Below are 57,671 nucleotides of genomic sequence, written 5' to 3' on the forward strand. Positions count from 1 at the left end.
TCCGGCCCCCGCAACCAATTATTGAACATCCTAACGGGTGTTTTTTTGTTTCTATTCTCCCATAAAAAAAGCGCCATTCAGCGCCTTTTTATCATCCTCTTCTCGCCAGCGTCGCCCCATCGGCAAAATACGCTTTAATTCCCGCAAGAATAGACTCCGCAACTTCCTGCTGGAAAGTCGCCGTTTTCAATTTGCGTTCTTCCTCAACGTTACTGATAAACGCCGTTTCGACCAGAATGGAAGGAATATCTGGCGCTTTCAGCACAGCAAACCCGGCCTGCTCAACCTGATTCTTATGCAGTTTGTTGATTTTCCCCAGCTTATTTAGCACGGCCTTACCAAACTTCAGGCTGTCGGCAATGGTCAACGACTGCACCATATCGAACATGGTGTGGTCGACATAGCGGTCGCCGCTTTTGCTCACACCACCAATCAAGTCCGAGGCGTTCTGGGTTTGTGCCAGATATTTTGCCGCAGTACTGGTTGCGCCTTTGGTAGAGAGCGCAAACACCGAGGAACCGCTCGGCTGGCGACTGGTAAAGGCGTCGGCATGAATAGAGACAAACAAATCAGCACGCTGTTTCTGTGCTTTTGCTACGCGCACTTGCAACGGAATGAAGATGTCTTCATTACGCGTCATGTAAACCTTCATATTGCCCTCTTTCTCGATCAGAGAGCGCAGACGGCGAGCTATTTGCAATACCACGTCTTTTTCGCGCGTTTTGTATTTCCCCACCGCGCCGGAGTCTTCGCCGCCGTGGCCAGGGTCGAGCATAATGACAATCGGACGATCGCGCCCGGCCTTGCCTGGCTGTGGGCCACTCTGCGCTGGCGGCACCTGCTTTTCGAGGTCGCCTTTGTTGTAATCTTCCAGCAGCGCCAGCAATGGGTCTTGCATGTCCTGAGCATTGGCCGGATAAAGGTCCATCACCAGACGTTCTTTAAACCCGGCGACCGGCGCGAGGGCAAACATCTGCGGTTTTACATTTTGCTTTAACTCAAAAACCATCCGCACGGTTTGCGGATCAAATTGGCCGACGCGTGCCGACTTGATGAACGGGTCGTCAGCGCGGATTTGCGCAGCCATCCCTTTGAGCACCGAGTTCAGGTTTACATCTTCGATATCCACCACCACGCGTTCAGGGTTACTCAACGCGAACTGCTTATATTTCAGCTGACGATTTGATTCTACCGTCACGCGGGTGTAGCTGGACGCAGGCCAGACGCGCACCGCCACGACCTGGCTGACCGCAGCCAGACTCACCTGGCTTACGCTCAATAGCCACATGGCGCCCGCGCCTTGCAGTAAACGACGACGGCTGATTGCAGTGTTGGATCCTGACATGCCTCTCCCGAGCAAAAGAAATCTAAGCTGTGTAACAAGTAAACGACCAATTTGACCGGAAACTTTAGCGAAAGACGCATAATCTGTCATCTATAAAACGGTAAACATTCTATTTATATTCACGGTATTACTGATAAAAAAGTCGCACTCGCATAAAATTTGCACTTGCGCACGGCGAAAAAACAGAATAAAAATACAATAATTTCGAATAATCATGCAAAGAGGTGTGCCGTGGTAAAGGAACGTAAAACCGAGCTGGTCGAGGGATTCCGCCATTCGGTTCCCTATATCAATACCCACCGGGGAAAAACGTTTGTCATCATGCTCGGCGGAGAAGCCATTGAGCATGAAAATTTCTCCAGTATTGTCAATGATATTGGGTTGTTGCACAGCCTCGGCATCCGTCTGGTGGTGGTTTATGGCGCACGTCCCCAGATCGACGCAAATCTTGCAGCGCATCACCACGAGCCGCTATATCACAAGAATACGCGCGTGACCGACGCCAAAACGCTGGAGCTGGTGAAGCAGGCTGCGGGTACGTTACAACTGGATATTACCGCTCGCCTGTCAATGAGCCTCAACAACACGCCGTTGCAAGGCGCGCATATCAACGTCGTCAGCGGCAATTTTATTATTGCCCAGCCGCTGGGCGTGGATGATGGTGTGGATTACTGCCATAGCGGGCGCATCCGGCGGATTGATGAAGAAGCGATTCATCGCCAACTGGACAGCGGTGCGATTGTGCTGATGGGGCCGGTGGCGGTTTCGGTCACTGGCGAGAGCTTTAACCTGACCTCGGAAGAGATTGCCACTCAACTGGCCATCAAACTGAAAGCTGAGAAGATGATTGGTTTTTGCTCTTCACAGGGTGTCACTAATGACGACGGTGATATTGTCTCCGAACTTTTCCCTAACGAAGCGCAAGCGCGGGTAGAAGTCCAGGAAGAGAAAGGCGATTACAACTCCGGTACGGTGCGCTTTTTGCGTGGCGCAGTGAAAGCCTGCCGCAGCGGCGTGCGTCGCTGTCATTTAATCAGTTATCAGGAAGATGGCGCGCTGTTGCAAGAGTTGTTCTCACGCGACGGTATCGGTACGCAGATTGTGATGGAAAGCGCCGAGCAGATTCGTCGCGCAACAATCAACGATATTGGCGGTATTCTGGAGTTGATTCGCCCGCTGGAGCAGCAAGGTATTCTGGTGCGTCGTTCTCGCGAGCAACTGGAGATGGAAATCGACAAATTCACTATTATTCAGCGCGATAACACGACTATTGCCTGCGCCGCGCTCTATCCATTCCCGGAAGAGAAGATAGGTGAAATGGCCTGTGTGGCAGTTCACCCGGATTACCGCAGTTCATCAAGGGGCGAAGTTTTGCTGGAACGCATTGCAGCCCAGGCGAAGCAGAGCGGCTTAAGCAAATTGTTTGTACTGACTACGCGCAGTATTCACTGGTTCCAGGAACGCGGATTTACCCCGGTGGATATTGATTTGCTGCCGGAGAGCAAAAAGCAGTTGTACAACTACCAGCGTAAATCAAAGGTGTTGATGGCGGATTTAGGGTAAGCGATGGAAATCGCCAGATGCGACATGCGTAACACTCGTAGGCATGATAAGACGCACATGCGTCGCATCAGGCAATCACATTTATCCCCGCGAACCAAACAACGCTGCCAGCCCGCTACGCCGCTCGGTGCGCGTAGCGATTGCCGCACTTAAAATGCGTTCATCGGCATACAATGACAAACGCCGACGCGCGCGGGTCACCGCGGTGTAAACCAGCTCTCGCGTTACTACCGGCGTGCGTTGGCTCGGTAAAATCAACGCCGCATGGTCGAACTCCGATCCCTGCGATTTATGTACTGTCATCGCCCACGTGGTTTCGTGCTCCGGCAGGCGACTCGGTTGCACCGACTTGATATTGCCATCCGGCATTGCAAACCAGACGCGCGTCCCCTGCCCGCGATCCAGAGCGACACCGATATCACCATTAAACAACCCAAGCGCACTGTCATTACGGGCAATCATCACCGGCCGGCCTTCGTACCAGCGCGAGTGCGGATGACGATGAATTTTGCGCTTCTGTTGCATAAACTGTTCAATTCGCTCATTCAGTCCTGCCACGCCAAACGGCCCTTCCCGCAGGGCGCACAAAAGCTGATACTCATTGAACGCCTGAATGATTAAATCCGGCTCGGCACGTGCCTGAAGCAGATCCAGGTAGCGTCCGTAACCCGCAAGAGCTTCCTCAAGCATCGCAATATAATCTTCGCCGCTCTGTAAAAGTCGTTTTTCGATATCAGTAAAATCCTGCTGAAAAACGGTTTTCACTGCCGTTTTATCGCCGCGATTAATAGCCGCCGCAAGCTGACCAATGCCAGAGTTGCTGCCGAAACGGTAACTCTTTTGCAGCAGGCAGAGACTATCGCGCAGTGATGCCGCTTCTGTGCCGCTTCCCGCCGGAACATGGCTTCCCGTCAGGCGGCTCAACTGCCCGGCACGCTCTGCGGTAAAGCCCGCATTGGCATAAGCACAGATATCGCCCAGCACAGCTCCAGCCTCAACGGAGGCCAGTTGATCGCGATCGCCGAGGAAGATCACTCGCGCATGATCGGGCAAGGCATCGATCAGCCGAGACATCATAGGCAGATCGATCATTGACGCTTCATCCACCACCAGCACATCAAGATGCAGCGGGTTACCCGCATGATGGCGTAAACGCTGGCTACCTGGCTGCGCGCCCAGGAGGCGGTGCAAGGTGCTGGCGTCTTCTGGTATGCGTTTCTTTTGTTCATCGGTCAGCGGTAACTGGCGCAGAGCCTTGCCGAGAGATTCTGTTAAGCGTGCGGCAGCTTTCCCCGTTGGCGCAGCCAGGCGGATACGACAGCGTTCACCGTCGGCCATCTGAATTAACGCAGCCAACAACTTCGCCACGGTCGTCGTTTTACCTGTGCCGGGGCCGCCGGAAATTACCGAAATGCGCCGCGTCAGTGCCACTGCTGCCGCCACTTTTTGCCAGTTAACTTCATCACCAGGCGGAAAGAGTTTATCCAGCGTTTGCGCCAGCAACGCTTCATCCACCTCGATGGCATGATTCACCTCATTGAAGAAGCGCGCCACCGTACGCTCGTTACACCACATGCGATTCAGATAAAGGCGATCGCCACAGAGGATCATCGGCGTTGGTTCATCTCCCCGGCTGACCGCTTGTGAAGCCAGCAAGCATTCTTCCCAATTTTGTAGCTCACCGATTTCACTGACACAGGTCGCCAACAGCGGATGCGACGCCTCGTTATTTTCCAGTCGTGAAAGCGGCAAACAGACGTGTCCCTCTCCGGCATCATGACTTAGCAGTGCCGCCGCGAGGGTGACGGCAGGATGTTCATCTCCCGCCACGGTCAGGGCAAATTGCACATCCAGCGGGCGTAGCTGTTTGTGCTCCACAGCTTCCAGTAATTGCTTTTGCAATTTCATTACGCCTCCTCCAGGGTCATACCGGCAAACATCTCATCCATCAGGTCAATCAACTCGGCGTTGGGTCGGGTCGCGTAGATCCCTTGTTGCGGATGTTCTTTATCAACGCCACGCAGGAACAGATAGATAACGCCGCCAAAGTGACGATCATAGTCGTAATCAGCAATGCGATGGCGCAGATAACGGTGCAGCGCCAGGGTATAAAGCTGATATTGCAGATCATAGCGGTGTGCCTGCATCGCCGCTGCCATAGCCTGTTGGGTGTAAGCCGAACTGTCTTCACCCAACCAGTTGGATTTATAGTCGAGCAGGTAATAACGCCCTTCGTGGCGAAACACCAGGTCAATAAAACCTTTTAACATGCCGCGCACCTGCATGAACTCCAGCGGCGGGCAGCCTGCGGATAGCGGGTCAAACTGGCGGATTAACGTATCAAGCTGACTGGCGATAAGCGGTTCACTAATCGGCAGATAAAACTCCATCTCCACCTGTTTATCGCGGTCGGAAAGCTGATTCAGGCTAACACCCGTTTCATTGAGTGGTGCCTGAAGAATAGCGGTGATCCACTCAGTTAACACAGGTTCCCAGTGCGCTTCAAAACCGCCAAGCTCCAGTTTTTCCCGCACCCAGTTCGGGTCAACCGGCTGGGTAAAATCCAGGTCTTCAAACAAACTGTGCAAGAACGTCCCCGGTGACGCACCGCGCGGAAACTGATGTGGTGTTAACGTCGGTTCTTCAACGACGCTGGCAACGCCTGCAGCATCGACATCCAGCCGAGGCATCAGATCCTGGGCGATACCGTGACCACGCTGTTGCAAACCAGAGTAGCTGGTGACGCGCCAGTTATCGCCGGGCAATCGTTGTAACGTCCTGGCATTCAGTTCTGCAGTTAAAGCATCATTAACCTGCCATGGCTGGTTATCACTGGTTTGTGCCGTTTGCCAGGCTATGTCATCATCGCACAATGCTTCAATACAGGCGCGAAGCCCTGCCGCATCTTGCGGTTCTCCTTTTTGCAGCAAGCGCCCGAGCGCACTTTGATGAACGTCGGTGTCACCTTTTTTATCGCCACGACGGCGCACCAGCGGCGCAACACCGAGACTGCAATGCCAGACCGAACGCGTGAGCGCCACGTAAAGCAAACGCAGATCTTCAGCCAGACGTTCGGCTTCAGCGAGATCTACGCTTTCTGGCGCAGCGTTAAGATCCAGAACTGCTTCAAACGAGCCTCGATCGTGATAGAACGCCTGATCCTGTACACGGAAATTGGTGATAAACGGCAGCCAGACCAGCGGATATTCCAGCCCTTTCGATTTGTGGATCGTGACGATCTGCACCAAATGTTTGTCGCTTTCGAGGCGCATTTGTTGGCTGGAGGCATTACTGTCTGGCTCAAGGATATGTTGCGATAACCAACGTACCAAAGCATGTTCACTTTCCAGCTGCGTTCCCGCTTCTTGTAGCAGTTCGCTGATATGCAAGATGTCAGTAAGACGCCGCTCGCCACCGGCCGTTGCCAGCAGGTTTTCTGCAATGTTGCGCGCCGACATCAGCGCTCGCAGCATTGGCATGACGCCGCGTTTGCGCCAGATTTGCCGATAACCATCGAATTCTTCAACCACCGCGTCCCACGCATTTTCGTCATTGTTCAGCGTTTCGATATCCAGCGCATTCAGCCCCATCATTGACGTTGCCAGCGCACTGCGCAGGGTATTCTCACGTTCGGGCGTCATCACCGCCTGCAACAACCAAAGCATTTCCTGCGCTTCCAGAGTTTCAAAAACACTGTCGCGGTTCGAAAGGTAAACGGAAGGGATTTCCAGCAACGTTAAGGCATCGCGCACCTGGGCGGCCTCCTGGCGGCTGCGCACCAGCACACTGATGTCCGAGGCTCGTACCGGACGTGCATCATCGCCGTTCATCAGCAACGCTTCCCCGCGCTGCCCGGCCTGTAACCAGTCGCGGATTTGCGCGGCACATACCTGCGCCATCGTACTTTGATAATCGCCAACGCCGCAGCTTTCGCCTTCCATCAACCACATTTTCATCGCTGGCTGCGTTTCACCTTTAAATACAAAACGCAGTGCCTGATTTTTCCCAGCAGATTTCACAGGAATAAACGGTATTTCGCGAAACATGAACGCGTCATCAGTCTGGCTGAAAAGCTTGTTTACGCTGTTCACCATTCCTGGTGAAGAACGCCAGTTGGTATCTAAGGTGTAGTGCGCGTGAACTTCGCTACGCGCTTTCATATAAGTGAAGATATCCGCACCACGGAACGCATATATGGCCTGTTTCGGATCACCAATCAGCAGCAATGCGGTTTCCGGCTGATGGTGCCAGATACGGCGAAAAATCCGGTACTGCTGCGGGTCCGTGTCCTGAAATTCGTCGATCATTGCCACCGGGAATCGCGTACGGATCGCTGTCGCCAGAGCCTCACCGCTTTCGCTACGCAGCGCGGAATCGAGCCGACTTAACATGTCGTCAAAACCCAGTTCGCCACGGCGACGTTTTTCACGCGCTACCGTTTCGCGGATCTCAGCCAACGCGCGGGTGATCACCAGGTCGCGGATCGACAATGGTTCTGCAAGCAGTTGATCGATCGCCTCAAACAGCGGATGTCGCGGGGTTTCTCCCCCGGCTTTCGTGCGATCTTCTAAGAAACGCTGAGAGAATTTTTCCAGCGACTCTGGCAACTGATAACTGTTTGTCTCTTCTTCTGCCCAGGCACTAATCTTGTCTATCCATTTAGCCTGATTGCTACGGTTAAACTTGCGTCGATCAATGCCAGAAGATTCGATCAGCGCATCCAGTTCACCCACTGCGTCGCGCCACTGCTGTTTTACCGTATCAATACGCGCCACAATTTGCGCGTGGCGGGAAGCCAGCGTTTCATCATCGGGCGGCGGTGCTTTGATAACCGGCGCTTCGCCTTGCAAATAACGATTAATATCGCGCAGTAACGCCTGCGGCCCTTTCCAGGTTTCAAACACTACCTGAGCAATTTCACGCGGTAACGGGTAGCAATGGCGACGCCAGAAATCGGCGCAGGCCTGGTAGCGCAGTAACGATTCATCTTCAATCAGTTGCTGCTCAAACAACATGCCGGATTCAAAGGCATTCAGGTTGAGCATACGCTGGCAAAAACCGTGAATGGTAAAGACTGCCGCTTCATCCATCTGCCGTTCGGCTAACAGCAACCACTGCGCGGCCTGTGCTTTATCGTCGATCTCTTCCAGAAGGCGTGCATAAAGAGGATTGTCGGTGGTTTCACGCAAACAGGCGATGCGCAACTCGTGGATATTGCTACGGATACGACCGCGCAATTCTGCAGTGGCAGCTTCGGTAAAGGTCACCACCAGCAGTTCTTCAACGGTAAGCGGGCGGGGAAAGGCGGCAGAACCGCCTAGTCCAAGTAACAGGCGCAAATAGAGCGCCGCAATCGTAAAGGTTTTGCCTGTGCCGGCAGAGGCTTCAATCAGGCGCTCGCCCTGTAAGGGCAAGCGCAAAGGATCTAGAGTCTCGGCGACATCACTCATTCTTTTCACTCATCAGGGGCATTGTTTGCTGCAACGCGCTGACGTTCTCCCACACTTTCCAGCCTTCAGGGTGTACATATTCTGCTTTCCCATTCTGGCTGCCGGAAATCTGCGACAGGATAGCCATGCCTTGCGGCTCGACTACCGCCTGATGGAAGAAATCGGCCAGTTTTTGCGGCGTCAGCAGTTTAATCTGGGCTACGATTTTATCACGCGAATCGAAGCGCATATTGCCGCGATCGAAATCTTTACTTAACTTCGATGCTTCTTCGCCGAGTGTTTGCGGTGCCTGCAGCATCTGGGTAATAACCGCCTGCTGGATTTGCGCAAACTCTTCTGGCTTCATCGCCCGCAATTTCGCTTCTGCTGTCGGGAAAAACGCCTTGTAACGCTCCCACAGGTACGATGGCTGTTTTTCGTTGCTTTGAAGCAGGAAGCCCATGCCCCACTGACGCCCTACGCTCATTGGGAACGCGAACACGGCATAGCCCAACTGTTCTTCGGTACGCAACTGATTGTAGAACCACGGCTGTACTATCTGCCCCAGCAGAGAACTATATGCTGAACTGGTGTATTCATCGTAGCCAGTCGGTACAAATACCGCTGCCAGCGCAGAGTCGGTGCTGTTACCGGCTTTTTCAAAGATGACGGATTGTTTTTTATCAACCAGTACATCTTTGTTACGACACCACTCTGAGCCATCAGCGCCCAACTGTTTTTGCACATCGCGCGCCAGCGTTGTTGCCTGGGCTTCAGTCATGTTGCCAATAACCATAAACTCTGGTCGAGCCCCTGATTTTAAGGCGTCGCGATAGGCCAGCACCTCTTTCAAGGTAATGGAAGGCAAAATTTTGCGCCTTTCATCACGCGAGAAGTAAGGCACCTGGGAGAGCATCTGCGCAGGCATAATCGCCTGCTCAAACGCTTTGCCCTTTTCTGCGGAATCCATCATCTGGATATACCAGGATTTTGCCTGCTCAAGCTGATCTTCCGTAGCGGTATAGCTAAAGTACCCCTCGAGCAATGCCTGGAACAGCTGCGGCAGACGCTGGGTGTAACCATTAGCATTAACCATAAGGCCGTTGTTAGCATTGGTGGAAAAACTAATGCCGCCAACCGACGCCTGGTTGCTTAACTGATCAAGCGCCAGCCCTGCGAGATAATCATTGAGCGCAAACATCACCTGATTGCGGGCGCTGTCCATGGCTTTCGGATTACGCAAAATCAGGCTGACATCGGCTTTTGGCTCGCTGGCAAAATAACGGCTCGGCGCATACACCACACGCAGGTTCGATTCATCCACGATCAACTCTGGATGGTCGTATTTCTTCTCTGACTTAATCAGCGAGAAATCGTCAGGAATATAGGGGTTAAGCTCCGGTAAGGAGAGCGCAATATTGGCGGTTTTTTGCTGCCAGTCAGCGAAAGTTTGTTCGCTGATTTTATCGACCTGATAAGGCGCATCGACAAAGTAAGCCGTTTTGTTATGCGGCTCTTTCGGGCTGATATACCAGATACGCGCATTCTGCGGCGTCATCATCGCCAGACGTTCTTTTACTGCTTTAGCATCATACCGATCGGCAATATTGACCGCGTCCAACGTATGCGCCACAGGAACACGAATCATGGTATCCGCCAGCCATTCGACGTAATCCATATCACGGGTGATCGACGGATAACGGAAGTCGATATCCAGCACATTCGCCAGTTCATCGAAGTATTGTTTATCAATGCCTTTTTCACGTAACAGATTGAGATAGCTAAAAATTGCCGCCACAACCTGATCGCGATTCGCCAGGCCTTTATCGGTTAAAGAGGCAGAGATCGCTAAAACGCCGCTGTTGCCGTTGACGATAGGATCGGAGTTAGCGCTAATGCCCTCAACTAATCCCTGTTTTTGCAGCCAGTCAGAAAGCGTTCCTGGGCTGCGATTGCCAATCAGATAGGTAATCAATTCATCGGTTTTACTACGGAATTTCGCCGAGTTGTTATCAATACGAAACTCGACGCGCAGCACTTTACGCGGCAACGCCGGAACATAATGAATGATAATGCCCTTTTGCGCGTCGGTGACTACCGGTACGGTGATTTCCGGTTTTTTGCTCTCTTTGTCCGGCACGCGACCGAAGGTGTCTGCCGCCATCTTCGCCAGTTCTGGTAGCGGTTTATTGCTGTAAATAACCGCTTTCATCAGATTGGCAGAATAATATTTCTCATGGAAATCTTTCAGCGCCTGCTGCACCGGGTTACCAGGTTTGTCGCTTAAGGTTTCCAGGTTACCGCCAGAAAACTTTGAACCTGGGTGCGCCGGGTTGATCGTTTCTGCGCTGACCTGCGCCATGCGCATCCCATCACGTGTGCGTGCCATAGTCAGTTCGGCGTTCACCGCATTACGCTCACGTTCGGCATATTTCTTGTCGAGCAAGGGTTCAGCGATAGCATCGGCCAGGCGGTCTACCGCACCAGGCAAGGCGTCGTTCTCAACTTCCAGATAGAAAGCCGTGCGATACGGCGCAGTGCTGGCATTGTGACTGCCGCCGTGCATTTTGAGGTATTCAGCCAGACTGTCAGCCTGCGGGTACTTTTTCGATCCCATCAGACTCATATGTTCAAGGTAATGAGCCAGCCCCTGATAAGCCTCAGGATCTTCCAGCGACCCAACGGGCACCACCAGCGCCGAAAGCGATTTAACCGCCTGCGGATCTGAAACCAGCAATACCACCATACCGTTATCCAGACGCACAGCCTGATACTGGCGGTTATCTTTATCACTTTTACGGATGGTTTCCTGAATCGGCTGCCATCCCGTTTCTGCCTGACTTAAGGGTGCCCAAAGGGCAACAAACAACAATAATGCTTTGAACCAGGTGCTGCGGGGCATTCACGGACCTCATTATCAACTTTATTTTCCACCCAGATTCAACACGTTAATGAAAATCATCTGGCAGGACTTAATCTTGTGCTGCACGAGTCAGCCTATGTCTATATAACCATCAGTCCGTGACTGATGCGCATCATAAAGTAAGCAAATGAATTGCGCAATTTTTATACAACACTCATGACTGATTAAAGCGAAACAGCGGTAACAGGAAACGTTGCGACTGTTCAATGATGGCTTCCATTGTCTCTGGCGTTAATTGCCGCCATAGCCGTTGATACCAGATATCATCACCTTCGCCACGCACCATCATGTTGCCTTCGTAAGCCTGAAGGAATTTCGAACGAGCTTTTTGCAACGTGGATTCGTCGTCCAGCATGGCATCGTTTTCTGCGTCATAACAGGTTTTTAGCCATGCACCGCCGCTTTCAGGTAATACCAGCAATGGCGCGGACATACCTTCACGATACCCTTCAATCAGCTTTGAGAGGTAATGCAAAGCCTGTTCGGCAGCAAGCGGCGGAAAACGCCACTCGCCATCTTTACGCAGAAAAAGGCGACTTTCACCATTACCACCGCTGGCACAGTAGACAAGGTGTTCCAGCCAAAGTTGCATTCCCTGCGCCACACTTAATAAAGAGGGACGCCAGCGCAACAGGCCATCCGACTGGACCTGCGGCAACCAGCCCGTTATTTGCACGCCGTTACAGGCGAGATCGATTTCCATGCTCTGGCCCGGCTGACGGCAGGCAATGACTCTGTCTGCAAGCTGCTGCATCTCCTGGCACTGTGTTTCCCAGAAAATTTCACCAAAGGCACCATACGGCAAATCACCTGCCGCCCGGAATCGGCGGAACAAGCGTTCGGCATCATCCTGCTCAACCAGTGCATTTAATAACTGCTGGTTGATTTGATAACGACTAAGCCCTTCAAGAATAAAAGGTTCGGTATCGGGAATTTCGCTGTCTTCGGTACGGAAGTTCACTTGCAAACGCATCTGGAAAAACGCCCGCACCGGATGCGCCCAGAATCGTTGTAGCGTTTCCAACGGCACGGTTTCCGGCAAGGTAAACGGTAGCGGCTGAACAAATTCAGAATGTGCCTTACCTGCCTGGCTGGCCGCGGGTAGCCACTCGCGCGCATAGCTTTGTAAGTTACCGGGCTGGTAGTTTTGCGGGTCAAACGGCATCCGAGTATGGTGGCAAGTAAGATGCGCTTTTACCCTTGCCTCGCTTTCATCACAGTTAAGCGCTTCATCGCCCGGTAGATAATGGCTTTGCCCGATGTAGTCGATCAGTTCCTGCACCAGAACTGACGGGAATCGTTCACTGTTATCCTGAATAGAGCGGCCGATATAGCTGATATAGAGTTTTTGCTGCGCGGATATTAACGCTTCCAGGAACAGATAGCGGTCATCATCGCGACGGCTACGGTCACCGCGCTTCGGTTTCTGACTCATCAGGTCAAAGCCTAATGGTGCAAGCTGGCGCGGGTAAACGCCGTCGTTCATTCCCAGCAGGCAAACCACTTTGAACGGAATTGAACGCATCGGCATCAGAGTACAAATGTTAACTGGCCCCGCGAGAAAACGCTGGCTGATACGTTCATGATCCAGGCGTTGTGCCAGTTCATCACGCAACAACGATAGCGGCACTGCGTCGCCATACTGCGCACCTAAACCTTCAGCGATAATCGCCTGCCATTGTTGCTCAATAAGCGTCATCGCCGCTTCGGTTTCCGCATCCGGCAGGAAGAAGTCATTGAGCATATCGCGGCAAACCGGCAGCCACTCCTCAAGCGGGCGCTCCTGCGCCAGCCCGCGACGCCAGATGTTTAGCTGCATTAGCAGTGACGCCAGGTGTCCTACCAGCTCTGCAATCAGGCCGCTCGATTCATCGTAAGGTAGAACCGATTGCCATTCCCCCTGAGCACTTTCCATCGCGTAGCCCAGCAACATGCGCGTCAGGCCAAATCGCCAGGTGTGTTGTCCGGTGGCGGGGAGTTCCAGCTCACGAACGTTATCGTCATCTATGCCCCAACGAATGCCGGATTCGTTGACCCACTGGCGCAAGTAACGCAGCCCTTCTTCGGTAATGTCAAACCGCGCCGCCAGCACCGGCACATCCAGTAATGCCAGCACATCCTCCGACACAAAGCGGCTGTCCGGCAACGATAACAGGCTGATAAACGCTTCCAGTACCGGATGCGACTGCCGCGCCCGACGGTCGGAAATGGCATATGGCAGATACCGATCCGCTGGCGCACTGCCAAACACGGCCTGAATAAACGGACTGTAGCTGTCGATGTCGGCCACCATCACGATGATATCTCGCGGAGTAAGTGTCGGATCTTCCTCCAGCATCGCCAGTAAGCGATCGTGCAAAACTTCAACTTCACGCTGCGGGCTATGGCAAACGTGGAAGGTGATACTGCTATCCTGCGGGTCAAGCGGGCGTTTGTTATCGCTACGGGAAAACTCTTCGATGTTCACACCAGCAACGGCGTGGTTTTCCAGTTCCAGAATGTCGGACTGTATGTTATGCAGCAGGTTATCTGGCGTAACATCGACAAAAGCGTCCAGCTCCTGGCTGCTCTCCAGGTCAGAAAGGAGATAGATGTAGTCGCGCCCCAACTTACCCCAGGAGGCCAGTAGCGGGTTGCCGACATCCTGTTCACCGTCGCTGTTAAAGAGCTGTCCTGCATTTTCGCTATCGCGAAATAGCGGCAATTCGCGATCTTCAAAACTGTGTCGACGCTGGCGGGTCAGCAGTTTCGCCAGATAAGCAGGATCTTTAATATCGCCCCAGTAATAACGGCAAGGGTTGGTAAACAGGAGATGGATTTCAATATGTTTACCCAGCGCCTGTAGCGCCTGGAGATAAACAGGCGGTAACGCGGAAATACCGCATATAAAGACGCGCGAAGGTAAGCCGGGTGGGCAGGTCGTCGCAGACTCCAGTGTTTCGATAAAGCGTTGATAGAGATTGGCACGGTGCCAGCGCGGTTGCCCGAGTTCATGGGTATATTCCACCAGCACCTTCCACAACGGCGCTTGCCAGGCCTGCGCTTCTCCCAGCCCTTCAACCAGATGCCCGGCTTCCCACTGCGCCAGCCAGTCCGGGCGATAGACCAGATATTGGTCAAACAGGTCCGCCGCTTTTGAGGAAAGCTGGAACAGTTTTCGCTTGTCGCTATCGTCAGTCAGGTAATGACGCAATAGTGTAAAATCTTCGCGATCCAGCAGTTGCGGCAGCAGAGTCATCAGTTTCCAGCTCATACTCCGCTTGTTAAAGGCGCTCTCTTTGGGGATCTCTGGTAATACCCGGACAAACATATCCCAGATAAAGCTCGCAGGCAGCGGAAAATCAATGTTTGCCGCAATGCCGAATTTCTGCGACAGGGTCATTTGCAGCCACTGCGCCATACCGGTACTTTGCACCAGAATCATTTCTGGCTCGAAAGGATCGTCCAGCCGTTCGCGTTCGACAATAAACTCCATCAACGCTTCCAGTACGTCCAGACGATTGGAATGGTAGACCCTTAACATAGCGGCTCCTGACTACTGACGATTCGGGCAATGCAGGCGGGTCATCTCGCCTTCTCTGCCCCCGGGTGAAAATAGCGTAACGCTGATGCTGACACATCCCGCCTGCGATGTCTGCATTCGGTTGACCTGCCAGTTTGCAGGTGGCGAAATCGCGCGCAGTTGTGCTTGCTGCCAGGCGTGCCGCCAGAGCTGCTGGTACTGGTTTCTGCTGGCAAGACTGGTGCTTAATGTTCGCTGGTAACCAGATAACGCAGTGACAATCATCACCATCAGTACCATCGCCAACATCACCTCCGGCAGGCTAAAACCTTGCTGATTCTTCAGGGAAGCTGACATAACGCCTCCTCTTTCAGCGGACAAAAATCACTCCAGCCATGTGGCGAAAATACGATATTCCCATCGATGGCTTCCCCCATTCGCCATAATGAAACGTCTTCATAACCGGCTATTAGCAAGGCTTTATTATCCGCAAGTCTTCGCAGGCAAGCTCGAGCACCCGTTGCGGCATATTGCGAACACTGAACAGCTTGCTGTACCTGCCAGGCATGCATTTTCCCCCACTCAAGCGCCGACTGCACAATGGCCTGACGGCGTAATGACTGGCTTTCCATAGTCACGCGAGAGGCAAAACTACGATCCTGCTGGCTCATTCCTTGTAGCAGCAAGCTGCCCAAAACCAGCAGCATCAGGACCAGTGCCAGCGATGAAACACCCTTTTCGCGGTTCACAGGTTGAATCCTGTCACGCTATAGCTGGCTAGTACCACGGTTTGTGGATCAGCCTTGCTGGCAGCGTGCATATTAACCGTCAGCACCGGCGGGAAACCGCTGTTATCCTGTCGGGTAACCTGAAAAGTGTCGATAACGACGGCATCTGGATTGGTCAATTTATCCCAGCCCTTACCTTCACAGGATGTCGTGCCGCGTAGCGTTTCCAGGACATTGTCTTTTAGCCGAAATCCAATCTGGTCGGATTCTTTTCCCGGCTCATGCTCCCAGATACCGTTACTGTTCGCATCCCACTGCACAATGATACAGTCACCCTGCCCAACAATTTTCAGACCTTCACCGGGACAGGTTCCATGACAATAACCTGCTCTCTGGAGATGTTTCGCGACTGTAAATACCCGCAGCCAGATTTCATCTTCCAGCGCCAGCTTGCGAGTAGCAATCAAACTTTCACGCTGTAATGCGGGCAGAAATCGCGCAGCTCCCAGCAGCAGTACGCTGCTGATTGCCATAGCAATCAGCACTTCCAGCAGAGAAAAACCTTGCTCTTTTATAAGCATCCTTCTGTTTCTCCTTGCTGACAAAGCCGGAGCCTTCCCCATGGCGAAACGACCAACCACCACTCGCCCGCTGAATTTTTGAAGCGAATATGTCCGGCCCATGCAGTATTGCGTAGGCCAAAGAAAGTGAGCGAAGGTGTCAGGTCGCTCATTTCGACTTCGGGCCAGCGAGGCACAAAGACCAGCGGTGAACTGCCATGACAGGTATTCGCCCCAGCGGCGGCACTCGCAAGACACCATGACGTTCCCTCCCTGATGACACTGATACTGTGGTCGCGGTTATGCCAATTGGCATCCTCACGTAAATAGAGCAAATAGTCTCGCGCCTGGCTGGCGGTTTGCCATAACCGTTGCGACTGCTGCCAGTACTGCCAGCCATAGAGTCCACTTGCACTTAGCATGACCAAAATCAGCATCGCGACCAGTGTTTCAATCAGCGTATAACCACGTTGTTTTTTCATGCCGGCAGTATGCGGCGCGGAGAAAAAAAGACGAGTGCCAGTTTCTATTTCTTCGGCCCGTCTTCCGGACTATTTACCCTGTTGCAGGGCGTTGCAAAATTTCGGGAAGGCGTCTCGAAGAATTTAACGGAGGATAAAAAAAACCGACGCACACTGGCGTCGGCTCTGGCAGGATGTTTCGTAATTAGATAGCCACCGGCGCTTTAATGCCCGGATGCGGATCGTAGCCTTCAATCTCAAAGTCTTCGAAACGGTAGTCGAAGATGGATTCGGGTTTACGTTTAATAATCAGCTTCGGCAGCGGACGCGGTTCGCGGCTTAATTGCAGATGGGTTTGATCCATATGGTTGCTGTACAGGTGCGTGTCGCCACCGGTCCAGACAAAATCACCCACTTCAAGATCGCACTGCTGCGCCATCATATGCACCAGTAACGCATAGCTGGCAATGTTAAACGGCAGCCCCAGGAAGACGTCACAGGAGCGTTGATAAAGCTGGCAAGAGAGTTTGCCGTCTGCGACATAGAACTGGAAGAACGCATGGCATGGAGCCAGTGCCATTTTATCCAGTTCCCCCACGTTCCACGCCGAAACAATAATGCGGCGGGAATCCGGGTCGTTTTTCAACTGGTTCAGCACTGTGGTTATCTGGTCAATATGACGTCCATCCGGCGTTGGCCAGGCGCGCCACTGTTTGCCATATACCGGGCCGAGGTCACCGTTTTCATCAGCCCATTCGTCCCAGATGGTGACATTGTTTTCGTGCAGATAAGCAATGTTGGTGTCGCCCTGCAGGAACCACAATAGTTCGTGGATGATGGAACGCAGGTGGCAACGTTTGGTTGTCACCAGCGGGAATCCATCCTGCAGGTTAAAACGCATCTGATGACCAAAAATGGAAAGCGTTCCGGTTCCGGTACGGTCGTTTTTCTGTGTGCCTTCGTCGAGCACTTTTTGCATCAGTTCTAAATACTGTTTCATGGTTCCTCAGGAAACGTGTTGCTGTGGGCTGCGACGATATGCCCAGACCATCATGATCACACCCGCGACGATCATCGGGATGGAAAGAATTTGCCCCATGCTGATGTACTGCACCCAGGCACCGGTAAACTGCGCGTCGGGCTGGCGGAAAAACTCAACAATGATGCGAAACGCGCCGTAGCCAATCAGGAACAAGCCAGACACGGCCCCCATCGGGCGCGGTTTACGAATATACAAGTTGAGGATAATAAACAGCACCACACCTTCCAGCAGCAGTTCGTACAACTGTGACGGGTGGCGAGGCAGCACGCCGTAAGTATCAAAAATGGACTGCCACTGCGGATTGTTTTGCAGCAACAGAATATCTTCGGTACGGGAACCCGGGAACAGCATGGCAAACGGGAAGTTCGGGTCAACGCGGCCCCACAATTCACCGTTAATAAAGTTGCCCAGACGCCCGGCGCCAAGACCAAACGGAATAAGCGGTGCGATAAAATCAGAGACCTGGAAGAAGGAACGTTTGGTGCGGCGGGCGAAGATAATCATCACCACAATCACGCCAATCAGGCCGCCGTGGAAGGACATGCCGCCGTCCCAGACACGGAACAGATACAGCGGATCGGCCATAAACTGCGGGAAATTGTAGAACAGAACATACCCAATACGTCCGCCAAGGAAAACGCCAAGGAAACCCGCATAGAGTAAGTTTTCAACTTCATTTTTGGTCCAGCCGCTCCCCGGACGGTTCGCCCGACGTGTTGCCAGCCACATCGCAAAAATGAAACCTACCAAATACATCAGGCCGTACCAGTGAAGCGCAACGGGTCCTATTGAGAAAATGACCGGATCGAATTCCGGAAAATGCAGATAGCTACTGGTCATCTGTCACCACAAGTTCTTGTTATTTCGCTGAAAGAGAACAGCGATTGAAATGCGCGCCGCAGGTTCCAGGCGCTCCAAAGGTGCGAATAATAGCACAAGGGGACCAGGCTGGTTGCCGGATACCGTTAAAAGATATGTATACGATCCGCGCTATAGCCCCCCGCGAATCAGCCCGCCCATGCCGCGACGCTCCATAAATGCCGCAACCTGATGACGAACTTCAGTCGCCAGTTGTGCTTCCAGGCTGCGCTGCGCAAGGTTTTCCGCTTCGGCAAAATCAATGCGCCGCAGCAAATATTTTACGCGCGCGACAGAACGCCCGTTCATAGACAGATGGCGATACCCAAGCCCAATGAGGATTGCTACGCACATAGGATCTCCCGCCATTTCGCCACACAAACGGAGATCTATCCCTTGCGTTTCCGCTTCCCGGGCGATCATTGCCAGCGCACGTAACATCGCAGGATGCAGGCTGTCATAAATGTTCGCAACTCGCGTGTTGTTACGATCAACAGCCAGAATGTATTGAGTCAGATCGTTGGTGCCAACAGAGATAAAATCGACCCGGTTTACCAGGTGAGGCAACATAAACACCATCGATGGCACTTCCAGCATGATACCGATGCGCGGTTTCGGGATCGCATAGCCGATCATCTCCTCGACTTCACGTCCGGCACGTTCAATCAGGCGGCGTGCTTCGTCAACTTCATCGAGGCTTGTGACCATCGGCAATAAGATGTTCAGGTTGCCCGTTGCTGCATTAGCACGCAGCATCGCCCGCACCTGGATCAAAAAGATCTCCGGCTGATCGAGCGTAATGCGGATCCCACGCCAACCCAGACATGGATTCTCTTCGCTGATAGGCATGTAAGGAAGTTGCTTATCAGCACCAACATCCAGCGTGCGCAGCGTGACAGGCTTATCATTGAACATTTGCAACATGCCCTGATATTGCGCCACCTGCTCTTCTTCCGACGGGAAACCGCTTTGCAACATGAAAGGAATTTCAGTGCGATAAAGGCCGATACCATCAATGCGACTGCCCAGTTTTTCTTCATGTTCCGGGCTTAAACCCGCATTAAGCATGACTTTAATGCGCTCACCGCTTTTTAACTGTGCGGGTAAATTGACGTCATCTTCCGCCAGCCGGCTTAGCTCATTTTCTTCGCTAATTAGCCGTTGGTATTCTTGTAGCAACACCGGTTCCGGGTCGACCAGTAATTCCCCGCGATAACCATCAACAATCAGCGTCCGATGATGCAGCACTGAAGGTTGAATGTCCGCCCCCATCACGGTAGGAATACCCAGCGCGCGCACCATAATCGCCGCATGGGAGTTGGCCGCACCATCGCGTACGACGACGCCGACTAAGCGATCCTGGGGCAACTCCGCAAGGGTCGTCGCCGACAATTCATCTGCCACCAGAATGAAACGTTCCGGCCAGGCGTTCGGCCCCTGATTTGCATCATCAAGGTGAAACAGCAACCGCTGGCCCAGCGCGCGTAAATCGCCAGCGCGCTCTTTGAGATAGTTATCACTTAGCGCGGCAAACTGTTCAGCAAATTTTTCAATGACCGTTTTCACAGCCCACTCTGCGACCGAGCCTTTATCCACCTCGGCAAACAGTTCGCGGCGCAGACGGGTGTCGGAAAGCAGGTGCGAGTAAAGATCGAAAATGGCCGCAGTTTCTTTCTGCGCCCCGGCAGCAAAGCGTTTGCTGTAACGACGAAATTCGTTAGCTGCCTCTTCCAGCGCTCCGGTCAGGCGCTCACGTTCCAGCGCTGGATCCAGCGTTGATGCCTGATACACCTGTTCCATTAAGGGTAAAGTGGCATCCTGCCAACCTTCGGCAATCGCCACGCCGGGTGCAGCCGGTAATGCGCGGATTCGCGTCTGGCGATATTGTCCGAATAAGGCAGTCAACTGCGACTGGGAAAGAATGGCCGCCATCTGGGTGGCGAGCGTCACCAGAAAGGATTCTTCGCTTTCATCGTACTGGCGTAGCTCTCGTTGCTGCACCACCAGCACGCCAAGCAATTGGCGACGCTGAATAATCGGAACGCCTAAGAAAGCACGGAAACGCTCTTCTTTAACGGAGGGGACATATTTGAAGCTGGGGTGTTTTTGCGCATCCGCAAGGTTTATCGGTTCCGCCAGCCTGCCAACCAGGCCGACGATCCCTTCATCAAACGCGAGCGTTACGGTGCGACCTCGCGGTTTTTTCAGCCCCCGAGTCGCCATCAGGTAGTAACAACGTCGGTCGTGATCGGCCAGGTAGACCGAACAGACTTCGGTATCCATCGCAAGACAGATGTCGGTAACCAGAATATTCAACGCCTCGTTAAGGCGGGGAGCACTGGCTACCTTTTCGACTATTTCGCGCAGGCGAGTGAGCATAATTGGCGTGACTTAACCTCTTTTACGTCGATAAGTAGATGCGTTTTGTGGTTTAGGCGTATTGTCCTGTAGCGCCATCACAACACTCGCAAACTCTTTCATTACCCTGCGGTAGACATCACGTTTAAATGACACCACCTGTCTGACCGGATACCAGTAACTTACCCAACGCCAGCCGTCAAACTCTGGTGTACTGCTGGTTTGCATATTGATTTCCGCATCGCCGCTCACCAGCTGCAAGAGAAACCATTTTTGTTTTTGGCCGATACACACCGGCTTCGTGTCCCAACGCACCAAACGTTTTGGTAATTTGTAGCGCAACCAGTTACGCGTTGAAGCAAGGATTCGAACGTCTTTGCGGCTTAATCCTACTTCTTCAAACAATTCACGGTACATCGCCTGTTCTGCGGATTCTCCGGGGTTAATTCCGCCTTGCGGAAATTGCCAGGAGTGCTGACCAAATCGACGGGCCCACATTACTTGCCCCTGACGATTACAAATCACGATACCTACGTTTGGGCGGTAGCCATCGTCATCAATCACCGGACTACCTCAAAATAAAACTTTATATGCGAATGATTGTTTCATACTCCTGGAAGGCGGTAAACCACTCTCTGCAAGGCATTACACACTAATAACAATTGAATAACTCACAGTTAAGTGCAGAGTTATAAACAGCAGAGGGGGAACATCACCGTTTTTATTCACCTTTTCTGTGGATAGAGTTGTGAAGAAGTACGGAATTACTGCGGGAAAACCCAGAGCATTCTGAACAACCCTGATTCAGGCATTACAAAATAATAGTTACTAATCAATGAACTAGGTGCTTAAATCGCTACCAAACAGGTAAAATCGTGACCTGTATCACACTCACTGTATACGAGGTGGTGAAAGATCAACCAATGTCGTATTTATCCACAGAATGTGCCAATAAGTTAAGCACCGCATCACTAAAAATTGGAGTTTCGTCGCACGTCAAGGCTGTAAATGGAAACAGTAGTGAGGGTTTTTCACAGTTATCCCAGCTTTCTGTGGATAACATGGTGTAAGATCCTGTTTATTTTCAGTGACCAGATTTGGAAAACCTCCACATACGTTGCGCAACGTGGTTATCTGAAACCTAAAAAGCAATATAAATCATGCAATTGAATAACACGCGTGGAAAAAGTTACACTTGGTATATCCGGTATAAAATTACTGCTCAATTTTTAATCAAGGTATAACACCATGCTCCAGCCTCGCCCATTGCTCTCTCCACCAGAAACTGAAGCGCAGTTATTTGCGCAAGCACAGCAACTTTCCGGTTACACATTGGGTGAGCTGGCGGCACTTGCCGGGCTGGTTGCACCGGAGAATTTAAAGCGCGATAAAGGCTGGATAGGCGTGTTGCTGGAAATTTGGCTTGGCGCCAGCGCGGGCAGTAAACCTGAACAAGATTTTGCGGCCCTGGGCGTAGAGCTAAAAACGATTCCTGTGGATAGCCTTGGCCGTCCTCTGGAAACCACTTTCGTTTGCGTGGCGCCTTTAACCGGCAATAGCGGCGTCACCTGGGAAACCAGCCATGTACGTCACAAGTTAAAACGCGTGCTGTGGATACCTGTAGAAGGCGAGCGCAGTATTCCTCTGGCGCAGCGGCGCGTAGGGTCACCATTACTGTGGAGTCCAAATGACGAAGAGGAACGGCAGTTACGCGAAGACTGGGAAGAATTGATGGATATGATTGTTCTTGGTCAGGTTGAAAGAATTACCGCTCGTCACGGGGAATATTTACAGATAAGACCTAAAGCGGCGAATGCGAAAGCGCTCACCGAAGCCATTGGCGCCCAGGGTGAACCGATTCTGACACTGCCACGCGGCTTTTATTTAAAGAAGAATTTCACCAGTGCGCTATTGGCTCGTCATTTTTTGATCCAGCACCCATCGCTTTGACCTGCCGCATTCCGGGCATATAATTACCGCTTCATTTTTTTGGCAGGGCTTTGTTTGATGTTATTTGCATGGGTAACCGATCCTAACGCCTGGCTTGCGCTCGGTACGCTGACGCTGCTGGAGATCGTTCTTGGGATCGATAATATTATTTTCCTCTCGCTGGTGGTGGCAAAACTACCTACAGCACAACGTGGCCACGCGCGGCGTCTGGGTTTGGCAGCGGCGATGGTCATGCGTCTGGCGCTGCTGGCGTCTATTGCCTGGGTCACACGTCTGACGAATCCGCTTTTTACAATATTCAGTCAGGAAATTTCCGCTCGCGATTTAATTTTGTTACTCGGCGGTCTGTTCCTTATCTGGAAAGCCAGCAAGGAAATCCACGAATCCATTGAAGGCGAAGAAGAAGGGTTGAAAACTCGCGTTTCATCATTCCTCGGCGCTATCGTGCAGATTATGCTGCTGGATATTATTTTCAGCCTCGACTCGGTGATTACCGCTGTGGGCCTGTCAGATCACTTATTCATAATGATGGCAGCAGTGGTAATTGCCGTAGGCGTGATGATGTTCGCCGCGCGCTCAATTGGTGATTTTGTCGAACGCCACCCTTCGGTAAAAATGCTGGCGCTCTCTTTCCTGATTCTGGTGGGCTTTACCCTGATTCTGGAAAGTTTCGATATCCACGTACCGAAAGGTTACATCTACTTCGCGATGTTCTTCTCTATTGCGGTTGAAAGCCTCAACCTGATTCGCAACAAAAAGAATCCGCTCTGATATTCCGTTCGCTCTCCTGCGGGAGAGCGTTCGGCCAGCTCTCCTCCTCACAGTTTAAGATTTTCCTGCTTTCATGATGTATAACGTCAGATTATAAACAGTCTATTATCATTAATGGGCAAAATAGGTGAGGATGACCGGATGAAAAAATGGGCAGTATTAATTTCTGCAGTCGGACTGGCATTTGCCGTTTCCGGCTGTTCCAGTGATTACGTCATGGCGACCAAAGATGGCCGTATGATTTTGACAGATGGAAAACCGGAAATTGATGATGACACCGGGCTGGTGAGTTATCACGATCAGCAAGGTAACGCGATGCAAATAAACCGTGATGATGTTTCGCAAATTATTGAACGTTAAAAAATAAGGTCAGCATCCGGCTGGCCTTAAGATTTTTCTCTTTCCCTTTTCCCTTCCCTCTGCCATTTTTATATTCCTTATGTCGTGATTATAAAAAGGAAACGGCTATGCAATATCACCGTATACCCCACAGCTCGCTGGAAGTCAGCACGCTGGGGCTTGGCACGATGACGTTTGGTGAACAGAACAGCGAAGCCGACGCCCATGCACAACTCGACTATGCCGTTGCTCAGGGCATTAACCTTATCGACGTTGCCGAGATGTACCCGGTACCGCCACGCCCCGAAACTCAGGGGTTAACCGAGACCTATGTCGGTAACTGGCTGGCAAAACATGGCAACCGCGAAAAGTTAATTATCGCCTCCAAAGTGAGCGGACCGTCGCGTAATAATGACAAGGGGATCCGCCCGGATCAGGCGCTGGACAGGAAGAATATCCGCGAAGCTCTGCATGACAGCCTCAAGCGTCTGCAGACTGATTATCTCGATCTCTATCAGGTGCACTGGCCACAGCGCCCGACCAATTGCTTTGGCAAGCTCGGTTATAGCTGGACTGATTCCGCACCCGCGGTCTCTCTGCTGGATACGCTGGACGCACTGGCAGAGTACCAACGCGCGGGGAAAATTCGTTATATCGGCGTGTCGAATGAAACCGCATTTGGCGTAATGCGCTATTTACATCTCGCGGATAAACACGACCTGCCGCGTATCGTCACCATTCAAAACCCCTACAGCTTGTTAAATCGCAGCTTTGAAGTGGGTCTGGCGGAAGTCAGCCAATATGAAGGCGTCGAGTTACTGGCTTATTCGTGTCTGGGATTTGGCACGTTGAGCGGGAAATATCTCAACGGCGCAAAACCGGCTGGCGCGCGCAATACACTCTTTAGCCGCTTCACTCGCTACAGCGGTGAGCAAACGCAAAAAGCCGTCGCGGCGTATGTTGATATCGCCAAACGTCATGGTCTGGATCCTGCTCAGATGGCGCTGGCCTTTGTGCGTCGTCAACCGTTTGTTGCCAGCACTCTGCTGGGCGCAACAACGATGGAACAGCTGAAAACTAACGTCGAAAGTTTGCATCTGGAGTTAAGCGAAGACGTGTTGTCAGAAATTGAAGCAGTGCATCAGGTTTATACTTATCCGGCACCTTAAATCTTCCGCCTGGCGTTCTGCGCCAGGCATCTCTTGTCACAACTTTTTCAGAATATATTCACTACTTTTCGCCGCCTCTCTCCTGACAAAGCGCAATAGACTCTTTCGGTCAACGCCAGCGCGCGTTTCAATGCTTGTTAAGGATAACCATGTTGATTCTAAGACCACTTCCTCTCGCTATGCTGTTTGTCGGTTGCGTTTCTTCCGTTTGGGGTGCGCAATTAACCCAACCGTTAACGCTGAAAGACGTCACGGTTTATCTGCATGGTGCCAGCCTGCAAGGTGAAGAGACACTTAATTTACCAGCCGGAGAAAGCGAAATTATCTTCACTAATATCGCCAATTCGGTAACCGACGACAGCATCGCCATCTCTATCGATAACGGAGTGACTGTGCTTTCCTCACGTATTGAGTTACAGGGAACACAACCGAATACGCTGCCGTCAGATATTCAGCAACAGTTAAAAGCTGCCAGACAGGAACAGGCAAAACTGACCGCCGAGAAAGACAATATCGCGGCTCAAATTAAGGTATTAGAGGCAAATAGCACATTAACAAATAAAAGTGCCGCCGAAGTTGGCAAGTATCTGCAGATGGTGAAAGAGAAAAATGGTGAGCTATTACGTGTTGACAATGAACTGACGCAGAAACTTGCTGATAACCAGCTGGAAATTGAAAAGCTGGAGCAACGCGAGAGCATGAGTAACGGCGATTCAGAAGCAGCCAATGATCCGCAGGTTATCATCGCTAAGGTATATGTCCCAAAAGCCGTCACTGCGAAAGCGGTGGTGCGTTATATGACTCCTGATGCTACATGGACGCCGCTCTATGATATTCACGCCACGGCCATAAACCAGCCGCTGCGTCTGGTTTACAAGGCTAATATTCGCCAGTACACCGGGCTTACATGGAAAAACGTTAATCTCGTGCTCTCGACCAATGAACCTGATACTCACCTCACCTTGCCGCAACTGGAACCCCAGTATGTGGATGTTCCGGAGTATGGAGGTGTAAACGGCTCGCTTTCAGAATCACCTGTGATGAAACAGCGTTCGGAAAATTCGTCTGACCAGGATGCCTCAGAATTGCAGAAAGCCCTGGGGGCAGAGATGCAAAAAACAAGGGAGCAACGAGCCGGGCGCATGTATGCGGCATCGGCAGCGCCCGTTTCACCGCAACCAGAAAGTTTTACCGCGCAAAATGTTCGCTATGCACTTTCGCTACCGTGGCAAATCGACAGCGATAATACCGCGCGCACGGTGGTCATTAAGGAAGAGTCGGTCAACGGTAAATATCGCTTCTTTGCTATTCCAAAGATCAGTAATGACGCCTGGCTCCAGGTGCAAATTAAAGAGTGGGAACAGTTAAATTTAATCCCCGGCGAAAGTCAGATCTTCTTTGGCAATAACCGTACCGGCGTGGGTTATTTACAGCCGCCGGAAGATGGCAAGTCGCTGGATATTCAGCTTAACCGCGATCCTAAGTTGATTATTCAGCGTAAAGCCGCACTCAAAAAAGAGAATGCGTTATCTATCTTTAATGACAGCGCAATACGTAACTTCAGTTACACCCTTAATGTGAAGAACAGCTACGGCGAAGCGGTGGATATTACTCTGCTCGACCAGATCCCAGTCAGTGCTAATAGTGATATTACGGTAGAAAAAATGCAGTACGGGCAGGCGCAGTTTGATGCAAAAACGGGTGAACTGACCTGGACGCTGAAACTGTCAGGCAAAGAGAACGTGAGTCTGCCATTCTCTTACAGCGTGAAGTATCCGAAAGGTATGCACCCTTCGGGAATGTGACCTTCGCCAGATGGCTGAATGTGCCATCTGGCAAAAGATTAATGACGGCGTTGCCAGATCCACAGCGCCGTTATTGCCAGCGCAAACAGCGCACCAAAGCCAATGCCTATGGGCACGACTGGGATGCCTACCATTACTGCCAGCGAGTAAATTCCCAACATCAGCAGCATGGCGCTGTTTTCGCCGAGATTCTGTACTGCAATCGCATTCCCCGCCCCGACGCTTTTTTTGCCTCGCTCCTGTAATAATGCATTGAGCGGTACCACAAAAAAGCCTCCAAGTACGCCAATCAACATCAACAAGGCATAGGCTGGCAGAAGTTCGTGTTGCAGGGAGAAAATCAGCACCACCACGCCAATCAAAATGCCGGCTGGCATGCAGCGTGATACGGTTTCCAGGGTGACCAGTTTTGCTGCCGCCCCCGCACCCACCACGATGCCAATCGCTACCATCGCGTTGAGGTAGGTCGGGGTCGCGTTATCGGTAATGCCCAGCGCCACCGGCACCCACAGCACCAACAGAAAACGCAACGTGACACCCGCGCCCCAGAATAAACTGGTTCCCACCAGCGAAAATCGTGTTTCACCGTTGTGCCATAATACGGCGCAAGCAGAGATAAAGCTGCGGGCCATGTTGATAAGATTCCACGACTGTCCCGGACGCGCCGCCGCCAGTTTTGGAATGTAGAGATTTGCCGCTACCGCGCCAGCATAAGCCAGCGCACAGGCCGCTAGCGCGGCAAGAACATGCCAGTCCGCCAGCACGCCACCGGCTACGGAGCCGAGCAAAATCGCCGCAATAGTGGAGGCTTCCATCAAGCCGTTAGCCTTCACTAACTGATTACCGGTTGTTAACTCGCCAAGAATACCGTATTTCGCCGGAGAATAAGCCGCTGCACCGACGCCCACCAGCGTATAACCGAGAAACGGATTAATGCCAAAACAGATACTGGCAGCCCCCAGCAACTTAAGGCCGTTGGCAAACATCATTACCCGGCCTTTCGCAAAGCTATCCGCCACCTGACCGACAAATGGCGCAAAAAGAATGTAAGCGCCCACAAACACCATTTGCAGGATTGGCTGACTCCAGTCCGGGTAGAACTGGGCTTTCAGTAGCGCCAGAGTGGCAAACAGCAGCGCGTTATCGCCAAACGCAGAGAGAAACTGCGCGGCAATAACTGCTTTCATTCCCTTCGACCATAGCGAAGTGTTAGTGTGCACTGACTCACTCATCGTGTTTTTCCGCTTCGTCTACCCAACTTTTCAACGTGACAAAGTCAGGCTTGCCGCTGCCCAGTAATGGCATCTGCTTCAGATAGCGAATGTCACGCGGTACGGCAAGTTCCGGTACGCCGTGCTCGCGGGCGTATTGCTGTAGTTTATCGCGCGTCAGTTCGCTGTCTGTAGTGAACAATACCAGCGCCTCGCCTTTACTGGCGTCGCTCTTAATCGCGGTGGCATGGACTTTATCTGGAGAAACACCAAGTGCCAGTTGTTCCACCATTTCCAGTGAAACCATCTCTCCGGCAATTTTGGCGAAGCGTTTTGCCCGCCCCTGAATCTGCACAAATCCCTGTTCATCAAAACGCACGATATCGCCAGTGTCATACCAGCCGCGCTCCATCTCACCGAGTATGTTCTCAGCCGTTGGCACTTCCAGCACGCCTGGTTTCTCCACCCGCAGGTAGCCGTTCATTATGTTCGGCCCTTTTAGTTGCAGGCGACCACCTTCTTCAATACCCGGAACCGCCAGCAGACGTGCATCCATACCCGGCAAAATACGCCCGACGGTGCCGGGTTTCGCTGCCATCGGTACGTTGATGGACACCACTGGCGCGCATTCAGTCACGCCGTAGCCTTCAAGAATACGCAGGCCAAATTTATCCTGCCAAAGTCGTTTGGTGCTTTCTTGTAGTTTCTCCGCGCCAGCCACCACATAGCGTAGACGATAGAAGTCATACGGGTTGGCGAAGCGCGCGTAATGACCAAGGAAGGTCGAAGTACCGAAAAGCACCGTACAACTGCGGTCGTACACCAGTTCAGGCACAATGCGGTAATGCAATGGACTGGGGTAAAGGAAGACTTCAGCGCCCGTCAGCAGGGGCGTAAACAAGCCAACAGTTAAACCAAAGGAGTGAAACAACGGTAACGCCGACATAAAGCGATCGTTGGTGGTGAAATCGGCAATCGTTTTAATCTGCTCGACGTTCGCCAGAATGCTTTTATGGCTATGGACGACGCCTTTCGGATGGCCTTCAGAACCGGAGGTAAAGAGGATCAGCGCCTCTTCTTCTGGTTGCTGTTTTACCTGTGCCAGACGCGGCATCAACAGATGGGCGAAGATCCACACTTTGTCGGCAGTGGTGACATCCGCTTTTAAATCTTCCAGATACACCCAGCGTACCTGAGTCAGCTGCTCCGGCAGATGCCAGAGTTTGCCTTTGTCGAGGAACTGGCGAGAAGTGAAGATAGTTTTGATTTCAGCCGCCGTAATGGCGCTGGTCAGCCCTTTTACCCCGGCGGTGTAGTTCATCATTGCCGGAATACGGCGACGGGCGATGGCCCCAAAAATCACTGCCGCACTGATGCCTGCATTGGGCAGCATTAAGCCGATTCTTTCCCCTTCAACGCTATATTTTTCGAGGATGCGACCAACAAACAGTGTGTTAGTGAGCAACTTGCGATAGGTATCTGGGGTAAAGTTGACGTCTTCGACACACTTTTTCCTGGCCCCAAAACGGTACATTGCGCTCAGTAGTGATTCGTACAGCGTTTCACGTGGGCGTACCGCCATACGCGCTTCCATCATAATTTGGTGCAGCATTTCCCCCGCGATTTTACGGCGGTCACGGGCGCGCGGCGCATCTGGCATCGGCACCTGCGTGGGAGGCAAAATATGCAGATGAATTTGCGGGAACAAGCGCCGTTTAACCAGACCTTTCAGGCGACTGAAATGCGTAAGCTCCGCCCCTTCAATTCGCACCGGAATAACCGTCGCGCCTGACTTCGCCGCCACAAAACCGGCGCCATCGTAAATTTTCATCAGCGAACCGGTGGTCGTGATGCGCCCCTCCGGGAAAATCACGACCGGACGGCCTTGTTCCACCAAACGAACCAGATGTTTGATTGCCATCGGCTGTGTCGGATCGAGAGGAACGAAGTCGATAAATGATTTCAACCAACGCATATACCACTGCTGGCTGATGGAGGTGTAAACAGCAAACACCGGGCGAACGGGTAAAAATAGCGCCAGCAGAATGCCATCAATAAAAGAGACGTGATTGGGCGTGATAAGAACGCGCTCTCCCTTCAGCGCCTGGGTGTCACCTGTCACGCGAACGCGGTACAGAGCAAGGCACAAATTTCGAAAAAAGCTAAAAAGCATTTCAACTCCCTTTGCTCATTATTCATTAAATGCGAATGCGGTGAGATTACACGAGATGAAGAGCTCGAGCGACAGTAAAGTCGGTGCGAAAAAAAACCTGCGCATCCGCGCAGGTTGGTGCAAGAGACAGGGTACGAAGAGCGTACCGAATAATCTCACCAATCAATACCTCTGGGATCTTGATTGTGGTCCGCACGACGACGCTTCGCCAGCGAGAAAAAGCAAAGGAATGAAGGGAAATGCAACGAGGTGTGTAAATTGTCGGTTACTGTTACAGATTTGCGACAGGCAAAAAAAACCTGCGCATCTGCGCAGGCTGGTGTAATTCATGTGCTCAACCCGAAGTTGACTTCACCTATCAATACCTCTGGGATCACCACTTTATCAACCTGTAGACAAATGCCACCAGCAGTCAATCGCAACAGCGTTTCGCAAAGTGTAACCAAAGGTTTGCAATCTCTTTTTTTCCTTACTTATTCTCGTTTCGCGCACACTTCCCACGCTGAAATCACAACGCCCCTTGAACCAACGGGCGTTTTCCGTAACACTGGCAGAATGTAAGCGTTTACCCACAAAGGTATTTTCATGGCGACCATTAAGGATGTAGCCCGACTGGCAGGCGTTTCAGTCGCCACCGTTTCCCGCGTCATTAATAACTCTCCAAAAGCCAGCGAAGCTTCTCGTCTGGCTGTGCATAGCGCAATGGAATCTCTGAGTTATCACCCGAACGCTAACGCCCGCGCGTTGGCGCAACAGACCACTGAAACGGTTGGCCTGGTCGTTGGTGATGTTTCCGATCCGTTTTTCGGTGCAATGGTGAAAGCGGTCGAACAGGTGGCTTACCATACCGGTAATTTCTTATTAATTGGCAACGGTTACCACAACGAACAAAAAGAACGCCAGGCCATTGAGCAGTTGATTCGCCATCGCTGCGCCGCGCTGGTCGTCCATGCCAAAATGATCCCGGATGCCGATTTGTCCTCATTGATGAAGCAAATACCCGGCATGGTGTTAATCAACCGGATCCTTCCGGGTTTTGAGAGTCGTTGTATCGCTCTGGACGATCGCTACGGTGCCTGGCTGGCGACGCGCCATTTAATTCAGCAAGGTCATACACGCATTGGTTATCTCTGCTCTAACCACTCTATTTCTGATGCCGAAGATCGTCTGCGAGGGTATTACGATGCCCTTGCCGAAAGCGGTATTCCGGCTAATGATCGGCTGGTGACTTTCGGCGAACCGGACGAAAGCGGTGGCGAACAGGCGATGACAGAACTGTTGGGAAGAGGCAGAAATTTCACCGCCGTGGCTTGTTATAACGACTCAATGGCGGCAGGCGCGATGGGCGTGCTCAATGACAATGGGATTGATGTACCAGGTGAAATTTCGCTGATTGGTTTTGATGATGTGCTGGTGTCACGTTATGTACGCCCACGGCTGACCACGGTCCGTTACCCAATAGTGACAATGGCGACCCAGGCTGCAGAACTGGCATTGGCGCTGGCGGATAATCGCCCACTGCCAGAAATCACCAACGTTTTTAGTCCTACGCTGGTACGTCGCCATTCAGTTTCAACACCGTCGCTGGATGCAAGTCATAACGCAGCCAGCGACTAGCCGCGATTAAAGCAACTCGAGCGCCAGTAATTCCTCAATGGTCTGGCGGCGGCGAATCAACCGCGCCTGACCATTATCAAACAGAACTTCTGGCAACAGTGGGCGACTATTGTAGTTAGATGACATTGACGCACCATATGCGCCGGTATCATGCAGCACCAGATAATCGCCAGCCTTCACTTCCGGTAAAGCACGGGTTTCAACATTCCCCCCTTCCTGCTGGGTAAAGACATCGCCCGATTCACATAATGGTCCTGCGACAACGGTTTCCACCGTTGGCGCATGTTCAAGAGAGCGACCATCAGCCGCCAGCGCGCTAATATGGTGATAACTGCCATACATTGCCGGGCGCATCAGATCGTTAAATCCAGCGTCAACCAGCACAAAGTGGCGACTCCCCATTTGTTTGACGCTCCGCACCTGGGTAATTAACACACCAGACTGCGCTACCAGGAAGCGGCCCGGTTCGATTTCCAGTTTCACTGGGTGACCGAGATGGCGGGCGATTTGCTCACGCGCGGCATGCCACAGACCATAATAATGTTCAGTATCAACCGCCTCTTCTCCCTGCTGATACGGAACAGAAAGCCCGCCCCCCGCAGAAATAGCCTGTAAATCCTGACCGAATTCGATGACCTGATGCACCATCGCGCCACACACCTGCTCCAGATGCGCATAATCAACACCAGAACCGATGTGCATGTGAATGCCAACCAATTGCATATGATGACGTTGTATGACTTCCAGCGCGGCCGGAAGATCGGTATACCAGATGCCGTGCTTGCTGTTTTCGCCACCGGTATTGGTTTTTTGGCTGTGTCCGTGACCAAACCCCGGGTTAACGCGCAGCCATACCCGATGTCCTGGCGAAACCTGACCCAGTTGATCGAGCATATCAACAGACCCCGCATTCACCGGAATTTGCAATTCACTGACGCGCTCAAGCGTTGCCTGATCGATAACATCCGCGGTAAAGACGATGTCATCGGGATGCGTTTGCGGATTATATCCCGCCGCCAGCGCACGCTCGATTTCACCCAATGAGACGGAATCTACTTTCACACCCTGCTCACGCATTAAGCGCAAAATATGAATATTGGAACAGGCTTTCTGCGCGAATCGCACCACATCAAACTGTTTCAGCGCTGCAATCTGCCGACGAATAATTTGCGCATCGTAAACCCACACCGGGCAGCCAAATTCTGAGGGCAAACGCAGTAGATTTTCGGCGGTGAGATCGGTATCGGTGCTGAACAGTGAATGTGGCATAACAAACTCCAGATAAGTGCTTTTTTATGATTACGCCACATCATAAAAAGAATAAAAAATATCGATTTATGTCGAGTCTATGCAAAAATGATATGGATTACCGGATTGTGAGAGAATGCTAATGGCCGCCGTTAACTTACGTCATATTGAAATTTTTCATGCGGTTATGACCGCCGGCAGCCTGACTGAGGCGGCACAACTGCTGCATACTTCACAGCCAACCGTCAGCCGCGAACTGGCGCGCTTTGAAAAGGTGATCGGGTTGAAACTGTTTGAACGCGTACGCGGTCGATTACACCCTACCGTTCAAGGGCTGCGTCTGTTTGAAGAAGTGCAGCGCTCCTGGTACGGGCTGGATCGCATCGTCAGCGCCGCCGAAAGTCTGCGCGAGTTTCGCCAGGGAGAACTGTCTATTGCCTGCCTGCCGGTCTTTTCGCAGTCTTTTTTGCCGCCGCTGCTACAACCGTTTCTGGCCCGTTATCCTGAAGTCAGCTTAAACATTGTCCCGCAGGAATCACCGCTACTTGAAGAGTGGCTTTCGGCACAGCGTCATGATCTAGGGCTCACCGAAACGCTGCATACGCCTGCGGGTACGGAACGTACCGAATTACTGTCTTTAGATGAAGTGTGTGTTTTACCGCCGGGCCATCCGCTGGCGGCAAAAAAGGTATTAACACCGGAAGATTTTCACGGTGAGAACTACATCAGCCTTTCCCGTACTGACAGCTATCGCCAGCTGTTGGATCAGTTGTTTAGTGAGAATCAGGTTAAACGACGCATGATAGTAGAAACCCATAGCGCCGCGTCAGTTTGCGCGATGGTACGGGCGGGAGCGGGAGTTTCGGTAGTTAACCCACTCACCGCTCTGGATTATGCGGCAAGTGGGTTAGTGGTGCGGCGATTTAGTATTGCGGTTCCCTTCACCGTCAGCCTGATTCGCCCTCTACATCGTCCGTCATCAGCACTGGTGCAGGCATTCAGCAAGCATTTACAAACCGGTTTACCAAAACTGGTTGCCGCTCTTGAAGCTATTTTGTAGTGAATTACGACAGCATAAAGGCTACTGCATCCTCGGCATGAATAGCCGCAGTATCAAACACAGGCAGAACACTGCGCTCTTCTGGCACCAGTAAACCAATTTCCGTACAGCCAAAAATGACGCCCTGCGCGCCCTGTTCTGCGAGGCGAGCAATCACTTGCGCATAATAAGTGCGTGATGTTTCGCTAAAATGCCCCAGACACAGTTCTTCAAAAATAATCTGATTAATTTTCGCCCTTTCATCCGCTTCAGGGATCAGACAGTCGATGGAAAATTGCTCCGCCAGTCGCCCACGATAAAAATCCTGTTCCATGGTGTAGCGTGTCCCCAGCAGCGCCACACAAGTCATTCCGGCACGGGTAATTGCACGTCCAGTGGCATCCGCAATATGTAAGAAAGGCAGTGAACAACGGGATTCGATAGCATCCGCTACTTTGTGCATCGTATTGGTACATAACACAATGCCTTCAGCCCCCGCCCGCTGTAAGCCAAGCGCCGCTTCAGCCAGAATTTCTCCTGCTTTGTCCCACTCCCCGCGACGTTGACACTCTTCTATTTCATGAAAATCAACGCTATGTAGTAGCACTTGCGCCGAGTGAAGCCCACCAAGTCGCTGTTTAATGCCTTCATTTATCAGACGATAGTAAGGAATAGTGGATTCCCAGCTCATACCCCCTAGCAGACCAATTGTTTTCATTCCTTTCTCCTGACTTGTAAGTTAATGCAGCAAGGCTGAATAAGGAACTCAACGGCCTGGCGCCTGATCTCTATTAGCGAAAAAAAGGCCGGATGTACAGCACATCCGGCCAGAGACATCAGATGCCGATATTTCTCAATTTCTCGCCTGCCATCAGTTTGCGTTCGATATGCTCCAGCGTGACATTCTTGGTTTCCGGAATGAGCCAGAAGGTAATGCCCACAAACGCAATGTTCAGCGCGGTGTAGAGCCAGAACGTACCGGCAGCACCAATGCTGTCGAGCAGAGTCAGGAAGGTCGCGCCGATAATCATGTTCGACACCCAGTTCGTGGTGGTCGAACAGGTAATACCAAAATCGCGGCATTTCAGCGGCTGAATTTCAGAGCACAGGATCCACACCACTGGCGCGGCGCTCATCGCATAACCGGCAATACACATCATCGTCATGCCAACAGAGAGCCAGGACAAACCACTGGAAGCCGTACCGTTATCAAACTGCATCAGGCAATAGCCCAGCACCAGAGTGCCTAACGCCATCACGCTGAAACCAATTTTCAGTGCCGGCTTACGCCCGGCTTTATCTACCGTAAACACCGCAATAAAAGTAGCAAACATAAAGGTTAGCCCCACGACCAGAGTCGCAATCATCTGCTGTTCGGTCGTCGTAAAGCCCGCCATTTTGAAGATGCGCGGCGCGTAGTACATGATGATGTTCATACCGGTAAATTGTTGCATCGCCTGCAACAACATACCGAGGAATACCGCACGACGTACGTTACGGTTGATTTTAAACAGCGCCCAACCGCCCTGTTTTAATTTCAGGCTTTCACGAATTTCGTTAAGTTCTTCTCGCGCTTTTTCTGATGTATCGCGCAGCATACGCAGCACTTCTTCCGCCTCGATATGACGCCCTTTCTCCGCCAGCCAGCGCGGGCTATTTGGCAGGAAAACAACCAGAATAATCAGCAGGACTGCCGGTAAGGCAAGAACACCTAACATTGCACGCCAGTTACCGCTATAGCTGAATGCCGTGTCGGATAAAAACGCCAGCACGATGCCCAGCGTTACCATCAACTGGTACATACTGATCATCTTGCCACGTACGTTTTCACTCGCCATTTCAGAGAGGTACAGTGGAGCTGTATAAGAGGCAATCCCCACGGCAATACCAAGCACCACACGAGCGGCGATTAACATTTCTACGCTGGTCGCAAAAGCCGACCCTATCGAACCGAGCACAAACAGGATGGCCCCTGCCATCAAACTGTATTTGCGCCCCAGGCGGAACGACAGCCAACCATTGAACAGTGCACCAATTGCCGCGCCGAGCATCATGCTACTGACCACCCATTCCTGTAATCGACTGGTTAGCACAAAGTGATCGGTAATGAACGGCAACGCTCCGGCGATAACCCCGATATCAAGACCAAATAACAATCCTGCGACCGCAGCAGCTACCGAAACAAACATATTCATACGACGCGTATCTCGCAGAGGACGCGGCGTTAAAGCAGATTCCGTATTGATAGTCACCATTTTTTCCTGCCAGCAGAGAATAAGACATAGTGAAAAAATACGTGAACAACTCATACAGGTGTCAGGTCGGAATTAGCATAAATATGGATTAAATTGCTACGACATGCGGTTATGTGATGGATATTCCAATTTTCAAATTAAGTAAAATTATTGACGTTATTATTAACTATATAATTTTAAAGCAGATAAAACTCATAAAATTTATTAATTGATAATTGATATGGATTATTTCATAACCGAGATATGGATTATGATGATCTGCAGGTATAAAAAACCCTGCCATACGGCAGGGCCATAAAAGTGAATTGAATAACTTAACGCGCCAGCCAGCCGCCATCTACGGCGATGGTATAACCATTCACATAGTCTGAAGCACTCGAGGCAAGGAATACCACCGGCCCCATCAGATCGCTCGGCAATCCCCAACGCCCTGCCGGGATGCGGTCAAGAATTTCCGCACTACGCTGTTCATCAGCCCGCAGTTGTTGGGTATTGTTGGTCGCCATATAGCCCGGAGCAATCGCATTAACGTTGATGTTATGTTTTGCCCATTCGTTCGCCATCAGACGGGTCACGCCCATCACGCCGCTTTTTGATGCAGTATACGAAGGTACGCGGATCCCGCCCTGGAATGAGAGCATGGACGCGATATTGATAATCTTGCCACCGTTGCCCTGTGCGATGAAGTGTTTCGCCGCCGCCTGAGACATGAAGAATACACTTTTGATGTTCAGGTTCATCACATCGTCCCAGTCTTTTTCACTGAAATCGAGTGCATCTTCACGGCGAATCAATCCGGCGTTATTGACCAGGATATCAATATGGCCGAACTCTGCTACTGCACGATCCAGCAGTGCAGGAATGCCATCAATCTGACGTAGATCGGCGTTCAGGCTTAAAAAGCGACGCCCCAGCGCCGTGACCTGTTCAATGGTTTCTGTCGGTTCAACGATATTAATGCCGACGATATCACAGCCCGCTTGCGCCAGTCCCAGCGCCATCCCCTGCCCCAGTCCAGTGTCACAGCCAGTGACTACCGCGACTTTACCATCAAGAGAAAATTCTTTTAAAATCATGATAATACCTTATTCATTTTGCCCGCAACTAGCGCAGGTCTTTAACGGCAACGTGGTCCATATCATCGAAGACCTGGTTTTCACCGACCATGCCCCAGATAAAGGTATAAGCTTTGGTCCCTACGCCGGAGTGGATAGACCAACTCGGGGAAATGACTGCCTGCTCGTTATGCATCACAATGTGACGCGTTTCTTGCGGTTGCCCCATCATGTGGAAAACGCAGGCGTCATCATCCATGTTGAAATAGAAGTAAACTTCCATCCGACGCTCGTGGGTGTGGCATGGCATGGTATTCCACAGGTTTCCCGGAGCCAGCTCCGTTAGCCCCATGCTCAACTGGCAGGTTTCCAGCACATCTGGCACAAAATATTTGTTAATTGTGCGACGATTACTGGTGATGTTATCGCCCAGCGTAACCGGAGCGACTTCAGCCGGGGTCACTTTTTTAGTGGGATACGTCGTATGAGCAGGTGCGCAGTTGTAATAAAACTTCGCCGGAGTGGCACTATCAATGCTGGCAAAGACCACTTCTTTTGCACCTTTGCCAACATAGAGAGCGTCGCGGTGACCGATTTCGTAGCATTGACCATCGACGGTAATCGTACCAGCGCCGCCAATATTAATAACGCCCAGCTCGCGACGCTCCAGGAAGTAGCTCACGCCCAGTTGTTTTCCAACTTCCCCGCCAACAGAAACCGTTTTTGCTACCGGCATAATGCCGCCAACAATAATGCGGTCAATGTGGCTGTAAACCATCGTGTACTCATCCGCGACGAATACCTTTTCAACCAAAAATTCATTGCGCAGCCCCTGTGTATCCAGCGTTTTTGCATGCGCACTGTGGATGCTCTGTCTTACGTCCACATCAACCTCCGATAATCATTGAACTGTAAAATTACAACGATTGTGAAACATCGTTTCGTTTTATTCTTTAAAGGATGATATGCCTGCACAGTGCGCTTTTCAATCAAAAATAAAACATTGTTTCATTTTTAGATAAGGGATTGAGAAAAGTGTCGCGTCGATCACGAATAAGTCAGGTGAAGGCAAAACTCAGCGTCTATGGAGTATGCGCGCAGACGTGCCAACCATCATCATGAAATGGCTTGATGGCGGCAGATGTTTAACGAATAGAAAGGAATTTAGATCGGGTCGTCACGTTCAATAGTTAACGCCACGCCCTGACCACCGCCAATACAAAGTGTAGCCAGCCCTTTACGCGCGTTGCGTTTTACCATTTCATGGACCAAAGAAACCAGAATACGGCAACCGGATGCGCCAATCGGGTGACCCAACGCAATTGCGCCACCGTTAACATTGACCCTACGTTCATCCCATTCGAGCATTTTGCCAACAGAAAGCGCCTGCGCGGCAAACGCTTCATTAGCCTCAATAAGATCGACATCAGAAAGCTGCCAGCCCACACGCTCAAGGCAACGGCGAGTCGCATATACCGGAGCAATCCCCATCAGCGCAGGATCGACACCAACACTGGCAAAGGCGCGAATACGTGCCAGCACGGGTAAATTCAATGCTCGCGCTTTGGCTTCGCTCATCATCATTACTGCAGCAGCACCATCATTAATAGATGAAGCATTACCCGCAGTAACAGAACCGTGGCTATCAAATGATGGGTTTAAGCTAGCCAGCCCTTCTGCACTGGCATCCGTACGCGGCTGTTCATCGGTATCAACAATCAGCAGCTGCCCATTGTTTTGCGTTCTCACCGGGACAATCTCATCGTTGAATCGTCCAGCGTCAATGGCCGCCCGCGCTTTTTGTTGTGAACTAAGTGCATAGGCATCTTGTAATTGACGGCTGATGCCATATTCACGCGCCAGATTTTCGGCAGTGACACCAATATGGTAATCATTGAACGCGTCCCATAAGCCATCATGCACCAGACTATCAACCAGTTGGCTATCGCCAAGCTGTGCTCCGGTGCGGCTATCAGTCAGGACATGTGGTGCGCGACTCATGTTTTCCTGACCACCGGCGATGACAATATCAGCCTCGCCACACTGGATCGCTTGTGTGGCAAGATGCAGTGCTTTTAACCCGGAACCACAAACATCATTAATCGTAATTGCCGAAACACTGTTGGGTAGACCACCTTTAATGGCCGATTGCCGTGCTGGATTCTGCCCAGCCCCTGCGGTCAGAACCTGCCCCAGAATCACTTCATCCACCGCATGTGCTGCAACGCCAGTGCGTTCTAATAACGCTTTCACGACCAGGCTACCAAGTTCTACGGCAGAATGGCCAGCCAACGCTCCACGAAAGCAGCCGATAGGTGTTCGTAACGCACCGACAATCACAACGTCTTTCATCACAACCTCGCACAGATTAACAGCGCAATAGTAAATGATTGTTAATAAAAATTATTTTAAATGTTTAAAAATAGTGATTTTTATCACAAAGGAAATTCACCGGAATGAGGGATGGATACCCAACTGGCACGCAATGTTTGCATCTACTAACCTATGAATCCATGAGGTGATATAGCGTTAATCTCCCATATTTGACCTGGTTTATGGTAAATTGCCCTCCATTTTTCTTAATTTGTAGATGATACGTTCAAATAATGTCTAAAATTTGGTCAAAAGAAGAAACTCTCTGGAGCTTCGCACTGTACGGCACAGCCGTTGGCGCAGGCACGCTCTTTCTCCCTATTCAGCTAGGTTCAGCGGGAGCGGTGGTCCTGTTTATTACAGCACTGGTCGCATGGCCTTTAACATATTGGCCACATAAGGCCCTGTGCCAGTTCATCCTTTCTTCAAAAACATCCGCAGGCGAAGGGATTACTGGTGCAGTAACTCATTACTATGGCAAGAAGATCGGCAATCTGATTACCACTCTTTACTTCATTGCTTTTTTTGTCGTCGTGTTGATATATGCAGTGGCGATCACCAATTCGCTGACAGAACAGCTGGCAAAGCATATGGTCATCGACCTGCGCATTCGTATGCTGGTGAGTCTGGGTGTTGTGTTAATTCTGAATCTCATTTTTCTGATGGGGCGCCATGCCACAATTCGGGTAATGGGATTTTTGGTGTTTCCACTAATTGCCTATTTCTTATTTCTTTCTTTCTACCTCGTCGGTAGCTGGCAACCAGCTCTATTAACTACCCAAGTAGAGTTCAATCAGAATACCCTTCACCAGATATGGATATCGATTCCCGTGATGGTTTTCGCCTTTAGCCATACGCCCATTATTTCTACGTTTGCTATTGATAGACGTGAAAAATATGGCGAACACGCTATGGATAAATGCAAAAAAATTATGAAAATCGCTTATCTCATCATTTGTGTGAGCGTACTTTTCTTCGTCTTTAGCTGCCTGTTATCAATACCACCATCTTATATTGAAACAGCTAAAGAAGAGGGTGTTACCATTTTATCGGCACTTTCTATGCTGCCAAATGCCCCTACATGGTTGTCGATTTCGGGAATAATTGTCGCGGTTGTAGCAATGTCTAAATCATTTTTAGGTACCTACTTTGGTGTTATTGAAGGTGCAACGGAATTAGTCAAAACAACGCTACAGCAGGCAGGGGTTAAAAAAAGCCGTGCATTTAACCGCGCGCTGTCAATTATGTTAGTATCACTGATTACTTTCATCGTTTGCTGCATCAACCCTAATGCAATTTCGATGATTTATGCGATCAGTGGTCCACTTATTGCCATGATTCTTTTTATCATGCCAACGCTGTCAACATATCTCATCCCGGCACTTAAGCCCTGGCGTTCCATCGGAAATCTAATTACGTTGATCGTCGGTATCCTGTGCGTATCGGTAATGTTCTTTAGCTAATCACTGATGTGAATGGTTCAAAATAACCACTATTTTGAACCATTCCAATTCTTACAATGCACATCTTGCTTTGTTCACACCCTCCAAACGCTCCATAACTTAAACGAGCATTATCAAGCTGTTATCCTAAATAAAAATCTGAACATCTTAATTAAGACTATTTAAGATGCATCACTTAGATTTACAAGATATCTTCTGGTCATTCGAAAACAATTTGCAGTATAGATATTCTTAATACATTAGGCACTTGTCTGATTTGCAATAAGGCCAATATGATTAACTGAGTGAAATCCAATCACATTTAAAGCTTAATGATGCACGCTTAAATATACCATTAAGAATAATGACAAATACGGATTAAACACAATTTTTCATAAAAAGCTTACTAAATCAGAGTGTATTGACATCATCAATAACCAATGAAATTATGCAATTATCTATGAATAGGGAGGTTATTAACATGAGGCTTTGTAGTCGCTATAAAAGTCTTACATGCAATAGTTGCTCAATGCATTGCCAAATAATGCCAGAAAAATCACCACGTTTGCAGTATTGTGCAAATGCATGTTTTTGTATGTGGCCCGAAGAGAGTTCGTATTTTAATCGTGGCGTGGTTGAAGGTATATTAAGTAAAAACCACAACGCTCGATTAAGCGGATATATTTTTGTAGATTTTTCAGTAAGCTTTTTACGCCTTTTTTTAGAGAGTGACTGGATCGACTATCTTACGAGTACTGAGATGGGAATAGTGTTAGTAAGCGATCGAAATATGCAATCTCTTGCTAATTACTGGAGGAAACACAACTCCGCGATATCAGCCATTATATATAATGATGATGGCCTGGATATTGCTAACGAAAAGATCAGGCAACTATTCATTGGTCGTTATTTGTCATTTACCAGAGGCAATACGTTAACTCAAATGGAATTCACCATTATGGGACATATGGTTTCTGGTTATAATCCATATCAGATTGCAGAGGTTCTTGATATGGATATCCGTAGCATCTACGCCTACAAGCAAAGAATTGAAAAAAGGATGGGTGGTAAAATAAACGAATTATTTATCCGTTCACACTCCGTTCAGCACTGAAACATAACTGTCGATAATAATAAGCATTGTATATACGGGCACTTATAAAGATGCCCGTATTTTATCACATGAACTTTTAATTCAGTTTATTTGAGCGCTTATTTAATTATGTCACCTTACGCGCTACCGCAAAAATGAAAAGATATTGCGAGAAGAAGGCATAAAGACAACGGTTAAGAGTGTTAAATTTGTTAATTCACATGGAATTTTAAGTTGCATTGATATGCTATAATTATAGTTTGTATGATAAATATAAAATTAATATATATTTATTCCATGAATACTAATATACTTATCAAACTATATAATTTCAATTTACTTAATTTTATGTTTCATTGACGTATGTACTGGATTATTAACGATAATATTGAGTTCTGGCCAGAGCACAGAAAATTAATTTCGGTACATGACGCCGAGCTTAACGCCGTTCTGACAACGCCAGCAAGCAGGTGCTTATCTCTGCTACTTGAAGCCTTTCCTGATGTGGTTGCACAACAGGATTTTTTCTCCAGAGTCTGGGAAGAAGAAGGCATGCGAGTACCGGTCAACACGTTATATCAAAATATATCGATTATCAGACGCGGGTTTCGCACGGTTGGTGAAACCAACCATTCGCTTATTGCAACCGTGCCGAGAAAAGGTTTTAAGCTCAGTAATGATATAAACATAGAAAACCATGTAATAATCCCTTCTGCAGATGCACAAAAGACCATATCTCCCCAATGCTTGAACGTTAAAGATGAGTTTAAAGAGACAAGTGCTCATCCAGATAATTATCTCAGAAATATAGTCAGGCTATCTAAAAATTATTTACCCATGCTAAGTGCATTTGCCGTAGGTTTGCTTACCGCATTTTTTCTCTGGCACAATAGTCAACCCAAATCATTCTTTAAAGATTACAAAACTGTTGCACAAATAAATGGTTGTCATTTCAATGTTACAGAAGATAGCATTGATGGGTTGAAAGATCTCGATAAATATAAGAACCGTATATTAGGATCTGGAATTGATTGTAAAAAATACCCCTGGCTATATTTCCCTCTCGATAAGTCATCTCCCGGATTGATTGTTATGGCATGCAAAAAGAACCATAGTAATAACACAGTTGCAGACTGTTTAACTCTATCGTATCGCGGAGTTAACCATGATTCGTTATAAAAAAACGCTGTTTATTATTTTATGCTTTCTCAGTGGCTTCATTTTTTTTATTGCCTATCATTATTCCAAAGAACAAATAGTATACAATGAGAAATGCACGGCCAATTGGATTATATTTAATGACCAAGGGAGGGCTAATCTCACTATTGACTTTATGTATAATAAAAATAAAAAGACAGGAACTGTTGCACTTAGCGGTACCTGGAAACAAAACACAAACACTTATAAATCATTTCGCCGAGATATTGAATATACGTGGATCGAAAATTATGACACTTTGCATCTTACCTCTACCAAAATAAATAAATTTGATATTATCGATCAAATTTCAGACGATAATCTTGCACAACTCCTGCCTGATTTTTATATATTTCCGGGAAAAATGATAAGCTATAATGTTCAAAAACAGAACAATCATGATTTTCTTTTAAGCATTGGCAATAGAGCAATTATGTATTGCGCAAGGTAACAAAACAACTTGATGATGCATCTGTAATTAAAAGTCCAAACAACAAATGTAACATTTCAGGCATTGGAATATAATCTTTATATATTCTTATATCCATCCCTGACAGTTTATGCGGTAATCCCCTCCCCCATTCAAATTACATCCGTCATTAAAAAACCCTTCCGCACTCCACTATGACAATAATGGTGTAAAAATAAACGCTGGTTCGCACAGAGATATTTAATAGAGCACATAAACATAATAGTTGCTAATAAATAAAATTACTCTTGCAATAATTCTTTCACACCAGATTGTAAGTCGACGCATAGCTATTCCTCACAGCCTATCATTTTATCTTAAATGAACAATCACATTAAATTAAGAAATGTGATAATCATAACTTTATCGATTATTTTCAATTGGTTATATACTTACATGATTAACAAATCATTAATTAAGAATATTTCAGATTACAATCACATCAAGCTAATATAAATTAACTTAAACAATCATGATGAATTTAGCAAAAAGAAATATTAAATGAAATATATGAATATCAGTTATATCTGTTACTCATGCAGGATGCCAAAAACCACAAACTTAATAGAGGTGAGCTAATGGATTTAGAAAATAAGTTCTCATATCATTTCCCTGATGGAATCATACTTACAGAAGATGGCATTCTTACAAAAGGGAATGAGGAATTTTACATCCCGCCGAAAGAACTCGGTGTATTATTTGTATTGCTTGAATCGGCGGGAAATGTTGTATCCAAAGATGCGATCATCGAATCTGTATGGAAAAATGTAATTGTAAGTGACGAATCCCTTACACGATGCATCTATTCATTAAGATGTATTTTTGAAAGAATTGGCTACAACCGTTGCATTGAAACCATATATAGAAAAGGTTATCGATTCAGTGGGCAAGTATTCAAGATAAAAGAAAATCAAGATAATGTTCCAGGCAGCACTATTGCTTTATTTCCATTTACAATATCTCACAGCAGTCGGGATCCATTAGCACTTAATCAGGAACTTGTACAACTAATCTCAAATAAAAAAACCGATGATCTATATATATATCCAATGGCTGCAACCCAGTATTGCATAGATAATAAATCTCAGACAGCCTTCCTGGCCAGGTTCAAACCCGATTATTTTGTCACAGGAAGAATCAGCAAATATGATGCTTCTAATAGTTTATATATTGAAGTAATCGATGCAAAAAGTTTTTATCTTATTGCCAGCACACATCTTGAGGCAGATGACATACAAAAAATCTCACACTTTATAATTAGTAACTTATATCTGGCAATGAAGAAAACTAAAGTAGAACCAGGTTTTATGTCCCGACACGTACCTTCTGATGAAAATATTTTATCAGCCGAAATGTCTGCCGGGAAAAATGAACTGAATGAATTCACGCCTGAAAGCATTGCCAATGCAATAACTATATTTGAAAGTGTTAAAAATAAATCTAATGCTCAGTCAATAACCAATGAATGCTACTGCCTGTTGGCTGAGTGTCATATGTCTATGGCACTTCATGGTCTATACGAACTTAAACATGCAACTCAAAAAGCATTGGCCTTTATAGATAAGGTATCTGATAAAAATATTTTCGATGGAAATATTTTAGGAATTATGGGACTGATAACCGGTCTTTCCGGACAAACGACTGCATCACGCATTTTTTTTGACCATGCACAGACACAAGTATTAGATGTAGCCTCCTTGTATTACTATAAGACACTGGTAAATATATATAATGAAAGAATTGAAGATGCTATCGCTTGTATAGACCAGTCACTGCTACTTGAACCAAAAAGACATAAAGCCGCTATAATAAAAAAATGCATTGATGTATATGTTTCTACAACACACAATGAAAGAAAAGCGTTCTCTTATCACGGAACAGAGAAAGAATATCATTTAGTTATTATCAATAACATTCAAAAATTGAAGCAATTGACAAAAGTTAACAGCATTATTGATTTTAATGCTCAATATGAGGTCGCTTGATCTGCAATAAATATCATAAGCAGAATAGCGCTCTATATTTTGAGGTATACACTCTATTTTTATAGGGGATATTGGATTTATCAACATCTGACGTGAACGTATCAACAATAACGGAAGAATTCGATGACTACGAAAAAAACTGAGAAAGAGAAAAAGTAAGAGACTGGAGCGGGCGAAGGGAATCGAACCCTCGTATAGAGCTTGGGAAGCTCTCGTTCTACCATTGAACTACGCCCGCTTCGAGATGCGTAAGGCATTATAAACCTTACGCTCTCCTAAGCAAGTGCCTTGCTACTGACTGCTGATTAATTCGCCATCAGCACTTTGGCTTGCTACCCTGTGGCGGCAAGTAGCGCAAAGGATCTATTGCCGTAGCACGGTAGCGAATCTGGAAATGTAGCCGCACGGATTCCGCATCAGTACTTCCCATAGTTGCTATCTTTTGCCCAGCCTTAACACTTTGCCCATTGTTCACCAACATCGTGTCGTTATGGGCATAAGCAGTAATGTAATCTTCACTGTGTTTAATCATTATAAGATTACCGTAACCACGCAGCTGATTACCCACATATACCACTTTCCCGGCACCTGCAGCGTATATTGGCGTCCCGCGTGCCGCCGCAATATCAATCCCTTTATTGCCACCATCTGCCATTGAGTAAGGCATAATAACCTTTCCGCTCGTTGGCCATAACCAGCAACGTTGCCCAACCGGCGGCCATGAAGATTTCGAAACGGCCGAAGACGGTGTCACTGACGCTGTTTTTGTCGTCGATTTGCCGGTGGATTTGCGCGTGCCGTTACTACTTTTTTTCGCCCCACCCAGTTTCAGCTTTTGGCCGATTTCTATGGTATAGGGGGGGGAGATGTCGTTGAGTCGGGCTAGCTCTTTTACGCTGGTTCCCGTGGTGCGTGAAATACGATAAAGCGTATCCCCCCGTTTCACGGTGTAAACGGAGCCGGAATACGTTCCTGTATCTGATGATTTGCTACCCGAGCAGCCAGCCAGAAGCAGCCCTACCGATAACAGCATCACGATACCCAGAGTTTTTTTATTCAGGCGTCCTGCGCTCAAAATCTTTCCTCGCTAAAAAACAAGACGCTATATCATAGCAGCCCCCCGTCAGATCCCCAATCCATTGCGTGGGAACAGGCATGTACGAATCAATAACTGTTAAAGAATCAATTAGCACCGTTGGCAAACATCGGAACCATCCTGATTGACCTCTAATACTCATTTATCACAATGATTTTTATCACGCTCATATTGATAAACTGCACTCACTTTCTTTGCTGATAAAGATGCATCATCCGTAGCGTTTTTTTAACGACATCACACTTCCCCTCTCCCCTCGTGTTTATAGTCGTTTCTGGCGTAATTCTTGCCTGCAAAGACTTAATCATTGCCATAAGAACCAAATGTTCAAATCAAGGGGATTTCTATGGAAGCGCGGGAAGCAACCGCTACAGGTGAATCATGCATGCGCGTCGATGCCATTGCGAAGGTCACCGGGCGGGCACGATATACTGACGATTATGTTATGGCGGGCATGTGTTACGCGAAATATGTACGTAGCCCAATAGCACATGGTTATGCGGTGAGCATTAACGATGAACAAGCCAGAAGTTTACCAGGCGTACTGGCCGTATTTACCTGGGAAGATGTTCCTGATATTTCCTTTGCCACGGCGGGCCATGCCTGGACTCTGGATGAGAATAAACGCGATACCGCCGATCGCGCCCTGTTAACACGCCACGTCCGCCATCATGGCGATGCGGTTGCTATTGTCGTGGCCCGTGATGAACTCACAGCGGAAAAAGCAGCGCAACTTGTTCACATCGAATGGCAAGAATTACCCGTCATTACCACGCCAGAAGCGGCACTGGCAGAAGACGCAGCGCCAATCCATAGCGGTGGCAATTTACTGAAACAAAGCACAATGTCGACAGGTAATGTCCAGCAAGCAATCGACGCTGCCGATTACCAGGTGCAGGGGCATTATCAGACGCCGGTCATTCAACATTGTCATATGGAAAGTGTGACCTCATTGGCGTGGATGGAAGACGATTCACGAATTACCATCGTTTCCAGCACCCAAATCCCGCACATTGTCCGCCGCGTTGTCGGTCAGGCTCTGGATATTCCCTGGTCGTGCGTGCGGGTTATCAAGCCCTTTGTCGGCGGTGGTTTTGGTAATAAACAAGATGTACTGGAAGAGCCGATGGCGGCATTTCTGACCAGTAAACTCGGCGGCATTCCGGTTAAAGTTTCCCTAAGCCGCGAAGAATGTTTTCTGGCGACCCGCACTCGCCACGCTTTTACCATTGACGGACAAATGGGCGTCAACCGCGATGGTATGCTAAAAGGCTATAGCCTGGATGTTCTGTCTAACACCGGCGCTTACGCTTCACACGGTCATTCCATCGCTTCTGCAGGCGGCAATAAAGTTGCTTATCTCTACCCGCGCTGTGCCTATTCTTATAGCTCAAAGACTTGCTATACCAATCTACCCTCAGCGGGTGCGATGCGTGGCTATGGCGCACCGCAGGTGGTTTTTGCTGTTGAATCTATGCTGGATGACGCTGCTGAAGCGCTGGGCATTGACCCGGTTGAAATTCGTTTACGCAATGCCGCCCGCGAAGGCGATACAAATCCACTCACAGGCAAACGCATCTACAGTGCCGGATTGCCAGAGTGCCTGGAAAAAGGGCGGGAAATCTTTGAATGGGAAAAACGCCGTGCAGAGTGCCAGAACCCGCAGGGCAATCTGCGCCGCGGCATTGGCGTCGCCTGTTTTAGCTACACCTCTAACACCTGGCCTGTCGGTGTAGAAATCGCTGGCGCGCGCCTGTTGATGAATCAGGATGGAACCATCAACGTGCAGAGCGGCGCGACGGAAATCGGTCAGGGTGCCGACACGGTGTTCTCGCAAATGGTAGCTGAAACCGTGGGCGTTCCGGTCAGTGATGTACGCGTAATTTCGACGCAAGATACCGATATTACGCCATTCGATCCAGGCGCATTTGCCTCACGTCAGAGCTATGTTGCCGCACCTGCGCTGCGCAGTGCGGCACTGTTATTAAAAGAGAAAATCATCGCTCACGCCGCAGTAATGCTGCATCTGTCGGCGATGAATCTAACCCTGATAAAAGGCCATATCGTACTGGTTGAAAGGCCGAAAGAGGCGTTACTGTCGTTAAAAGACCTGGCAATGGATGCGTTTTATCATCCTGAACGTGGCGGGCAACTTTCTGCCGAAAGCTCGATCAAAACCACCACGAACCCACCTGCGTTTGGCTGTACCTTTGTTGATCTGACAGTCGATATCGCGCTGTGTAAGGTCACCATCAACCGCATCCTCAACGTTCATGATTCGGGCCATATTCTTAATCCGCTGCTGGCTGAAGGTCAGGTACACGGCGGGATGGGGATGGGCATCGGCTGGGCGCTTTTTGAAGAGATGATCATCGACGCGAAAAGTGGCGTGGTGCGTAACCCAAATTTACTGGATTACAAAATGCCGACCATGCCGGATCTGCCACAACTGGAAAGTGCGTTTGTCGAAATTAATGAACCACAATCTGCATACGGACATAAGTCACTGGGTGAGCCGCCAATTATTCCTGTTGCCGCTGCAATTCGTAATGCGGTGAAGATGGCTACCGGTGTCGCAATCAATACGCTGCCGCTGACACCAAAACGGTTATATGAAGAGTTCCATCTGGCAGGATTGATTTGAGGATAACATCATGTTTGATTTTGCTTCTTACCATCGCGCAACGACCGTTGCCGATGCAACCAACCTGCTGGCTCTAAATCCGCAGGCCAAACTGCTCGCCGGTGGCACTGACGTACTGATTCAACTCCACCACCACAATGATCGCTATCGCCATATTGTTGATATCCACAATCTGGCGGAGCTTCGGGGTATTACGCTGGCGGAAGATGGTGCACTACGCATCGGCTCTGCGACGACCTTTACTCAGTTAATAGAAAATCAGTTAACGCAACATCATCTCCCGGCATTATGCGCTGCGGCTTCGTCTATTGCCGGCCCGCAAATCCGTAACGTCGCGACCTACGGCGGAAATATTTGCAACGGCGCCACCAGCGCAGATTCAGCAACACCAACACTGATTTATGACGCGAAGCTGGAAATCCATTCACCGCGTGGGGTTCGTTTCGTCTCGATTAATGGTTTTCATACCGGACCAGGCAAGGTTTCCCTTGAGTATGATGAAATTCTGGTCGCGTTTCATTTTCCTCCGCAGCCAAAAGAACACGCAGGTAGCGCACATTATAAATATGCCATGCGCGATGCGATGGATATTTCAACAATCGGGTGTGCCGCTCACTGTCGATTGAACAACGGCTACTTCAGCGAGTTGCGTCTGGCATTTGGTGTTGCCGCACCAACGCCGGTTCGCTGCCAACATGCCGAACAGGCTGCACAAAATGCGCCATTAAACCAGCAAACACTGGAGGCCATCTGCGAATCTGTCCTACAGGATGTCGCACCGCGTTCTTCATGGCGAGCAAGTAAAGAGTTCCGTCTGCATCTCATTCAGACGATGACCAAAAAAGTGATTAGCGAAGCCGTCGCTGCGGCGGGGGGAAAATTGCAATGAATCACAGCGAAAGTATTACTATTGAATGCATCATTAACGATATGCCTTTTCAGCTTCACGCCGCGCCAGGTATGCCGCTTTCGGAACTGCTCCGCGAACAAGGGCTGCTTAGTGTCAAACAAGGATGCTGCGTTGGTGAATGCGGTTCCTGTACGGTGCTGGTTGACGGAACCGCGATAGACAGCTGCTTATACCTGGCCGCATGGGCTGAAGGAAAACAGATCCGCACGCTGGAAGGCGAAGCGAAAGGCGGCAAACTTTCTCATGTACAACAGGCTTATGCGAAATCTGGCGCTGTACAGTGTGGTTTTTGTACGCCGGGGCTGATTATGGCCACTACGGCAATGCTGGCAAAACCTCGAGAGAAACCGTTAACCATTACGGAAATTCGCCGTGGCTTGGCCGGGAATCTGTGTCGCTGTACCGGATATCAAATGATTGTGAATACTGTTCTGGACTGTGAAGAAACGAAGTAAAACGCAATCCGGCCTGAATTCAGGCCGGATTTTTTGATGACTATGCGCTTAACAATTCATATTTCTTAATTTTACGATAAAGCGTGGCGATGCCAATACCAAGCTCATCAGCGACTTGCTTCTTACTGTTATGCCGTGAGAGCGCTTCGCGAATCATCTGCTTTTCCATCTCCTCCAGCGCTGTGCCGCCAGCATCATCAAGAGCCAAATGTGCCTCGCTGGCTTCTGGCATCTCACTTTGCTCCGCCGTACCGTTATTAACCAGATTTGGTGGTAGTAGCGTACTGTCGATGACTTCGCCTGAAGGAACGACGTTGACCAGATACTCCATCAAATTACTTAACTCTCGCAGGTTTCCTGGCCAACGATGCTTACGCAGTAACTCAACAACATCGGGAGCAATACCCGGGTAAACCGATCCCAGACGACGGGTATGGAGATGTAAAAAGTAATGCACCAGCAGTTCAATATCTTCCTGACGCTCACGTAGCGGTGGCAGAGTGATAGGAATAACGTTAAGTCGGTAGAAAAGATCTTCGCGGAATTTACCTTCGGCTATGAACTGAGCCAGATTCTGGTTAGTTGCAGAAATGATGCGGATGTCGACCTGTATTGGGCTACTGGCGCCAATAGGCAGGATCTCACGCGCTTCAATCGCCCGCAGCAGTTTTGCCTGAAGCATTAAAGGCATATCGCCAATTTCATCAAGAAACAGCGTTCCCGTGTTTGCTGCCTGAATCAGCCCTGTTTTACCGTTGGCAGAAGCGCCAGTAAATGCGCCTTTAACATAACCGAACAGCTCACTCTCCAGAAGCTGCTCCGGAATCGCCGCGCAGTTGATAGCGATAAAGGGTTTGTTCCGTCGCCCACTCAACTTATGAATAGCACGGGCCACCACTTCTTTTCCGGTCCCGCTTTCACCAACGACCATGACGCTGGAGGGGCTAGGTGCGATGCGGCTAATCAGCCGTTTTAATTGCCGCATAACACGGCACTCGCCAACCAATTGTTCAATATGCGGTTCATCAGATGCATTTGCCACGGAAAAACTGGTATGGGATTGGTGAAACGCCATTAAAAATAGCTGTCGTCCCTGAATGTTATGCAACTGACCAATTATCAATTCACTTTTATCATCCCACGAGACAATATGTTGCATATGTCCATGAGTAAAATTACTCTCAAATGTTAATGGCCTGAAACGGATAAGTTTCCCAACCATATTATTTTGCACAACGCCAAGTGTTTTTAATGCAGTCTGATTAACGAACTGAACACGATTTTCCTCATCAATAACTAATACACCTTGATCCATATTATCGATCATGGTAGCAAATATTTTACTGATGTTATCTCCCGGCCCCTGATCTTCCAGGAGTTTCGAGACAAAAATAGTCGATATATGGCGAACGTAATCTGAAAATTCGCGTAAATTATCACTGATATGTTCTTGTTGCTCATGAGTAACCGCAATCAAACTTATCACTCCGACACAACGATCCTGCAGAATAACGGGCGTCCCCAGGAACGCCTTCTCACGACAACTCTCTTTACTGTCGCAGCCTTCACAAAGGGGATCGAAGCGAGAATGTGTCACGACCTTTTCGGTTTTCGTTTCGAGGACATAGCGGAGCAAGCGTGAGTTGCCACTCAACTGGCGACCAAGAAATTTCCCGTATGCGCCGGTTCCAGCGACGCGACACAAGTTTTCATCAACGATCTCAACCTCAAGCTGCAAAACGCTGGCTAGCATTCTGGCAAAACGCTGAATTGTTGGTTGAATTTGCATCAAAACTGACTGCGTATTAGCAAGCTCCATAGCTTTACCTTCCAGAATCACTTAAAAGTCGATCATTGAAGACGTTGATGGTTCACAGATCATAACGATATTAACTCAGGCAAAAATCGCTTTGCTAAAAACATAAGATTTTTATCACTTTCTAATGAAATTATGGAAGTGATATCACATTTCTATATCAATATGAGAATTACGGGAGTGAGTTTATCAAACTGACGAGTTTTCACCTGTCCCTTTATCTTATTTCTGATACTTAGCAGCAAATAAATAACTGCGTTAAAAAAGCCAAACGTTTCCGTATATTTTTAACTTCCGTAGTGTGGCGATAATTTGTGATCAATCCCACATATCCCCTGTCAGATTAGCGTTTCGTGACCGCGTAGATAATTCTGGCATGTTTATTGTTAGTCCCTGGTATAGCTGTGAAAACACCAATCATTTTGGCAAGTCACAGTGAAATAAACCACTTTGCCTGTCATTCCACTACCGGGACTTTATGATGAAAACTGTTAATGAGCTGATTAAGGATATCAATTCGCTGACCTCTCACCTGCACGAGAAAGATTTTTTGTTAACGTGGGAACAGACGCCAGATGAACTGAAACAAGTACTGGACGTTGCCGCAGCATTAAAAGCACTGCGTGCTGAAAACATCTCTACCAAAGTCTTTAATAGTGGATTAGGTATTTCCGTATTCCGCGACAACTCCACTCGTACCCGCTTCTCTTATGCTTCTGCGCTTAACCTGCTCGGCCTTGCACAGCAGGATCTTGATGAAGGTAAATCACAGATTGCGCACGGCGAAACTGTCCGTGAAACCGCTAATATGATCTCCTTCTGCGCTGACGCTATCGGTATTCGTGACGATATGTATCTGGGCGCGGGTAACGCCTATATGCGTGAAGTTGGCGCGGCACTCGACGATGGCTACAAGCAAGGCGTACTGCCGCAGCGCCCGGCTTTAGTTAACCTGCAATGCGATATTGACCATCCGACTCAATCAATGGCTGACCTGGCATGGTTACGTGAACACTTTGGTTCACTGGAAAACCTGAAAGGTAAAAAAATCGCCATGACCTGGGCCTACTCCCCAAGCTATGGCAAACCGCTGTCTGTACCACAAGGCATCATCGGTCTGATGACCCGCTTCGGTATGGATGTCACCCTTGCCCATCCAGAAGGTTATGACCTGATCCCGGATGTCGTTGAAGTCGCTAAAAACAATGCTAAAGCATCCGGCGGCAGCTTCCGTCAGGTAACAAGCATGGAAGAAGCATTCAAAGACGCTGACATCGTTTATCCGAAGTCCTGGGCACCTTACAAAGTGATGGAAGAGCGTACTGAACTGCTGCGCGCTAATGATCACGAAGGACTGAAAGCGCTGGAAAAACAGTGTCTGGCACAGAACGCACAGCACAAAGACTGGCATTGTACTGAAGAGATGATGGAGCTGACCCGTGATGGCGAAGCCCTGTATATGCACTGCCTGCCAGCCGATATCAGCGGCGTATCCTGCAAAGAAGGTGAAGTTACTGAAGGTGTATTCGAAAAATACCGTATCGCAACCTACAAAGAAGCCAGCTGGAAGCCATACATCATCGCAGCGATGATCCTGTCCCGTAAATATTCCAAACCAGGCGCACTGCTCGAACAACTGCTGAAAGAAGCACAAGAACGCGTGAAATAACCCCCCTCGGGCCGATCGACAGGTCGGCTCTCTATTTTCAGAGGCCAAAAGGATAGGATATGTCCGTTTTCTCATTGAAGATTGATATCGCCGATAACAAATTTTTCAACGGCGAAACATCACCGCTCTTTTCGCAAAGCCAGGCAAAACTGGCGCGCCAGTTCCACCAGAAAATTGCTGGCTATCGCCCAACACCGCTTTGTGCGCTGGACGATCTCGCAACCCTTTTTGGTGTGAAGAAAATTCTCGTTAAGGACGAATCAAAACGATTCGGTCTGAACGCCTTCAAAATGCTCGGCGGTGCGTACGCCATCGCTCAATTATTGTGCGAAAAATATCATCTTGATATCGAAATGCTGTCATTCGAGCATCTGAAAAATGCCATCGGCGAAAAAATGACATTTGCTACAACGACCGACGGCAACCACGGGCGCGGTGTTGCCTGGGCAGCACAGCAACTCGGTCAGAACGCGGTAATTTACATGCCGAAAGGTTCCGCTCAAGAACGCGTTGACGCCATTCTGAACCTCGGAGCCGAGTGCATCGTCACTGATATGAACTATGACGATACCGTTCGCCTGACCATGCAACACGCGCAGCAACACGGCTGGGAAGTGGTGCAAGATACCGCCTGGGAAGGTTACACCAAAATTCCAACCTGGATCATGCAGGGCTACGCCACTCTGGCAGATGAAGCCGTCGAGCAAATGCGTGAAATGGGCGTAACACCAACTCACGTTCTGCTGCAAGCCGGTGTCGGCGCTATGGCCGGCGGTGTACTAGGTTATTTGGTGGATGTTTACACCCCGCAAAATCTGCACAGCATCATTGTTGAACCTGACAAAGCTGACTGTATTTATCGCTCCGGCGTCAAAGGTGACATCGTCAACGTTGGCGGCGATATGGCCACGATTATGGCGGGCCTGGCTTGCGGCGAACCTAACCCTCTGGGCTGGGAAATCTTACGTAACTGTGCCACCCAATTTATCTCCTGTCAGGACAGCGTTGCCGCATTAGGTATGCGTGTGCTGGGTAATCCGTACGGCAACGATCCACGCATCATTTCTGGTGAATCTGGCGCTGTCGGTTTGGGCGTTCTCGCGGCTGTTCATTATCACCCGCAACGTCAAAGCCTGATGGAAAAACTGGCTCTGAACAAAGATGCCGTCGTCCTGGTTATCAGCACCGAAGGCGACACCGACGTGAAGCACTACCGCGAAGTTGTCTGGGAAGGCAAACACTCTGTAGCACCTTAATCACCCTATTGGAACAACTCCCCGCCAAATGGGGAGTAAAAAATCTGGAGAAAAATAATGGCTAAGAATATTCCATTCAAACTGATTCTTGAAAAAGCAAAAGATTACCAGGCAGACATGACTCGCTTCCTGCGCGATATGGTTGCTATTCCCAGTGAAAGCTGCGACGAAAAACGTGTAGTACATCGTATTAAAGAAGAGATGGAAAAAGTCGGCTTCGATAAAGTTGAAATCGATCCGATGGGTAACGTTCTCGGCTATATCGGCCAGGGTCCGCGTCTGGTTGCAATGGACGCTCACATCGACACCGTTGGCATTGGTAACATCAAAAACTGGGAATTCGACCCGTACGAAGGCATGGAAACCGACGAGCTGATCGGTGGCCGTGGTACTTCCGACCAGGAAGGCGGCATGGCATCAATGGTTTATGCCGGTAAGATCATTAAAGACCTCGGTCTGGAAGATGAATATACCCTGCTGGTCACCGGTACTGTGCAAGAAGAAGACTGCGACGGTCTGTGCTGGCAGTACATTATTGAACAATCCGGCATTCGCCCGGAATTTGTGGTCAGTACCGAACCAACCGACTGCCAGGTATATCGTGGTCAGCGCGGTCGTATGGAAATTCGCATTGATGTTCAGGGCGTTAGCTGCCATGGTTCAGCACCAGAACGCGGTGATAACGCCATTTTCAAAATGGGCCCGATTCTTGGCGAATTACAAGAACTGTCCCAACGTCTGGGCTATGACGAATTCCTCGGCAAAGGTACTCTGACTGTTTCCGAAATTTTCTTCACCTCACCAAGTCGTTGCGCAGTAGCAGACAGCTGTGCCGTTTCCATCGACCGTCGCCTGACCTGGGGCGAAACCTGGGAAGGCGCGCTGGATGAAATCCGCGCCCTGCCTGCGGTACATAAAGCCAATGCTGTCGTTTCTATGTACAACTACGACCGTCCGTCCTGGACTGGCCTGGTTTACCCAACCGAATGCTACTTCCCGACCTGGAAAGTGGAAGAAGATCATTTCACCGTTAAAACGCTGGTGAATGCCTACGAAGGTCTGTTTGGCAAAGCACCGGTCGTTGATAAGTGGACGTTCTCAACTAACGGCGTATCCATTATGGGCCGTCACGGCATTCCGGTCATCGGCTTTGGACCGGGTAAAGAACCTGAAGCGCACGCGCCAAACGAAAAAACCTGGAAATCTCACCTGGTGACCTGTGCCGCTATGTACGCTGCAATCCCGTTAAGCTGGCTGGCAACAGAATAATTACTCTTCACCTATTTCCCTCCGGTTCGCCGGAGGGTTTTTTGGAGTTTGCTATGCGCGTATTGATCAAAAACGGCACTGTCGTTAACGCAGATGGACAAGCCAAACAGGACTTGCTGATTGAAAGCGGTATTGTCCGCCAGTTAGGCAAAGATATTTCGCCGCAACTCCCCTGTGAAGAAATTGATGCCACTGGCTGTTACGTTTTCCCTGGCGGCGTAGATGTCCATACACATTTCAATATTGATGTCGGCATCGCGCGCAGTTGTGATGATTTTTTTACCGGTACCCGCGCAGCCGCGTGTGGCGGTACAACAACCATTATTGATCATATGGGATTTGGCCCGAATGGCTGCCGATTACGCCATCAACTGGAAGTTTATCGTGGTTATGCCGCCCATAAAGCGGTCATCGACTACAGCTTTCACGGTGTTATCCAGCATATTAATCACGCCATACTCGACGAAATTCCGATGATGGTAGAAGAAGGGCTGAGCAGTTTTAAACTCTATTTAACCTATCAATACAAACTCAACGATGATGAAGTCCTACAGGCATTACGCCGCCTGCATGAATCCGGCGCGCTGACCACTGTA

44 protein-coding genes and 1 tRNA gene (1 of these 45 running past the window's edge) are annotated in these 57,671 nt (G+C 49.5%); 20 read left to right on the plus strand and 25 right to left on the minus strand.

From position 1 onward, the window contains the following. Positions 1-91 precede the first annotated feature (91 nt). On the minus strand, positions 92-1,345 hold the full coding sequence (gene amiC, locus FEK46_RS00005) for an N-acetylmuramoyl-L-alanine amidase AmiC (protein WP_044189882.1): 1,254 nt from the start codon (positions 1,343-1,345) through the stop codon (positions 92-94). A 231-nt stretch (positions 1,346-1,576) separates the two neighbouring features. On the opposite strand from amiC, the gene argA reads away from it, so the two are divergent. Beyond that, positions 1,577-2,908 (plus strand): amino-acid N-acetyltransferase, encoded by a 1,332-nt coding sequence (gene argA, locus FEK46_RS00010; protein WP_130207716.1) that lies wholly within the window; start codon positions 1,577-1,579, stop codon positions 2,906-2,908. An 81-nt stretch (positions 2,909-2,989) separates the two neighbouring features. Here the strand turns inward: argA and recD are convergent, their stop codons facing one another. The 13 genes from recD to FEK46_RS23890 form a co-directional block, all read right to left on the minus strand. Beyond that, positions 2,990-4,816, minus strand: coding sequence for an exodeoxyribonuclease V subunit alpha (recD, locus tag FEK46_RS00015; protein WP_131162008.1), 1,827 nt, complete (start codon positions 4,814-4,816; stop codon positions 2,990-2,992). Further along, complete coding sequence (recB, locus tag FEK46_RS00020; RefSeq protein ID WP_135559263.1) at positions 4,816-8,358, minus strand: exodeoxyribonuclease V subunit beta; 3,543 nt, start codon at positions 8,356-8,358, stop codon at positions 4,816-4,818. The genes recD and recB overlap by 1 nt, the downstream gene beginning before the upstream one ends. Next, positions 8,351-11,239: a pitrilysin gene (gene ptrA, locus FEK46_RS00025; RefSeq protein WP_135559262.1), complete on the minus strand. Its 2,889-nt coding sequence runs from the start codon at positions 11,237-11,239 to the stop codon at positions 8,351-8,353. Before ptrA ends, recB begins: the two co-directional genes overlap by 8 nt. 175 nt (positions 11,240-11,414) lie before the next feature. Further along, positions 11,415-14,783, minus strand: coding sequence for an exodeoxyribonuclease V subunit gamma (recC, locus tag FEK46_RS00030; RefSeq protein WP_135559261.1), 3,369 nt, complete (start codon positions 14,781-14,783; stop codon positions 11,415-11,417). Between the two features lie 12 nt (positions 14,784-14,795). Further along, entirely contained in the window at positions 14,796-15,119 is a 324-nt protein-coding gene (locus FEK46_RS00035; protein ID WP_130207726.1) for a prepilin-type N-terminal cleavage/methylation domain-containing protein, read from the minus strand. Further along, a complete protein-coding gene (locus FEK46_RS00040; protein WP_130259369.1) occupies positions 15,104-15,511 on the minus strand; it encodes a DUF2509 family protein in 408 nt (135 codons plus the stop codon). Before FEK46_RS00040 ends, FEK46_RS00035 begins: the two co-directional genes overlap by 16 nt. Continuing rightward, positions 15,508-16,071, minus strand: a complete 564-nt coding sequence (locus FEK46_RS00045; RefSeq protein WP_135407722.1) for a prepilin peptidase-dependent protein — start codon at positions 16,069-16,071, stop codon at positions 15,508-15,510. The genes FEK46_RS00040 and FEK46_RS00045 overlap by 4 nt, the downstream gene beginning before the upstream one ends. Further along, a complete protein-coding gene (locus FEK46_RS00050) occupies positions 16,062-16,532 on the minus strand; it encodes a prepilin peptidase-dependent protein (RefSeq protein ID WP_130207732.1) in 471 nt (156 codons plus the stop codon). Before FEK46_RS00050 ends, FEK46_RS00045 begins: the two co-directional genes overlap by 10 nt. Positions 16,533-16,716: 184 nt before the next feature. Next, the gene (thyA, locus tag FEK46_RS00055) at positions 16,717-17,511 is read right to left on the minus strand and encodes a thymidylate synthase (protein WP_000816232.1); all 795 of its coding nucleotides are present in this window, start codon (positions 17,509-17,511) and stop codon (positions 16,717-16,719) included. A gap of 6 nt (positions 17,512-17,517) precedes the next feature. Then, positions 17,518-18,393: a prolipoprotein diacylglyceryl transferase gene (lgt, locus tag FEK46_RS00060; protein ID WP_032239304.1), complete on the minus strand. Its 876-nt coding sequence runs from the start codon at positions 18,391-18,393 to the stop codon at positions 17,518-17,520. Between the two features lie 150 nt (positions 18,394-18,543). After that, positions 18,544-20,790, minus strand: coding sequence for a phosphoenolpyruvate--protein phosphotransferase (ptsP, locus tag FEK46_RS00065; protein WP_130207734.1), 2,247 nt, complete (start codon positions 20,788-20,790; stop codon positions 18,544-18,546). 12 nt (positions 20,791-20,802) lie between these two features. Continuing rightward, positions 20,803-21,333 (minus strand): RNA pyrophosphohydrolase, encoded by a 531-nt coding sequence (gene rppH, locus FEK46_RS00070; protein WP_130207736.1) that lies wholly within the window; start codon positions 21,331-21,333, stop codon positions 20,803-20,805. 352 nt (positions 21,334-21,685) lie between these two features. Further along, entirely contained in the window at positions 21,686-21,832 is a 147-nt protein-coding gene (locus tag FEK46_RS23890) for a hypothetical protein (RefSeq protein WP_276319965.1), read from the minus strand. A gap of 185 nt (positions 21,833-22,017) precedes the next feature. Here FEK46_RS23890 and mutH point away from each other — a divergent pair, with 185 nt between their 5' ends. The 5 genes from mutH (at position 22,018) to FEK46_RS00100 (ending at position 26,803) form a co-directional block, all read left to right on the plus strand. After that, a complete protein-coding gene (gene mutH, locus FEK46_RS00080) occupies positions 22,018-22,719 on the plus strand; it encodes a DNA mismatch repair endonuclease MutH (protein WP_130207740.1) in 702 nt (233 codons plus the stop codon). Positions 22,720-22,776: 57 nt separating this feature from the next. Continuing rightward, positions 22,777-23,490 (plus strand): TerC family protein, encoded by a 714-nt coding sequence (locus FEK46_RS00085; protein ID WP_064529833.1) that lies wholly within the window; start codon positions 22,777-22,779, stop codon positions 23,488-23,490. 141 nt (positions 23,491-23,631) lie between these two features. Next, positions 23,632-23,850, plus strand: coding sequence for a lipoprotein YgdR (gene ygdR, locus FEK46_RS00090; RefSeq protein ID WP_000758660.1), 219 nt, complete (start codon positions 23,632-23,634; stop codon positions 23,848-23,850). A 107-nt stretch (positions 23,851-23,957) separates the two neighbouring features. After that, positions 23,958-24,998 carry an NADP(H)-dependent aldo-keto reductase gene (locus tag FEK46_RS00095; protein ID WP_130207742.1) on the plus strand — a complete coding sequence of 347 codons (1,041 nt, stop codon included), beginning with the start codon at positions 23,958-23,960 and terminating at the stop codon, positions 24,996-24,998. A 149-nt stretch (positions 24,999-25,147) separates the two neighbouring features. Further along, entirely contained in the window at positions 25,148-26,803 is a 1,656-nt protein-coding gene (locus tag FEK46_RS00100; protein ID WP_135559260.1) for a DUF4139 domain-containing protein, read from the plus strand. Between the two features lie 38 nt (positions 26,804-26,841). Here FEK46_RS00100 and lplT read toward each other — a convergent pair whose 3' ends face one another. After that, positions 26,842-28,035 carry a lysophospholipid transporter LplT gene (gene lplT, locus FEK46_RS00105; RefSeq protein WP_130221486.1) on the minus strand — a complete coding sequence of 398 codons (1,194 nt, stop codon included), beginning with the start codon at positions 28,033-28,035 and terminating at the stop codon, positions 26,842-26,844. Further along, positions 28,028-30,187: a bifunctional acyl-ACP--phospholipid O-acyltransferase/long-chain-fatty-acid--ACP ligase gene (aas, locus tag FEK46_RS00110; protein WP_135559259.1), complete on the minus strand. Its 2,160-nt coding sequence runs from the start codon at positions 30,185-30,187 to the stop codon at positions 28,028-28,030. The genes lplT and aas overlap by 8 nt, the downstream gene beginning before the upstream one ends. Positions 30,188-30,772: 585 nt before the next feature. Between aas and galR the strand changes: the two genes are divergently transcribed. After that, positions 30,773-31,804, plus strand: coding sequence for an HTH-type transcriptional regulator GalR (gene galR / locus FEK46_RS00115; protein WP_130207752.1), 1,032 nt, complete (start codon positions 30,773-30,775; stop codon positions 31,802-31,804). Between the two features lie 6 nt (positions 31,805-31,810). Here galR and lysA read toward each other — a convergent pair whose 3' ends face one another. Then, positions 31,811-33,073: a diaminopimelate decarboxylase gene (gene lysA, locus FEK46_RS00120; RefSeq protein WP_130221485.1), complete on the minus strand. Its 1,263-nt coding sequence runs from the start codon at positions 33,071-33,073 to the stop codon at positions 31,811-31,813. Between the two features lie 121 nt (positions 33,074-33,194). On the opposite strand from lysA, the gene lysR reads away from it, so the two are divergent. Continuing rightward, positions 33,195-34,112, plus strand: coding sequence for a DNA-binding transcriptional regulator LysR (gene lysR / locus FEK46_RS00125; protein WP_130217894.1), 918 nt, complete (start codon positions 33,195-33,197; stop codon positions 34,110-34,112). 4 nt (positions 34,113-34,116) lie between these two features. Here the strand turns inward: lysR and ygeA are convergent, their stop codons facing one another. From ygeA to FEK46_RS00150, 5 genes are all read right to left on the minus strand, one after another. Next, on the minus strand, positions 34,117-34,809 hold the full coding sequence (gene ygeA, locus FEK46_RS00130; RefSeq protein ID WP_135559258.1) for an amino acid racemase: 693 nt from the start codon (positions 34,807-34,809) through the stop codon (positions 34,117-34,119). A 118-nt stretch (positions 34,810-34,927) separates the two neighbouring features. Beyond that, positions 34,928-36,346 carry an arabinose-proton symporter AraE gene (gene araE / locus FEK46_RS00135; RefSeq protein WP_130207760.1) on the minus strand — a complete coding sequence of 473 codons (1,419 nt, stop codon included), beginning with the start codon at positions 36,344-36,346 and terminating at the stop codon, positions 34,928-34,930. A 314-nt stretch (positions 36,347-36,660) separates the two neighbouring features. After that, the gene (kduD, locus tag FEK46_RS00140; RefSeq protein WP_130207762.1) at positions 36,661-37,422 is read right to left on the minus strand and encodes a 2-dehydro-3-deoxy-D-gluconate 5-dehydrogenase KduD; all 762 of its coding nucleotides are present in this window, start codon (positions 37,420-37,422) and stop codon (positions 36,661-36,663) included. A 28-nt stretch (positions 37,423-37,450) separates the two neighbouring features. Next, a complete protein-coding gene (kduI, locus tag FEK46_RS00145) occupies positions 37,451-38,287 on the minus strand; it encodes a 5-dehydro-4-deoxy-D-glucuronate isomerase (RefSeq protein ID WP_130207764.1) in 837 nt (278 codons plus the stop codon). Positions 38,288-38,565: 278 nt separating this feature from the next. Next, positions 38,566-39,753 carry an acetyl-CoA C-acetyltransferase gene (locus tag FEK46_RS00150; protein ID WP_130207766.1) on the minus strand — a complete coding sequence of 396 codons (1,188 nt, stop codon included), beginning with the start codon at positions 39,751-39,753 and terminating at the stop codon, positions 38,566-38,568. Between the two features lie 254 nt (positions 39,754-40,007). Between FEK46_RS00150 and FEK46_RS00155 the strand changes: the two genes are divergently transcribed. From FEK46_RS00155 to FEK46_RS00175, 5 genes are all read left to right on the plus strand, one after another. After that, positions 40,008-41,237 carry an amino acid permease gene (locus FEK46_RS00155; RefSeq protein ID WP_135490292.1) on the plus strand — a complete coding sequence of 410 codons (1,230 nt, stop codon included), beginning with the start codon at positions 40,008-40,010 and terminating at the stop codon, positions 41,235-41,237. 460 nt (positions 41,238-41,697) lie between these two features. Next, positions 41,698-42,330 (plus strand): helix-turn-helix transcriptional regulator, encoded by a 633-nt coding sequence (locus FEK46_RS00160; RefSeq protein WP_130207770.1) that lies wholly within the window; start codon positions 41,698-41,700, stop codon positions 42,328-42,330. Positions 42,331-42,672: 342 nt separating this feature from the next. Further along, positions 42,673-43,488: a transcriptional regulator gene (locus tag FEK46_RS00165; RefSeq protein ID WP_130207772.1), complete on the plus strand. Its 816-nt coding sequence runs from the start codon at positions 42,673-42,675 to the stop codon at positions 43,486-43,488. Next, a complete protein-coding gene (locus FEK46_RS00170) occupies positions 43,475-43,957 on the plus strand; it encodes a hypothetical protein (protein WP_130217902.1) in 483 nt (160 codons plus the stop codon). Before FEK46_RS00165 ends, FEK46_RS00170 begins: the two co-directional genes overlap by 14 nt. A 596-nt stretch (positions 43,958-44,553) precedes the next feature. Then, positions 44,554-45,960 carry a winged helix-turn-helix domain-containing protein gene (locus FEK46_RS00175; RefSeq protein ID WP_138194627.1) on the plus strand — a complete coding sequence of 469 codons (1,407 nt, stop codon included), beginning with the start codon at positions 44,554-44,556 and terminating at the stop codon, positions 45,958-45,960. Between the two features lie 164 nt (positions 45,961-46,124). On the opposite strand, the gene FEK46_RS00180 is transcribed toward FEK46_RS00175, so the two are convergent. Then, positions 46,125-46,198, minus strand: a tRNA-Gly gene (locus FEK46_RS00180). 78 nt (positions 46,199-46,276) lie between these two features. Continuing rightward, on the minus strand, positions 46,277-47,035 hold the full coding sequence (gene actS / locus FEK46_RS00185) for an amidase activator ActS (protein WP_130217906.1): 759 nt from the start codon (positions 47,033-47,035) through the stop codon (positions 46,277-46,279). Between the two features lie 367 nt (positions 47,036-47,402). On the opposite strand from actS, the gene xdhA reads away from it, so the two are divergent. The 3 genes from xdhA to xdhC are packed head-to-tail and all read left to right on the plus strand — an operon-like array spanning position 47,403 to position 51,065. Beyond that, a complete protein-coding gene (gene xdhA / locus FEK46_RS00190; RefSeq protein ID WP_135559257.1) occupies positions 47,403-49,700 on the plus strand; it encodes a xanthine dehydrogenase molybdenum-binding subunit XdhA in 2,298 nt (765 codons plus the stop codon). Positions 49,701-49,710: 10 nt separating this feature from the next. Further along, complete coding sequence (xdhB, locus tag FEK46_RS00195) at positions 49,711-50,589, plus strand: xanthine dehydrogenase FAD-binding subunit XdhB (protein WP_135495021.1); 879 nt, start codon at positions 49,711-49,713, stop codon at positions 50,587-50,589. Continuing rightward, positions 50,586-51,065 (plus strand): xanthine dehydrogenase iron sulfur-binding subunit XdhC, encoded by a 480-nt coding sequence (gene xdhC / locus FEK46_RS00200; RefSeq protein WP_135559256.1) that lies wholly within the window; start codon positions 50,586-50,588, stop codon positions 51,063-51,065. The genes xdhB and xdhC overlap by 4 nt, the downstream gene beginning before the upstream one ends. Before the next feature lie 40 nt (positions 51,066-51,105). Here xdhC and FEK46_RS00205 read toward each other — a convergent pair whose 3' ends face one another. Then, on the minus strand, positions 51,106-52,884 hold the full coding sequence (locus FEK46_RS00205; RefSeq protein ID WP_130258073.1) for a sigma-54-dependent Fis family transcriptional regulator: 1,779 nt from the start codon (positions 52,882-52,884) through the stop codon (positions 51,106-51,108). Between the two features lie 478 nt (positions 52,885-53,362). On the opposite strand from FEK46_RS00205, the gene ygeW reads away from it, so the two are divergent. The 4 genes in view from ygeW to hyuA are tightly spaced (at most 59 nt apart) and all read left to right on the plus strand, a layout consistent with a single transcriptional unit that may run on beyond the window. Then, complete coding sequence (ygeW, locus tag FEK46_RS00210) at positions 53,363-54,550, plus strand: knotted carbamoyltransferase YgeW (RefSeq protein WP_001360948.1); 1,188 nt, start codon at positions 53,363-53,365, stop codon at positions 54,548-54,550. Between the two features lie 59 nt (positions 54,551-54,609). Further along, positions 54,610-55,806, plus strand: a complete 1,197-nt coding sequence (gene dpaL, locus FEK46_RS00215) for a diaminopropionate ammonia-lyase (RefSeq protein ID WP_135559255.1) — start codon at positions 54,610-54,612, stop codon at positions 55,804-55,806. Between the two features lie 57 nt (positions 55,807-55,863). Further along, positions 55,864-57,075, plus strand: a complete 1,212-nt coding sequence (locus FEK46_RS00220) for a YgeY family selenium metabolism-linked hydrolase (protein ID WP_135559254.1) — start codon at positions 55,864-55,866, stop codon at positions 57,073-57,075. Positions 57,076-57,128: 53 nt separating this feature from the next. Further along, positions 57,129-57,671, plus strand: the start of a protein-coding gene (gene hyuA / locus FEK46_RS00225; RefSeq protein ID WP_130258070.1) for a D-phenylhydantoinase. Its footprint extends 843 nt past the window's final position; 543 of the gene's 1,386 nt are visible here — the first part of the coding sequence; the start codon lies at positions 57,129-57,131; its stop codon lies beyond the right edge, outside the window.

It is taken from the genome of Escherichia sp. E4736 (genome assembly GCF_005781225.1).
GTDB lineage: Bacteria > Pseudomonadota > Gammaproteobacteria > Enterobacterales > Enterobacteriaceae > Escherichia.

What these genes read in the sequence shown, in the direction of transcription:
- ptrA (WP_135559262.1), bottom strand. Translation starts at nt 11,239, where the DNA reads ATGCCCCGCAGCACCTGGTTCAAAGCATTATTGTTGTTTGTTGCCCTT.
- FEK46_RS00050 (WP_130207732.1), bottom strand. Translation starts at nt 16,532, where the DNA reads ATGAAAAAACAACGTGGTTATACGCTGATTGAAACACTGGTCGCGATG.
- FEK46_RS00100 (WP_135559260.1), top strand. Translation starts at nt 25,148, where the DNA reads ATGTTGATTCTAAGACCACTTCCTCTCGCTATGCTGTTTGTCGGTTGC.
- galR (WP_130207752.1), top strand. Translation starts at nt 30,773, where the DNA reads ATGGCGACCATTAAGGATGTAGCCCGACTGGCAGGCGTTTCAGTCGCC.
- ygeW (WP_001360948.1), top strand. Translation starts at nt 53,363, where the DNA reads ATGAAAACTGTTAATGAGCTGATTAAGGATATCAATTCGCTGACCTCT.
- ygdR (WP_000758660.1), top strand. Translation starts at nt 23,632, where the DNA reads ATGAAAAAATGGGCAGTATTAATTTCTGCAGTCGGACTGGCATTTGCC.
- lysA (WP_130221485.1), bottom strand. Translation starts at nt 33,073, where the DNA reads ATGCCACATTCACTGTTCAGCACCGATACCGATCTCACCGCCGAAAAT.
- FEK46_RS00175 (WP_138194627.1), top strand. Translation starts at nt 44,554, where the DNA reads ATGGATTTAGAAAATAAGTTCTCATATCATTTCCCTGATGGAATCATA.
- aas (WP_135559259.1), bottom strand. Translation starts at nt 30,187, where the DNA reads ATGCTTTTTAGCTTTTTTCGAAATTTGTGCCTTGCTCTGTACCGCGTT.
- ptsP (WP_130207734.1), bottom strand. Translation starts at nt 20,790, where the DNA reads ATGCTCACTCGCCTGCGCGAAATAGTCGAAAAGGTAGCCAGTGCTCCC.
- FEK46_RS00095 (WP_130207742.1), top strand. Translation starts at nt 23,958, where the DNA reads ATGCAATATCACCGTATACCCCACAGCTCGCTGGAAGTCAGCACGCTG.
- FEK46_RS00045 (WP_135407722.1), bottom strand. Translation starts at nt 16,071, where the DNA reads ATGCTTATAAAAGAGCAAGGTTTTTCTCTGCTGGAAGTGCTGATTGCT.
- dpaL (WP_135559255.1), top strand. Translation starts at nt 54,610, where the DNA reads ATGTCCGTTTTCTCATTGAAGATTGATATCGCCGATAACAAATTTTTC.
- lplT (WP_130221486.1), bottom strand. Translation starts at nt 28,035, where the DNA reads ATGAGTGAGTCAGTGCACACTAACACTTCGCTATGGTCGAAGGGAATG.
- xdhB (WP_135495021.1), top strand. Translation starts at nt 49,711, where the DNA reads ATGTTTGATTTTGCTTCTTACCATCGCGCAACGACCGTTGCCGATGCA.
- FEK46_RS00150 (WP_130207766.1), bottom strand. Translation starts at nt 39,753, where the DNA reads ATGAAAGACGTTGTGATTGTCGGTGCGTTACGAACACCTATCGGCTGC.
- lgt (WP_032239304.1), bottom strand. Translation starts at nt 18,393, where the DNA reads ATGACCAGTAGCTATCTGCATTTTCCGGAATTCGATCCGGTCATTTTC.
- kduD (WP_130207762.1), bottom strand. Translation starts at nt 37,422, where the DNA reads ATGATTTTAAAAGAATTTTCTCTTGATGGTAAAGTCGCGGTAGTCACT.
- FEK46_RS00170 (WP_130217902.1), top strand. Translation starts at nt 43,475, where the DNA reads ATGATTCGTTATAAAAAAACGCTGTTTATTATTTTATGCTTTCTCAGT.
- FEK46_RS23890 (WP_276319965.1), bottom strand. Translation starts at nt 21,832, where the DNA reads ATGTTATCCACAGAAAGCTGGGATAACTGTGAAAAACCCTCACTACTG.
- FEK46_RS00160 (WP_130207770.1), top strand. Translation starts at nt 41,698, where the DNA reads ATGAGGCTTTGTAGTCGCTATAAAAGTCTTACATGCAATAGTTGCTCA.
- FEK46_RS00085 (WP_064529833.1), top strand. Translation starts at nt 22,777, where the DNA reads ATGTTATTTGCATGGGTAACCGATCCTAACGCCTGGCTTGCGCTCGGT.
- mutH (WP_130207740.1), top strand. Translation starts at nt 22,018, where the DNA reads ATGCTCCAGCCTCGCCCATTGCTCTCTCCACCAGAAACTGAAGCGCAG.
- FEK46_RS00205 (WP_130258073.1), bottom strand. Translation starts at nt 52,884, where the DNA reads ATGGAGCTTGCTAATACGCAGTCAGTTTTGATGCAAATTCAACCAACA.
- FEK46_RS00035 (WP_130207726.1), bottom strand. Translation starts at nt 15,119, where the DNA reads ATGTCAGCTTCCCTGAAGAATCAGCAAGGTTTTAGCCTGCCGGAGGTG.
- ygeA (WP_135559258.1), bottom strand. Translation starts at nt 34,809, where the DNA reads ATGAAAACAATTGGTCTGCTAGGGGGTATGAGCTGGGAATCCACTATT.
- FEK46_RS00155 (WP_135490292.1), top strand. Translation starts at nt 40,008, where the DNA reads ATGTCTAAAATTTGGTCAAAAGAAGAAACTCTCTGGAGCTTCGCACTG.
- recD (WP_131162008.1), bottom strand. Translation starts at nt 4,816, where the DNA reads ATGAAATTGCAAAAGCAATTACTGGAAGCTGTGGAGCACAAACAGCTA.
- recB (WP_135559263.1), bottom strand. Translation starts at nt 8,358, where the DNA reads ATGAGTGATGTCGCCGAGACTCTAGATCCTTTGCGCTTGCCCTTACAG.
- xdhC (WP_135559256.1), top strand. Translation starts at nt 50,586, where the DNA reads ATGAATCACAGCGAAAGTATTACTATTGAATGCATCATTAACGATATG.
- FEK46_RS00165 (WP_130207772.1), top strand. Translation starts at nt 42,673, where the DNA reads ATGTACTGGATTATTAACGATAATATTGAGTTCTGGCCAGAGCACAGA.
- amiC (WP_044189882.1), bottom strand. Translation starts at nt 1,345, where the DNA reads ATGTCAGGATCCAACACTGCAATCAGCCGTCGTCGTTTACTGCAAGGC.
- thyA (WP_000816232.1), bottom strand. Translation starts at nt 17,511, where the DNA reads ATGAAACAGTATTTAGAACTGATGCAAAAAGTGCTCGACGAAGGCACA.
- FEK46_RS00220 (WP_135559254.1), top strand. Translation starts at nt 55,864, where the DNA reads ATGGCTAAGAATATTCCATTCAAACTGATTCTTGAAAAAGCAAAAGAT.
- lysR (WP_130217894.1), top strand. Translation starts at nt 33,195, where the DNA reads ATGGCCGCCGTTAACTTACGTCATATTGAAATTTTTCATGCGGTTATG.
- recC (WP_135559261.1), bottom strand. Translation starts at nt 14,783, where the DNA reads ATGTTAAGGGTCTACCATTCCAATCGTCTGGACGTACTGGAAGCGTTG.
- xdhA (WP_135559257.1), top strand. Translation starts at nt 47,403, where the DNA reads ATGGAAGCGCGGGAAGCAACCGCTACAGGTGAATCATGCATGCGCGTC.
- araE (WP_130207760.1), bottom strand. Translation starts at nt 36,346, where the DNA reads ATGGTGACTATCAATACGGAATCTGCTTTAACGCCGCGTCCTCTGCGA.